Origin of the sequence: Clostridium sp. 1001283B150225_161107_B6, from assembly GCF_015556325.1 — a bacterium.
In the GTDB taxonomy this organism is placed as follows: Bacteria; Bacillota; Clostridia; order Lachnospirales; family Lachnospiraceae; genus Enterocloster.
The window spans coordinates 230686-288356 of sequence record NZ_JADNMD010000006.1; the positions used below are offsets into that span (position 1 = coordinate 230686).

At 50.1% G+C, this 57671-nt stretch carries 52 protein-coding genes and 1 pseudogene (2 of these 53 only partly in view); 11 read left to right on the forward strand and 42 right to left on the reverse strand.

Annotation, left to right across the window (positions count from 1 at the left end; translation table 11 throughout):
• Positions 1 to 773 carry the 5' portion of an MFS transporter gene (locus I2H39_RS16045; protein WP_195626982.1) on the reverse strand. The gene continues 424 nt to the left of window position 1, outside the view, so only the first 773 of its 1197 coding nucleotides appear in the window; the start codon lies at positions 771 to 773; its stop codon lies beyond the left edge, outside the window.
• Between the two features lie 158 nt (positions 774 to 931).
• Here I2H39_RS16045 and I2H39_RS16050 point away from each other — a divergent pair, with 158 nt between their 5' ends.
• Positions 932 to 1834 carry an AraC family transcriptional regulator gene (locus I2H39_RS16050; RefSeq protein WP_195626983.1) on the forward strand — a complete coding sequence of 301 codons (903 nt, stop codon included), beginning with the start codon at positions 932 to 934 and terminating at the stop codon, positions 1832 to 1834.
• A 273-nt stretch (positions 1835 to 2107) separates the two neighbouring features.
• Here the strand turns inward: I2H39_RS16050 and ppdK are convergent, their stop codons facing one another.
• The 3 genes from ppdK to I2H39_RS16065 form a co-directional block, all read right to left on the reverse strand.
• Positions 2108 to 4738 (reverse strand): pyruvate, phosphate dikinase, encoded by a 2631-nt coding sequence (gene ppdK / locus I2H39_RS16055; protein ID WP_138309410.1) that lies wholly within the window; start codon positions 4736 to 4738, stop codon positions 2108 to 2110.
• Between the two features lie 488 nt (positions 4739 to 5226).
• Positions 5227 to 5916: a response regulator transcription factor gene (locus I2H39_RS16060; protein WP_002567780.1), complete on the reverse strand. Its 690-nt coding sequence runs from the start codon at positions 5914 to 5916 to the stop codon at positions 5227 to 5229.
• Positions 5888 to 7408, reverse strand: coding sequence for a HAMP domain-containing sensor histidine kinase (locus I2H39_RS16065; protein ID WP_138309411.1), 1521 nt, complete (start codon positions 7406 to 7408; stop codon positions 5888 to 5890). The genes I2H39_RS16060 and I2H39_RS16065 overlap by 29 nt, the downstream gene beginning before the upstream one ends.
• A gap of 285 nt (positions 7409 to 7693) precedes the next feature.
• Between I2H39_RS16065 and I2H39_RS16070 the strand changes: the two genes are divergently transcribed.
• Together I2H39_RS16070 and I2H39_RS16075 are read left to right on the forward strand one after the other, a co-directional pair.
• The gene (locus tag I2H39_RS16070; RefSeq protein ID WP_138309412.1) at positions 7694 to 8308 is read left to right on the forward strand and encodes a CDP-alcohol phosphatidyltransferase family protein; all 615 of its coding nucleotides are present in this window, start codon (positions 7694 to 7696) and stop codon (positions 8306 to 8308) included.
• A 22-nt stretch (positions 8309 to 8330) separates the two neighbouring features.
• Positions 8331 to 9221 (forward strand): phosphatidylserine decarboxylase, encoded by an 891-nt coding sequence (locus tag I2H39_RS16075; RefSeq protein ID WP_138309413.1) that lies wholly within the window; start codon positions 8331 to 8333, stop codon positions 9219 to 9221.
• A gap of 107 nt (positions 9222 to 9328) precedes the next feature.
• On the opposite strand, the gene I2H39_RS16080 is transcribed toward I2H39_RS16075, so the two are convergent.
• The 14 genes from I2H39_RS16080 to mtaB form a co-directional block, all read right to left on the reverse strand.
• Positions 9329 to 10717, reverse strand: a complete 1389-nt coding sequence (locus I2H39_RS16080; RefSeq protein ID WP_195626984.1) for a glycine--tRNA ligase — start codon at positions 10715 to 10717, stop codon at positions 9329 to 9331.
• 55 nt (positions 10718 to 10772) lie between these two features.
• Entirely contained in the window at positions 10773 to 11426 is a 654-nt protein-coding gene (locus tag I2H39_RS16085) for a hypothetical protein (RefSeq protein ID WP_195626985.1), read from the reverse strand.
• Positions 11427 to 11520: 94 nt separating this feature from the next.
• A complete protein-coding gene (gene recO, locus I2H39_RS16090) occupies positions 11521 to 12171 on the reverse strand; it encodes a DNA repair protein RecO (protein ID WP_195626986.1) in 651 nt (216 codons plus the stop codon).
• Positions 12172 to 12289: 118 nt separating this feature from the next.
• Positions 12290 to 13201, reverse strand: a complete 912-nt coding sequence (gene era, locus I2H39_RS16095) for a GTPase Era (protein ID WP_138309417.1) — start codon at positions 13199 to 13201, stop codon at positions 12290 to 12292.
• A gap of 21 nt (positions 13202 to 13222) precedes the next feature.
• The gene (locus I2H39_RS16100; RefSeq protein WP_195626987.1) at positions 13223 to 16192 is read right to left on the reverse strand and encodes an insulinase family protein; all 2970 of its coding nucleotides are present in this window, start codon (positions 16190 to 16192) and stop codon (positions 13223 to 13225) included.
• A 185-nt stretch (positions 16193 to 16377) separates the two neighbouring features.
• Positions 16378 to 17205 carry a YdcF family protein gene (locus I2H39_RS16105; RefSeq protein ID WP_138309419.1) on the reverse strand — a complete coding sequence of 276 codons (828 nt, stop codon included), beginning with the start codon at positions 17203 to 17205 and terminating at the stop codon, positions 16378 to 16380.
• A gap of 77 nt (positions 17206 to 17282) precedes the next feature.
• The gene (locus I2H39_RS16110; protein WP_138309420.1) at positions 17283 to 18518 is read right to left on the reverse strand and encodes a U32 family peptidase; all 1236 of its coding nucleotides are present in this window, start codon (positions 18516 to 18518) and stop codon (positions 17283 to 17285) included.
• On the reverse strand, positions 18515 to 19174 hold the full coding sequence (locus I2H39_RS16115) for an O-methyltransferase (RefSeq protein WP_195626988.1): 660 nt from the start codon (positions 19172 to 19174) through the stop codon (positions 18515 to 18517). The genes I2H39_RS16110 and I2H39_RS16115 overlap by 4 nt, the downstream gene beginning before the upstream one ends.
• Positions 19171 to 19881 carry an endolytic transglycosylase MltG gene (locus tag I2H39_RS16120; RefSeq protein ID WP_195626989.1) on the reverse strand — a complete coding sequence of 237 codons (711 nt, stop codon included), beginning with the start codon at positions 19879 to 19881 and terminating at the stop codon, positions 19171 to 19173. The genes I2H39_RS16115 and I2H39_RS16120 overlap by 4 nt, the downstream gene beginning before the upstream one ends.
• 93 nt (positions 19882 to 19974) lie before the next feature.
• Complete coding sequence (locus tag I2H39_RS16125) at positions 19975 to 21615, reverse strand: ribonuclease J (protein ID WP_138309506.1); 1641 nt, start codon at positions 21613 to 21615, stop codon at positions 19975 to 19977.
• Positions 21616 to 22266: 651 nt separating this feature from the next.
• A complete protein-coding gene (locus I2H39_RS16130; protein WP_002567794.1) occupies positions 22267 to 22551 on the reverse strand; it encodes a DUF1292 domain-containing protein in 285 nt (94 codons plus the stop codon).
• A gap of 36 nt (positions 22552 to 22587) precedes the next feature.
• The gene (ruvX, locus tag I2H39_RS16135; RefSeq protein ID WP_138309423.1) at positions 22588 to 23013 is read right to left on the reverse strand and encodes a Holliday junction resolvase RuvX; all 426 of its coding nucleotides are present in this window, start codon (positions 23011 to 23013) and stop codon (positions 22588 to 22590) included.
• Between the two features lie 225 nt (positions 23014 to 23238).
• Positions 23239 to 23499, reverse strand: a complete 261-nt coding sequence (locus I2H39_RS16140; RefSeq protein WP_002567796.1) for an IreB family regulatory phosphoprotein — start codon at positions 23497 to 23499, stop codon at positions 23239 to 23241.
• 149 nt (positions 23500 to 23648) lie between these two features.
• Positions 23649 to 25010, reverse strand: a complete 1362-nt coding sequence (gene mtaB / locus I2H39_RS16145) for a tRNA (N(6)-L-threonylcarbamoyladenosine(37)-C(2))-methylthiotransferase MtaB (RefSeq protein ID WP_195626991.1) — start codon at positions 25008 to 25010, stop codon at positions 23649 to 23651.
• A 205-nt stretch (positions 25011 to 25215) separates the two neighbouring features.
• Here mtaB and I2H39_RS16150 point away from each other — a divergent pair, with 205 nt between their 5' ends.
• Entirely contained in the window at positions 25216 to 25449 is a 234-nt protein-coding gene (locus I2H39_RS16150; RefSeq protein WP_002577933.1) for a PTS sugar transporter, read from the forward strand.
• A gap of 134 nt (positions 25450 to 25583) precedes the next feature.
• On the opposite strand, the gene thiI is transcribed toward I2H39_RS16150, so the two are convergent.
• From thiI to I2H39_RS16185, 6 genes are all read right to left on the reverse strand, one after another.
• Positions 25584 to 26768, reverse strand: coding sequence for a tRNA uracil 4-sulfurtransferase ThiI (gene thiI / locus I2H39_RS16155; RefSeq protein ID WP_138309425.1), 1185 nt, complete (start codon positions 26766 to 26768; stop codon positions 25584 to 25586).
• A gap of 80 nt (positions 26769 to 26848) precedes the next feature.
• Positions 26849 to 28003 carry a cysteine desulfurase family protein gene (locus tag I2H39_RS16160; RefSeq protein WP_138309426.1) on the reverse strand — a complete coding sequence of 385 codons (1155 nt, stop codon included), beginning with the start codon at positions 28001 to 28003 and terminating at the stop codon, positions 26849 to 26851.
• A 13-nt stretch (positions 28004 to 28016) separates the two neighbouring features.
• Positions 28017 to 28766 carry a 16S rRNA (uracil(1498)-N(3))-methyltransferase gene (locus tag I2H39_RS16165; protein WP_138309427.1) on the reverse strand — a complete coding sequence of 250 codons (750 nt, stop codon included), beginning with the start codon at positions 28764 to 28766 and terminating at the stop codon, positions 28017 to 28019.
• 31 nt (positions 28767 to 28797) lie between these two features.
• Complete coding sequence (prmA, locus tag I2H39_RS16170) at positions 28798 to 29754, reverse strand: 50S ribosomal protein L11 methyltransferase (protein ID WP_138309428.1); 957 nt, start codon at positions 29752 to 29754, stop codon at positions 28798 to 28800.
• An 18-nt stretch (positions 29755 to 29772) separates the two neighbouring features.
• On the reverse strand, positions 29773 to 30528 hold the full coding sequence (locus tag I2H39_RS16175) for a TSUP family transporter (RefSeq protein ID WP_138309429.1): 756 nt from the start codon (positions 30526 to 30528) through the stop codon (positions 29773 to 29775).
• A gap of 785 nt (positions 30529 to 31313) precedes the next feature.
• Positions 31314 to 32045 (reverse strand): hypothetical protein, encoded by a 732-nt coding sequence (locus tag I2H39_RS16185; protein WP_138309430.1) that lies wholly within the window; start codon positions 32043 to 32045, stop codon positions 31314 to 31316.
• Positions 32046 to 32272: 227 nt separating this feature from the next.
• On the opposite strand from I2H39_RS16185, the gene I2H39_RS16190 reads away from it, so the two are divergent.
• From I2H39_RS16190 to I2H39_RS16200, 3 genes are read left to right on the forward strand one after another with little or no spacing between them, the layout of a single operon-like run.
• Positions 32273 to 33997, forward strand: a complete 1725-nt coding sequence (locus tag I2H39_RS16190; protein WP_195626992.1) for an ABC transporter ATP-binding protein — start codon at positions 32273 to 32275, stop codon at positions 33995 to 33997.
• Positions 33997 to 35892 carry an ABC transporter ATP-binding protein gene (locus I2H39_RS16195; RefSeq protein WP_195626993.1) on the forward strand — a complete coding sequence of 632 codons (1896 nt, stop codon included), beginning with the start codon at positions 33997 to 33999 and terminating at the stop codon, positions 35890 to 35892. The genes I2H39_RS16190 and I2H39_RS16195 overlap by 1 nt, the downstream gene beginning before the upstream one ends.
• Positions 35893 to 35910: 18 nt before the next feature.
• The gene (locus I2H39_RS16200; protein ID WP_138309433.1) at positions 35911 to 36369 is read left to right on the forward strand and encodes a MarR family transcriptional regulator; all 459 of its coding nucleotides are present in this window, start codon (positions 35911 to 35913) and stop codon (positions 36367 to 36369) included.
• A 111-nt stretch (positions 36370 to 36480) separates the two neighbouring features.
• On the opposite strand, the gene I2H39_RS16205 is transcribed toward I2H39_RS16200, so the two are convergent.
• From I2H39_RS16205 to I2H39_RS16240, 8 genes are all read right to left on the reverse strand, one after another.
• A complete protein-coding gene (locus I2H39_RS16205) occupies positions 36481 to 37380 on the reverse strand; it encodes a D-isomer specific 2-hydroxyacid dehydrogenase family protein (protein ID WP_195626994.1) in 900 nt (299 codons plus the stop codon).
• Positions 37381 to 37392: 12 nt separating this feature from the next.
• Positions 37393 to 38178, reverse strand: coding sequence for an aspartate dehydrogenase domain-containing protein (locus tag I2H39_RS16210; protein WP_138309435.1), 786 nt, complete (start codon positions 38176 to 38178; stop codon positions 37393 to 37395).
• 303 nt (positions 38179 to 38481) lie between these two features.
• On the reverse strand, positions 38482 to 39672 hold the full coding sequence (locus I2H39_RS16215) for a coenzyme F420-0:L-glutamate ligase (protein WP_138309436.1): 1191 nt from the start codon (positions 39670 to 39672) through the stop codon (positions 38482 to 38484).
• Between the two features lie 327 nt (positions 39673 to 39999).
• Positions 40000 to 40338: a TfoX/Sxy family protein gene (locus tag I2H39_RS16220; RefSeq protein WP_138309437.1), complete on the reverse strand. Its 339-nt coding sequence runs from the start codon at positions 40336 to 40338 to the stop codon at positions 40000 to 40002.
• Positions 40339 to 40369: 31 nt separating this feature from the next.
• Positions 40370 to 40660: a DUF3795 domain-containing protein gene (locus tag I2H39_RS16225; RefSeq protein WP_138309438.1), complete on the reverse strand. Its 291-nt coding sequence runs from the start codon at positions 40658 to 40660 to the stop codon at positions 40370 to 40372.
• A 228-nt stretch (positions 40661 to 40888) separates the two neighbouring features.
• The gene (locus tag I2H39_RS16230; RefSeq protein ID WP_195626995.1) at positions 40889 to 41794 is read right to left on the reverse strand and encodes a YafY family protein; all 906 of its coding nucleotides are present in this window, start codon (positions 41792 to 41794) and stop codon (positions 40889 to 40891) included.
• A gap of 46 nt (positions 41795 to 41840) precedes the next feature.
• Positions 41841 to 42257 (reverse strand): YjdF family protein, encoded by a 417-nt coding sequence (locus tag I2H39_RS16235; protein WP_195626996.1) that lies wholly within the window; start codon positions 42255 to 42257, stop codon positions 41841 to 41843.
• 269 nt (positions 42258 to 42526) lie between these two features.
• Positions 42527 to 43354 carry a Dam family site-specific DNA-(adenine-N6)-methyltransferase gene (locus tag I2H39_RS16240; RefSeq protein ID WP_195626997.1) on the reverse strand — a complete coding sequence of 276 codons (828 nt, stop codon included), beginning with the start codon at positions 43352 to 43354 and terminating at the stop codon, positions 42527 to 42529.
• Between the two features lie 268 nt (positions 43355 to 43622).
• On the opposite strand from I2H39_RS16240, the gene I2H39_RS16245 reads away from it, so the two are divergent.
• Entirely contained in the window at positions 43623 to 44435 is an 813-nt protein-coding gene (locus tag I2H39_RS16245) for a DUF305 domain-containing protein (RefSeq protein WP_195626998.1), read from the forward strand.
• A gap of 302 nt (positions 44436 to 44737) precedes the next feature.
• Complete coding sequence (locus I2H39_RS16250) at positions 44738 to 46033, forward strand: MATE family efflux transporter (protein ID WP_195626999.1); 1296 nt, start codon at positions 44738 to 44740, stop codon at positions 46031 to 46033.
• Positions 46034 to 46168: 135 nt separating this feature from the next.
• Here I2H39_RS16250 and I2H39_RS16255 read toward each other — a convergent pair whose 3' ends face one another.
• The 8 genes and pseudogenes from I2H39_RS16255 to I2H39_RS16280 all read right to left on the reverse strand — a co-directional run bounded on the left by I2H39_RS16255 (position 46169) and on the right by I2H39_RS16280 (position 53942).
• Positions 46169 to 47164, reverse strand: coding sequence for a spore photoproduct lyase family protein (locus tag I2H39_RS16255; protein WP_195627000.1), 996 nt, complete (start codon positions 47162 to 47164; stop codon positions 46169 to 46171).
• Between the two features lie 110 nt (positions 47165 to 47274).
• Entirely contained in the window at positions 47275 to 47739 is a 465-nt protein-coding gene (locus I2H39_RS28880) for a cupin domain-containing protein (RefSeq protein WP_207746840.1), read from the reverse strand.
• 57 nt (positions 47740 to 47796) lie between these two features.
• A pseudogene (locus I2H39_RS16260) lies at positions 47797 to 48450 on the reverse strand (carboxymuconolactone decarboxylase family protein); the annotation flags it as partial.
• A gap of 288 nt (positions 48451 to 48738) precedes the next feature.
• Positions 48739 to 51231: a DNA helicase RecQ gene (gene recQ, locus I2H39_RS16265; RefSeq protein ID WP_195627001.1), complete on the reverse strand. Its 2493-nt coding sequence runs from the start codon at positions 51229 to 51231 to the stop codon at positions 48739 to 48741.
• A 532-nt stretch (positions 51232 to 51763) separates the two neighbouring features.
• On the reverse strand, positions 51764 to 52582 hold the full coding sequence (locus I2H39_RS16270) for an aminotransferase class I/II-fold pyridoxal phosphate-dependent enzyme (RefSeq protein ID WP_330640763.1): 819 nt from the start codon (positions 52580 to 52582) through the stop codon (positions 51764 to 51766).
• A complete protein-coding gene (locus tag I2H39_RS29655; RefSeq protein ID WP_330640762.1) occupies positions 52516 to 52767 on the reverse strand; it encodes a hypothetical protein in 252 nt (83 codons plus the stop codon). The genes I2H39_RS16270 and I2H39_RS29655 overlap by 67 nt, the downstream gene beginning before the upstream one ends.
• A 1-nt stretch (position 52768) precedes the next feature.
• Positions 52769 to 53623, reverse strand: a complete 855-nt coding sequence (locus I2H39_RS16275; RefSeq protein WP_195627002.1) for a DUF3737 family protein — start codon at positions 53621 to 53623, stop codon at positions 52769 to 52771.
• Between the two features lies 1 nt (position 53624).
• Complete coding sequence (locus I2H39_RS16280; protein WP_319638385.1) at positions 53625 to 53942, reverse strand: hypothetical protein; 318 nt, start codon at positions 53940 to 53942, stop codon at positions 53625 to 53627.
• A gap of 268 nt (positions 53943 to 54210) precedes the next feature.
• Here I2H39_RS16280 and I2H39_RS16285 point away from each other — a divergent pair, with 268 nt between their 5' ends.
• A complete protein-coding gene (locus I2H39_RS16285; protein WP_138309455.1) occupies positions 54211 to 55266 on the forward strand; it encodes an alpha/beta hydrolase in 1056 nt (351 codons plus the stop codon).
• A 220-nt stretch (positions 55267 to 55486) separates the two neighbouring features.
• Positions 55487 to 56374, forward strand: a complete 888-nt coding sequence (locus I2H39_RS16290; protein ID WP_195627003.1) for a LysR family transcriptional regulator — start codon at positions 55487 to 55489, stop codon at positions 56372 to 56374.
• 299 nt (positions 56375 to 56673) lie between these two features.
• Here I2H39_RS16290 and I2H39_RS16295 read toward each other — a convergent pair whose 3' ends face one another.
• Positions 56674 to 57525 (reverse strand): aldo/keto reductase, encoded by an 852-nt coding sequence (locus I2H39_RS16295; RefSeq protein ID WP_195627004.1) that lies wholly within the window; start codon positions 57523 to 57525, stop codon positions 56674 to 56676.
• A gap of 142 nt (positions 57526 to 57667) precedes the next feature.
• Positions 57668 to 57671 carry the end of a cyclophilin-like fold protein gene (locus I2H39_RS29240; RefSeq protein ID WP_227146648.1) on the reverse strand. 584 nt of this gene lie beyond the right edge of the window, so only the last 4 of its 588 coding nucleotides appear in the window; the start codon falls outside the window, past its right edge; it ends in the stop codon at positions 57668 to 57670.

Sequence of the window (57671 nt, forward strand, 5' to 3'; positions counted from 1 at the left end):
CTTCCCAGGGTAATACCCAGGTAAAAAAAGGAAGCCCATTTAGCCGCTGTCTGAGGTGCAATCCCTTTGTGCAGTACCATATAACTGCTGGCCCACAGGCCGGCTGTGGCTTCAAGGGCGCAATAACAGAAAAATGCTGTGAGCACTGCTTTTGCTCCCGGAAGCCGCAGCCCCTCTCTCAGGCTAATCTGCTTATGGGTATCCTCCCGGCCGCTGTTCCCATCTCTCTTTATCTTCCACAGCGGAAGCGACAGCACCAGGAAGACAGCCAGCCCTATCTGAATCCCTCCCACCACCATGTAGCCGGAATTCCACTTAAGGCCTCGGGTCAGGCATAATCCCATGATATAAGGTCCGGCTGTTGCGCCGATTCCCCAGAAGCAGTGAAGCCAGCTCATATGGCGGGATTTATAGTGAAGGGCAACAAAGTTATTCAGTCCCGCATCCACGCTTCCCGCTCCCAGTCCATAGGGAACAGCCCAGACACACAGCTGCATAAATGAGTGGGAAAAGGAAAACCCAAACAGTGCCGCTGCTGTCATGGCAACACTTACGACAGTCACTTTTCCGGTTCCAAAAGCCCTGATAAGCCTGTCGCTGAAAAGGCTGGAAATAATGGTGCCGCCTGCTATAATCATACTGATGATTCCCGCATAGGACACAGACGCCCCCAGCTCCCGGTACATGGATGGCCATGCAGAGCCCAAAAGTGCGTCCGGCAGTCCCAGACTGATGAATGCCAGATAAATAATTACAAGTAATAACTGAAACATCTTATCCTCCTGCTTATCAGCACCAGAAGCCCCTGCTCCGGCCTCCTGGGTGCTAAACATTATATAAATATACACCAAAAGAATATCGTCTTTTTCATCTTGATTCAACCCGATTATCGACTTATAATATAAGAAAAACGACCAATTGGAGGATTGCCATGGCATTACAGGATTGTGCCCTGAATTTAAACCGTGCCGGCAGGGAGCTTCAGCCCCATGGAACGCCGGACTTTCCCTGTGCCGGATACTCTTCTGAATACACAGACAGTGCCGGAGATGTGGTTCCCTGGCACTGGCATGAGGATTTGGAAATCCTATACGTTGCATCCGGCTGTCTGCGTCTGCAGGTTCCGGGCAAAGCCTTTCATCTGAAGCAGGGAGAAGGCGCTGTGGTCAATTCCAATATACTGCACTTTGCTGCAGCAGAGCCTTTTTGCCAGCTTCATTCCCTGGTCTTTCATCCCCTTCTGGTTGCCGGGGGAAAAGATTCCGTATTTTCCAAAAAATATGTAACTCCCCTTCTCCAGTGCAGGATTTTTGACTGTTGTCCCCTGGACCTTCTGGAGGATTCCCCCGGCGAGGAGGGTCCTGCCGGTAGTTTCACCGCTGCCTTTGATGCATTTTACAGGGAGCCAATGGGATACGAATTTGTGGTCCGGGATGAGCTATCCCGTATCTGCTGTTCCCTGTACTGTCACTATGCCCATGCAATAGACTCCGGAGAGCCGGTTCCGGATACGGATAATATACGTATCCAGAAAATGATAAGCTTTATCCATGAGCATTTTAATGAAAACCTGGACCTGGCCCAGATTGCCAGAGCAGCGGATATTGGTGAGCGTGAGTGTCTGCGGTGTTTCAAACGCGCCATTCAGACCTCTCCCATGCAGTATCTTCTGAAGTACAGGGTAACCCAGGGAGCCTCCATGCTCCTTCGCAGTCCCGGCAGCAGCATCTCCACCATAGCAGGCATGTGCGGATTTAACAGTCCCAGTAACTTTTCCCAGATGTTTGGCCGGTTTTTCAAATGTACTCCCAGGGAATACAGAAGGGACAAATAGCCTCTTCTTCCGGCAGCAGGAAGAGGGGGCTTACCCGGATTTAATGATTTCTTTCTTACTCTCTGTTACAGCAGGTGTAGCAGCCTACCACATTTGCAAATGGCCAGACAGAGATAACCGCGACAATCAGCCGAAATGAAAACCCCAGAGTGGCTGCTCTGGGGTTTTCGTTTTGTGCCCACATGGACATCTGATTTCTTTCTTTTGCCTGATTTTATTATATCAGACACTGCTTACAAAATTAAGCATAGTTTTTCACCGAACAAACGGCCGCTATTTATTATTCAGAGCTGCCTGGGCTGCTGCCAGACGTGCAATCGGAACACGGAATGGTGAGCAGGATACATAGTTCAGACCAATCTTGTGGCAGAACTCAACAGATGACGGGTCACCGCCATGCTCGCCGCAGATACCGCACTTAAGGTCTGTTCTCGTAGCGCGTCCCTTTTCAACAGCCATCTTAACCAGCTGCCCAACGCCTTCCTGGTCCAGTCTTGCAAATGGGTCAGACTCGTAAATCTTAGCCTTGTAGTAGGAATCCAAGAACTTGCCGGCATCATCACGGGAGAAACCGAAGGTCATCTGTGTAAGGTCATTGGTTCCGAATGAGAAGAATTCTGCCTCTTCTGCAATCTTGTCAGCTGTAAGGGCTGCTCTTGGAATCTCAATCATGGTACCGATGTGATACTGGATGTCGGAATTCTTCTCCTTCTTAACCAGCTCGGCAATCTCAACCACTACGTCCTTAACATACTTAAGCTCTTTCTTCTCGCCTACTAACGGAATCATAATCTCAGGAATAATGTCGTATCCGCACTCTTCCTTAACTTCGATTGCAGCTTCCATGACAGCTCTTGTCTGCATCTTGGCGATTTCCGGATAGGTAACAGCCAGACGGCATCCACGGTGGCCCATCATTGGGTTGAACTCATGGAGTTCAGCACACTTAGCCTTAACATCCTCAACCGTCATTCCCATATCATCAGCCAGAGCCTTGATGTCCTCTGGGTCGGTAGGAACAAACTCATGCAGAGGCGGATCCAGATAACGAACGGTCATGGGTCTTCCCTCCAGAGCCTTGAACATGGCCTTGAAGTCGCCCTTCTGGAACGGAATCAGCTCATTTAAAGCCTCTTCTCTCTGCTCAACTGTCTCAGACAGAATCATCTTACGAATCTTTGGAATTCTCTCTGCGTCAAAGAACATATGCTCTGTACGGCAGAGACCAATGCCCTCAGCGCCCAGCTTAACTGCGTTCAGGGTATCTGCAGGGGTATCTGCGTTGGTGCGTACGCGCAGGGTCCTGAACTGGTCAGCCCACTCCATGATACGCTCAAAGTTTCCGCTTACAGTTGCTTCCTGTGTAGCGATATCGCCCTTGTAAATCTTTCCGGTAGAACCATCCAGGGAAATATAATCTCCCTCATGGAATGTATGTCCGCCAAGTTCAAATACCTTAGCCTCTTCGTCAATCTTAATCTCGCCGCATCCGGATACACAGCAGGTTCCCATACCGCGTGCAACAACTGCTGCATGGCTGGTCATACCGCCGCGTACAGTCAGGATACCCTGTGCTGCGTGCATACCCTCAATATCCTCTGGGGATGTCTCCAGACGAACCAGGATAACTCTCTCGCCTCTGCCGCCCTTGCCGGCATCCTTAGCCTCATCAGCTGTAAAGTATACCTTACCAGCTGCAGCACCAGGAGATGCAGGAAGTGCGCTTCCGATTACTTCGCCGGCCTTCAGTGCTTCCGGAACAAAGGTAGGATGCAGTAACTGGTCTAAGGACTTAGCCTCGATTCTGCATACAGCCTCTTCCGGAGTAATCATGCCTTCGTCTACTAAATCGCAGGCAATCTGGATGGCTGCAGGAGCAGTCCTCTTGCCGTTACGTGTCTGTAAGAAATACAGCTTGCCTTCCTCAATGGTGAACTCCATATCCTGCATATCGCGGAAATGGTTCTCCAGCTTCATGGCCAGGTCCATAAATTCCTTGTAGCACTCAGGAAGGTCTTCTGCCAGTTTGGAGATTGGCTGTGGTGTACGGACACCTGCAACCACGTCCTCACCCTGTGCATTAATCAGGTACTCGCCGTAGATTCCCTTTGCACCGGTGGATGGGTTACGTGTAAATGCAACACCTGTACCGGAGGTCTCGCCCTTATTTCCGAATACCATGGTCTGAACGTTAACAGCAGTACCCCAGTCGCCGGGGATATCGTTCATACGGCGGTATACGATGGCACGTGGGTTGTCCCAGGAACGGAAAACAGCCTTAACAGCGCCCATCAGCTGTTCGGTAGGATTCTGCGGGAAGTCCTCGCCATTCATGGCTTCCTTATAAACAGCCTTGAATTTTGCTGCCAGCTCTTTTAAATCATCTGCTGTCAGCTCTGTATCAAAATGTACGCCCTTTGCTTCTTTCATCTCATCGATGATTTTCTCGAAGTAGGACTTCGGAACTTCCATAACAACGTCAGAATACATCTGGATGAATCTGCGGTAGGAATCGTAAGCAAATCTTGGGTTGCCGGTCTTCTTTGCAAATCCCTCAACTGCAACGTCATTTAACCCCAGGTTCAGGATTGTATCCATCATACCAGGCATGGATGCGCGTGCGCCGGAACGGACAGAAACCAGTAACGGGTCCTCTGTATCGCCGAACTTCTTGCCATTGATACCTTCCAGCCAGGTAATTGCCTCAAAAATCTGGTCCTGAATTTCCTGTGAAATCTGCTTGCCACAGTTATAATATTCGGTACAAGCCTCTGTTGTAACAGTAAATCCCTGTGGAATGGGCATTCCCAGGTTTGTCATCTCTGCTAAGTTGCAGCCCTTGCCGCCAAGAAGGTTTCTCATTGCCGCACTGCCTTCGTGGAACTTATAAACCCATTTTGCCATAAGTTATTTCCTCCTCATGTTCTTGTAGACTGGCATTCTACGCTCTATTTTATGCCTTTCTTTCTGAACGGAACAAATATAAATGTCTTGTCCGTCCACCTCGTTCATTATATCACAAAGATTTCGCGAGTAAAGAGTTTTTCCGTGAAAATTTGTTAAATTTTAAGGTAAAAACGCTGTAAGCACTTTCATTTTCTGTCATTTTCACATATCCGTTGCACGGTCGCATATACGAATTTTCAATGGTATATGCACTGAACTTTGCGGATATCCCTGCATCCGACCAAAAGTCGAACCGAATCCCCTTCCTTTTCATACATGTAAGCTCTTACAACTTTTAAAAGTCAGACAGAACGTACAAAGGCAGGTAACCACCCAAAAAGAAATCCCGTGTACTGGCATACACGGGATTTCGCTTTGTGACCACATGGTCTTAACTGCTTTCTTAGCTATATTCGTTTTACATCAAATCCCACGCAATGTCAAGTTTACACCTTAAAGCGATACCCAACCCCCCATATCGTCTCGATATACTGCGGTTTGGCCGTGTTAAACTCAATCTTCTCCCGAATCTTCTTGATGTGCACCGTTACCGTGGCAATGTCCCCAATGGACTCCATATCCCATATCTTGCTGAACAGCTCTTCCTTTGTAAATACATGGTTAGGGTTCTGGGCCAGAAAGGTCAGAAGGTCAAATTCCTTTGTGGTAAAGGTTTTTTCCTCTCCATTGACCCACACACGGCGGGCTGTCTTATCAATCTTCAGGCCGCGTATTTCAATCAGTTCATTGGCCGGCTGTCCGCTGCCAATAAGGCGCTCATAACGCGCCATGTGCGCCTTCACCCTTGCCACCATTTCGCTTGGGCTGAAGGGCTTGGTGATATAGTCATCGGCCCCCAGCCCCAGTCCCCTTATTTTGTCAATATCCTCTTTTTTAGCTGAAACCATGATGATGGGCGTGTTCTTTACTTCCCGCACTCTTTTGCATATCTCAAATCCATCGGTGCCGGGCAGCATCAGGTCCAGAATCAGAAGGTCATAGTCTTCCTTCAGCGCCTTATCCAGACCGGAACTTCCGTCATTTTCAATCTCCACTTCAAAACCGGACAACTCCAGATAATCCTTCTCTAACTCTGCTATGCTCTCCTCATCTTCCACGATTAGAATTTTGCTCATCCTGTAAAACCTCCTGATATTTTCTTAGAACAAAATGAATCTCCGTTCCGATTCCTTCCTTGCTGGTGGCCCATATACGTCCCCCGTGGTCCTCCACAATTTTGCGCACGATGGATAAACCTATACCGCTTCCTCCCTGAGCTGAATTGCGCGAGGAATCCGTGCGGTAGAACCGGTCAAAAATATTGGGCAGGTCCTTTGCTGCTATGCCTTTGCCGTTATCCTCTATCTCTACCTGAATAAAATCACCTACGTCCTTTATCCTGATATTGATAATGCCCTTTTTCTTATCCAGATATTTCACGGAATTGCTGATGATATTATTGATAACGCGTTTCATCTGCTCTGCATCGGCAATGATGACCACGTCCTCATCCACGTAATTGAAATATCCCAGTTCAATTCCTCTGGCCTCCATATCCAGGCCAACCTCCTCCACACAGTCCCTGAAATACTGGGCCACGTTGATTTTGCTGAAGGTGTAGGGAATCTTATTGGTATCGATTTTGGAGTAAAAGGTCAGTTCGTCAATAAGCCTGTCCATATCATTAGACTTATTGTATATGGTACGGATGTATTTGTCCAGCTTTTCCGGCGAAGACGCCACGCCGTCCAGTATACCCTCCACGTATCCCTTAATAGCCGTAATCGGTGTTTTCAAATCATGGGATATGTTGCTGATTAGTTCCTTATTATCCTTATCATACTGTATCTTATCTTCTGCATTCTCCTTCAGCCGGATACGCATCTCCTCAAAATCCTGGCAAAGCTGTCCTATCTCATCATCCGCATCCACATCCAATGTGAAATCCAGGTTTCCGTCTCGAATCTTCTTCGTGGCCTCCTGAAGTTTATTCAGGGGGCTGAGAATGGACCGGTATACCCAGAATGTCAGCACGATGCCTGCAAACACCAGAATCGTAATGCCCAGTACAAGCATTTCCTTAATCATGGATTTTACTTCCGGAATCAGGTCATCTACATTTGAAATAATGAAGGCGCTTCCTTCCTCGCCGTCCGGGAACGTGAAATCCATCTGCTTAATCAGGTGCTGGCTCTCGCCGTCCAGATAAATACCGCCCTCCAAATCCCCCTTCATCATATCAAACTGGGGCAGCTGGGCGCATATGGCCTCCCCGGCCACTTCGTTGCTGTCGCCGCAGTATAGGATAGTATCTCCTTTTCGCACAATCAGATATGCATAGTGGCTTTTCAGTTCCGCATTGACCTTATCCAGATATGATAAATCATCATAGAGACCCGGGTCATTGTTAAGTGTCTTCCTGATGTCCTCCTGGGAACGCTTGGTAATACGGTTAAATATCTGCATGGAATTGCCGGAGAACAGGTCCACCTGCTCCGTAAGTCCGTATTCCTTGGTAAAAGACCTGGTCTGATAATTGCTGAGTGCAAGGACCAGCAGATAAAACAGCAGCATGGGAACGATGGTTATGGTTAAAAATGCCACCGCAAGACGGGTCCTCAGTTTCATAAGTCCCATCCTCCTTTGTCGTGTTACGGTCTGACATTACTAGTACTGCATCGTATAAGTTTCATGCATATACAATGCAGTACCTGCTTCTGTCTGAAAACAAAGACAGTCTGTCATCCGTTATTGCTAGTATATCACAATTACTAATATTCGTTTATAAAAGGTTTCTAAATTTTATGAATAAAAGTCCTGTTTTTCCTTGTTTCCTCCTGGATTTCTGATATAATAATACTATTGTCCTTACAAAGCAAGGACCAAAAGGACGAATGATTGGGGTTATATTTTATGATAGGATTTTACAGCTACACGGTTGTATTGACATACCTTGGACTGGCTTCCGCTGCCATGGGCATGATTCTCACCATCCAGGGTTTTGCAAAATATGCATTGTTCTGTCTTGCGTTCTCAGGCCTGTGCGACATGTTCGACGGCAAGGTGGCCCGCATGAAAAAGAACCGCACCGAAGACGAAAAGCGCTTCGGCATCCAGATTGACTCTCTCTGCGATGTGGTTTGTTTCGGTGCATTTCCAATGACACTGTGCTATTCCATCGGCATGCGGGGACCGGCAGGTATTTCCATCCTTGTATTCTACCTTATTGCAGGCGTTATCCGCCTGGCATTTTTTAATGTGATGGAAGAAAGACGGCAGGACGAGACAGACGAAGCCCGCAAGTACTACCAGGGACTTCCCATTACCTCTATAGCCATTATTCTGCCCCTGTTCTGCACCCTGCGCCCTTTGCTGGGCCACAGGTTCCTGTCAGAGCTTCACATCTGCATCCTCACAGTGGGGCTGCTGTTCATCATTAACTTTCCCCTGCGCAAGCCCGGCTGGAAAATGCTGACCCTTCTGGTCGCCCTTGTATCCTGTGCACTGATTAAGATATATTTCTTCTGATAATAAAGAAAGGTGTGATTCCATGCAATATGCAGACAGAACCGGCCGCTCTCTGGGCGGCAGCACCCTCCAGGACCGTTTCCTGGAGAATTTATATGCCTGTTTTCTGGGCCGTATGCTCATAAAACCCCTGACCCACCCGGCTGTTTCCGGAATCTGCGGCGCGTTTCTGGACTCTCCGCTGTCAGCGCCCTTCATACCCGGATTCAGGAAATCCGCCGGAATCTCCATGGAAGGCTGCGAAACACCGGCCGGCGGAAAATACCGTTCTTTTAACGCCTTCTTTACCCGCCGTTTGCTGCCGGAGGCAAGACCCTTTGACACCAGAGACCATATCCTGTGCAGTCCCTGCGATGGATTTGCAAGTGTCTATCCCATACGTAAAAACATGCGCCTGACCATTAAGCACACGGAATATACACTGGACCAGCTTTTAAAGGACTCCGGACTGGCTGCCCGCTACGCCGGCGGCACAGCCCTGCTTTTAAGGCTCACTGTATCTGATTACCACCGCTACGCCTATGTGGACCGCGGCCGGCGCTCCTCATACCGCAGGATTCCCGGCGTTCTCCACACAGTCAATCCGGCGGCAGCCTGCCGGCTGCCTGTCTACAAGGAGAATTCCAGGGAATATTCCCTGCTGCGTTCCCACGCCTTTGGCACGGTGCTGATGATGGAAATAGGAGCCCTTATGGTGGGGAAAATTGTAAATCATCACAAAGCCTATACCAGCATTGACGTGTTCCGCGGCCAGGAAAAAGGCTATTTTTCCTTTGGCGGTTCCTCCATCCTGCTGCTGTTCCAGCCCGGCGCTGTCTCCATTGATAAGGACATCATGCGCAACACGGCCCTGGATGTGGAAACCAGGGTGCGGATGGGCGAAGCCATTGGACAGGTAATGGAAAAAAACTAATGGACCCCTATTGAATCCAATTTAAAATTCAGAAATACAAATCCCCCACTATTCCGGAAAAAGTGGGGGATTCTTATTCATATTATAATATCAGTCTGTCAACGCCTTTAAAACATAAACTTCTCAGCAAAGTAATCCTTCAGCTCTGCAATGGGAACCCTTACCTGCTCCATGGTGTCCCTGTCGCGGACCGTTACCGCATGGTCTTCTTCTGAGTCAAAGTCATAGGTAATGCAGAACGGAGTGCCGATTTCATCCTGTCTCCTGTATCTCTTACCAATATTGCCTCTGTCGTCAAACTCGCAGTTATAATATTTGGAAAGCTCTGTGTAAATCTTTTCAGCGCCTTCGTTCAGTTTCTTGGACAGCGGAAGCACGCCCACCTTTACAGGAGCAATGGCCGGGTGGAAATGAAGAACGGTTCTTACATCGCCTTCCCCAATCTCCTCCTCGTCATAGGCAGCGCACAGGAATGCCAGGGTTACACGGTCAGCTCCCAGTGAAGGCTCAATTACATAAGGAATGTATCTCTCCTTTGTCTCATCGTCAAAGTAGGACATATCCTGTCCGGATACCTTCTGGTGCTGGCTTAAGTCATAGTCAGTCCTGTCGGCAATGCCCCAAAGCTCGCCCCAGCCAAATGGGAACAGATACTCCAGGTCTGTGGTTGCCTTGCTGTAGAAGCTCAGCTCCTCAGGAGAATGGTCCCTGTCCCTCAGCTCGTCGTCCTTAATGCCTAAGGACCTTAACCAGTTAATGCAGAATTCCTTCCAATAAGCAAACCACTCCAGGTCAGTGTCAGGCTTGCAGAAGAATTCCAGCTCCATCTGCTCAAATTCCCTGGTACGGAAAGTAAAGTTACCAGGCGTAATCTCGTTGCGGAAGGACTTGCCAATCTGTCCAATGCCGAAAGGCACTTTCTTTCTGGATGTTCTCTGAACATTCTTAAAGTTTACAAAAATACCCTGGGCAGTCTCCGGACGCAGATAAACCGTGCTCTTGGCATCCTCTGTTACGCCCTGGAAGGTCTTGAACATCAGATTGAACTGGCGGATATCCGTAAAGTCATGGGCGCCGCAGCTTGGACAGCAGATATTGTTGTCATCGATGTACTGCTTCATCTGCTCCTGTGACCAGCCGTCAACAGAGCCTTCCATCTGGATTCCATGGGCGTCATTGTAATCCTCAATCAGTTTGTCTGCACGGAATCTCTCCTTGCACTGCTTACAGTCCATCAGAGGGTCGGAGAAGCCGCCCAGATGTCCGCTGGCAACCCATGTCTGGGAGTTCATCAGAATGGCACAGTCAACGCCTACGTTGTAAGGACTCTCCATGATAAACTTCTGCCACCAGGCTCTCTTTACATTATTTTTCAGTTCCACACCCAGGTTTCCATAATCCCAGGTATTGGCCAGGCCGCCGTAAATCTCAGAACCCGGATATACAAAACCCCTGTTCTTGGCCAATGCCACGATTTTCTCCATTGTCTTTTCCATATCTGCATCCTCTCTTTTAATTATTATAGATTTAATATAGATTAAATCATAAAAATTACTTTAATATGATGTAGCTGGTTCCCTCCCCGGACGTCTGCACCCGGTTGGAATCCTTCAGCACACAGCCGTCACTTACATATTGAATCTTTTTCTCTGTCACAATGACGCCCTGTCCTGCCGCCTTGACCACCATGCTCTGCCCTTCCTTGAGGGCTGTCCCCTGGTCCGCTGCCTTCCCCTTCTCATCCTTAAAGGATACATCCGTAAGTTCACCGGACATGGCAGCCACCCTTCCTGTATCCAGCTGGGTAAAGGGCACATTATAATCCCCAATCTCCTGGGCAAATTCAATGAGGCGCCCCGGAGTGTCGTATTCCGTAACCAGTGTGGCTGTTCCCTTCTCAATCCTGGCCGAAACCATGGCCACCGGAAGTTTCTCAGAACCTTCTGTATTTTCATAGGAAGCAGCCTTGCCCAGCCCGCTGTTAAAATTACTGATTTTCTGTCCGGCTGAGGTTTTCAGCTCATCCTCTGTATAGTCCCCCTGCTGGTAAGTCTCTACCGACGCCCACCTGACGCTGCCGTCGCCTGCCACATAGACGCTGTTCTCCGTGGGTTCTGCGGCTCCCCCCATGCCTATCCTGGAGCATCCCGCAAGCGCCACAGCCGCTGCTGCCAGCAGCAGGATACCCATCACAATCTTCTTCATATCTGTTCCTTCCTCATGCTTCTTTGCCGCGGTACCGGGCATATGGACATATTATATCCTCTGAATGCCATAATTTCAAGACTTATAATGGATTTTATGCTGTCAGGGTTTCCAGAATTTCCAGGGAACGGAACTCATGACGCACAAAATACCGTCTGCTTTTTTCCACAACAGACTCAAATTCCTTCAGCACCTCTTCCTTCAGCACAAACTTATAAAGGGACTCGGCCGGCGAACAGATGACATACTCCCAGGCGTATTGGCAGGATTCTGAAACAGGAACCGGAGGGTCCTGTGTGTATTCCCCATTGATTACCATGCTCTTAAGCTCAAAAATCCTGCGCACCAGCTGGTTTGGAAGGGCCGGACGCAGCAGGGCCCTGAGGGACTGGTAGAGAAGCTTTAACAGCTCTGTCCCGTCCAGGTTTTCCTGGGCAAAATAAGCCGCTGTTTCCAGAAAATAGGAGCCGTAGCAGGCTGCCTCCATGTCCGCGGACAGCTCGTCAAAATAATTGGTAATCTGGGCTGACTGCAGATTGTAGGCATTCTTCCCCTCATAAAGGTTAAAATTTCCAAAACAAAAAGGCCTGCTGGCTGCCATCAGGAGATTGCCCGGCTTCCTGGCGCCATGGGAAAATGCGGTAATCTTTCCCCTCTCCCTTGTAAGCAGCACCAGACGCCGGTCATAATCCCCGGAGGGAGCCGAAAGGAGAACCATCCCAGTCAATGTTACTGTCTCTCTCATTTCCAGTTTTCCCCTCCTCTCAGCATTTCCATCAGACCCTCTGCCAAATCCCTGTGGTTTTTCCACCGTCAGCGTTGTAAAACCAACCGTTAACCACATTTATAGACGAGATTTTTTCTCAGATTTCTTTTTGATTGTAGCCGTAATTCTTCATATACAGCTCGCTGTCCCGCCATTCCTTTCTGACTTTGACCCACAGCTGCAGGTTAACCCGGGTATCCATCATGTTTTCAATCTCTTTCCTGGCCTCTATGCCGATGCGTTTCAGCATGCTTCCGCCCTTTCCAATGATGATTCCCTTGTGAGATTCCCTCTCACATACAATGCTGGCCTCTATGTCAATCAGGCCGTTTGGACGTTCCTTCATCGTTTCAATGGTCACGGCAATGCCATGGGGTATCTCATCATCCAGCAGGCGCAGGGCCTTTTCCCGTATAAGCTCGGAAGCTATCTGGCGCATGGGCTGGTCTGTCACTGTATCCTCATCATAAAACTGGGGTCCGTAAGGCAGGTATTTAAAAACCAGCTCTGTCAGCAGGTCCGTGTTCTTATCCTTTAATGCAGAGAGCGGCACGATTTCCGCAAACTCGCACACATCCTTGTAGGCCGCAATAAAGGTGAGGATTTCATCCTGGTTCTTCACCGTATCAATCTTATTGATTACCAGAATAACCGGGGTGTTCACATTTTTAAGCTGCTCCGCAATATGGCGCTCCCCTGCGCCGATAAAGGTGGTTGGCTCCACCAGCCAGAGAATCACATCCACTTCCTTCAGTGTGTGCTCCGCCACATTTACCATGTATTCTCCCAGCTTATTCTTGGCCTTATGGATACCGGGAGTGTCTAAGAAGATAATCTGCCCCCTGTCATCTGTGTACACGGTCTGTATCCTGTTTCTGGTTGTCTGGGGCTTATCCGAGGTAATTGCAATCTTCTGGCCAATCAAGTGGTTCATCAGAGTGGACTTGCCCACATTGGGACGTCCAATCAGCGTAACAAAGCCCGATTTCTTCTGTATATTCTCTTCCATTTAGCTCTCTCTTCCTTAAAATTAGTGGTAAAGATTCTTTATCTCACCAAACATGCCCTCCTGGGCCCGAATCTGTTCATCATTTCCAATCACGCACAGCGCCCCGGTGTCCAGAACGGCCTGTACAATGTCAGCCAGGGCCTTTATATCTTCCTGGGTCACATCCAGAATCTGCTCCCTCTCCTTCTGCACCATTTCATCCGTCACGCCGGAAAGGTATGCAGACAGGTTCCTGGCTCCCTTCATGGATGGGGTAAGAGGCGTATCCACATCGCTCATGGTACCAATAACATACTTTGTCATGTCCCTCTCGTCAATGGAGAAATTCCTCAGATAGTCCGGAATTCCTTCGTACACCTGATTGGTCGCTTCCAGGTTGGGATCCCTGTAGGATACCAGGCATCCGTCCCCCGTGCGGCTGAAGCTGCTCATGCATCCGTAAGCCCCGCCCTTGACACGCAGGTTCATCCACAGGTATTCATAGTTCATGATAACCTTTAAGACTCTCAGGGCGCCTGTGTACTCCAGTTTTCTTCCGCCGGCTTCCTTTCCCGCAAAGGAACCGCACCTGGCCACATAATTCACCTGGGATGCTGTTTTAAAGCCCTCGTTGCGGTTGTCCGGCCGGAACACAAATTCATATTTCTTTCCTTCTCCCTGTACAAGGGCCGACCGGAAGGTCTTAAGCTCCACCGGCAGCCTGCTGTAGCCTTCTGCATCAGCCGTATAGGATACCAGCAGGTTATCCGGGATGAACAGGCGGGAACATACATCCTTAAGTCTTGCAATCAATTGTCCCCTATAGGAATGGTCCTCCCCAAACCTGCGGCTGACATCCTCCAAAAATTGATAATATCCAATTCCTCCGGTGATATCGTTGAACGCTGCAGCAGCAGAGTAATAGGATGAAGCCCTGCCAACCGCTGCTCCGTGGGATGCGTCCTCCATCTTCATCCTGGCCCTGGACCTGGTTTCGTCCAGAATCTCTCCCAGACGCTTTTCATCATCCAGTTTGGAACGGGTCAGAATCTCTGCCAGTATGGAGAAGGCAAAGTCCAGTTTATCATAAAGCACCTTTGCACTGGCAACAAACGCCCCTGTAAATTGTCCGGGATGCGCCGTATCCGGATAAGATGACACTGCAAAGCTCACACCGCCGCTATTAAGATAAATCTCGCTGGTCAGGTCCCCATAGCTGTAATGCTCCGTATCCACATATCCCAGCACTGCCTTCAGAAGTCCCACATAGGGCAGGTCCTCAGCCGGCACCCGGCTGGTGTCAAACAGCACCTTCAGATATCCGATTCCGGATGTGAACAGGCTGCTGTGGATTACCCTTACTCCGTCCTCCACCTTTACCTCGTAGGAAAAACGTCCGCCTTCCCGTTCAATATCCTCCCGCTGCAGCATGGGAATCTTCTCCAGGTCCTCCTGTCTGGATGGTTTCTCCTGGTATTCCTTTAGCTGTCTGGTCCGGACGGTCAGAGCCTCCAGCTCTTCCCTGCCAAGGGAATCCTTATAAGCCTTCAGCCTTTCAGCCAGCCTGCGGTCCTCCTCAGCTGTCTGGTTTACCCTGGGGCGCACCAGGACAACCGCCTCATGGGGGTTATCCAGAAGCCAGCGTTGTATCAGCTGTTCAAAATACCCTTCCTCCACTGCTTGTTTCAGGTAATCAAAGGTCTTCTGGTATTCCAGGTGGAGGGTAGGCTTTCCGCCGTACAGCCAGCTGTCCAGTGACCACAGACCGTACATAAGTCCCTTTGGCGCGGAACCATAGTCCGCTTCGCGGTAACGGAATTCATAGAGATTCAGTCCGGCCAGAAGGCTCTTCCTGTCAATTCCCTGGTCAGCCAGCTTTCGCAGGGTTCCCTTTACAACCGCCAGGAATTCCCCCTTCTGCTCCGGATTGGCGTTCTTTGCAACGACGGAGAAATAGGGCTGCAGAATCCCGCAGTCATAACCGCCCAGAATGTCCTGCCCAATGCCTGCATCAATCAATGCCTGCTTTAAGGGCGCGCCCGGTGCGTTAATCAAAGTATATTCCAGAATCTGGAAAGCAACATAAAGTACAGGGTCCAAATCCGTCCCCACCACAGTGTTGATGGAAATATAGGACCTGTCCTTTGTCCCCTCCTCCTCCGTGACCGAGTAGGTGATTTCCCGCTGGACCGGACGTTCAAAGGGCTGCTGCAGGGTGATGGCAGAGTCTGCATGGCAGTCCTTCCTGTCATAATGTCCCAGGTACTCCTGGTCCAGCCATGTCAGCTTCTGCACCATATCCATATCTCCGTAGAGATAGATATAGCTGTTGGCCGGATGATAGTAATTCCGGTGAAATGCAATGAACTTCTCATAGGTCAGTTCCGGTATCACAGCAGGGTCGCCCCCTGACTCATTGGAGTAGGTGGTGTCCGGGAAGAGCACATTTCTGGTAAAACGGTCCAAAACACTTTCCGGCGATGAAAAGGCTCCCTTCATCTCATTATACACAACGCCGTTGATGGTCAGCTCATCCTCTGGAGACTCCAGTTCATAATGCCAGCCCTCCTGAAGGAATATCCTGGGCTCCCTGTAGATAGCAGGGTGGAGCACGCCGTCCAGATATACGTCCATCAGATTCTGGAAATCCTTGTCATTGCAGCTGGCCACAGGATATACGGTCTTATCCGGATAGGTCATGGCATTCAGGAACGTGTTCAGGGAACCCTTGACCAGTTCCACAAAGGGGTCCTTGACCGGAAACTTATCCGACCCTTCCAGCACACTGTGCTCCAGTATATGGGGCAGTCCCGTACTGTCATCGGGCGGTGTACGGAAACCGATATAGAACACCTTGTTCTCATCCTCATTGGACATCAGGAAAATCCTGGCGCCGCTTTTTATGTGTTCCAGCACCATGGCCCGGGAGTCCATTTCCTCCACGTACATCTCTTCTGACACGCGGTAAGCGGCCAGCTCTTTTACCTGTTCCAGATTCCTTCCATCTGCCATTGATTCACTCTCTCCATTCTATCGTTCATTCAGTCATATCATGATAATTACTATTCTGCCACTATTTCCACGGCCCATACACCCGGCCTCTTACAGAACCCTGCCGTATGGCCCTTTCCTATATTCCAGCCATTTATTCCGGCTGTCCCCTCCCGGCATGTATCCCATGTATCCCATCCATACCGTCACATATTCCCCATGAGCCTGTCCTTCACAATGGAAGCGCATTCCCTCACGCACAGATGGATGAACAGAACCGGGTCAGAGTCGGCCGATATGCCGTATACATTGTCAAATCCCCATTTTTCCGCTGTAAGTCTGGCACGGTAAATATGGAAATTGCTGGTGAGGACTCCTATTTCCAGGGGCTTATCCGGTGCAATGGCATAGGGAACCGAACCGGTCTTGCCGGGCATGGGGATAATTTCCCTCTTGTCCTTCATCCGGTCCTGCTCTATGACAATTTTACTGTAGGCAATGTTCTCAACCGTGCTGGCGGAATACTCCTCCATCAGCAGCTGCCCGGGGCTGACTCCGTTGTACACCAGGTAATCATACATGACCCTGGCCTCGCTTTCCGTCTCCCCCGGCCCCCGGCCCCCTGAGAGCACCAGAATGGTGTCCGGATTCTCCTCCGCATAGACAATGGCCCTGTCCAGCCGTTTTCTCAGGGAATTACTGACCGTATGTTCCTTGACCCTGGCTCCCAGCACAATAACATAATCCAGGTTAGCCTTGCCCGGCGTGGCAGCTCCCAGAAACACCAGGACACAGAGAATTCCCAGCACAGCCACACCGGCAATACAGGTGGTCACCACCGACACCGGCACCCAGCGGGGAATCCGTTCCATGTTCCTGGCATAATACCATCTTCCATATACCAGGAAAACAAGCAGGGCCGCAAAAAACAGCCATATGAAGGCAAAGGAGGTGCTTATGCCCGCATACACCACAATGATTATAAAATAAGCAACGCAAAGCACTGCCAGCCCCATAAGTACTCCATCTAACATCCCAAGGCACCTCCTGTCTGCCAGAGCCCTCCCGGCCCAGGCGCAGCTTCTTCCTCCCGAATACGGTTCCGGACAGTCTATTCCTCAGTCTCTTCTTTTCTCCGCAGGATATCATAAACAGATACCTCCGCCGGCAGTCCGACCCACAGAATCTGTTTTGAATGGGGCGCGCTCTCCTGCTCATTGCCCTCATTATCTGTGATGGACTCCACTGTCACTTCCAGATTTTGTCCTCCGGGCTTCATGACCTCAATGGTTTCACCCACGGAAAACTTATTTTTCTGCTCAATCCTGCACCGGCCCCGGCTGTCCGTGTCCTCCACGGTTCCCAGATATGTGTAGCTTTTCACATAGGTGCTGCTGTCATATATGTGGTCATCCGCCGTGGGTTTCCCAAAGTAGAAACCGGTGGTGAACCTGCGGTTGGTGCATTTTCCTATTTCTTCCCTGTACCACTCCAGATTTTCCCTGTAAACCGCCGGGTCCTTCAGATAATCGTCAATGGCCCTGCGGTAGGCCCTGGTGACCGTAGCCACGTAAAGGGCGGTCTTCATCCTTCCCTCTATCTTAAAGCTGTCAATTCCGGCATCTATCATCTCAGGAATATACTCCACCATGCACAGGTCCTTGGAATTGAAGATATAGGTGCCCCGGTCATTTTCATATACAGGCATGTACTCCCCCGGTCTGGTCTCCTCCACCAGAGAGTATTTCCAGCGGCAGGGATGGGTGCAGGCGCCCTGGTTGGCGTCCCTTCCCACAAAATAATTGCTCAGAAGGCATCTGCCGGAATAGGATATGCACATGGCGCCGTGGATAAAACTCTCTATCTGCATATCCTCAGGAATGCGGTCCCGGATTTCCCGGATTTCCGCCAGAGACAGCTCCCTTGCAGACACCACGCGCCTTGCTCCCAGTCCGTGCCAGAACAGGTAGGTTCCGTAATTGGTATTGTTGGCCTGGGTGCTTATGTGTATTTCCATGTCAGGAAGGACCCTTCTGGCAATTGCAAACACGCCCGGATCCGATATGATAAGCGCATCCGGAGCCACATCCCTCATCTCTTCAAAATAAGCCTCCACCCCCGGCAGGTCCCCGTTGTGAGCCAGTATGTTGGCTGTCACGTAGACTTTAACCCCGCGCGCATGGGCAAAGGCAATTCCTTGTTTCATCTCTTCATTGGAAAAATTATGGGCCTTGGCCCGCAGGCCAAATGCCTCGCCTCCGATATATACGGCATCCGCCCCGTAAACAACGGCTGTTTTCAGCACGTCCAGGCTTCCAGCCGGTATCAGCAATTCTGTCTTTCTCATTCCACTCTCTCCGTATACTTGGTGCTGACAGCAACCCCGTCCCCTATGGGGATGATGGCTGTCTCCAGTCCCTTCCTGTGCTTCAGTTCGTACAGATACCGCCGCATCCTGCTGTGGATGGTCCTGTTCCTGCGCTCCACCGCAAAGCGGGATTCCACAATGTCCCCGTCCTGGAGAACATTGTCCGATATGAGCATTCCCCCGTCTGGCATCAGTTCCAGAATCATAGGCAGCCAGTGCAGATACTGGCCCTTTGCGGCATCCATGAACACCAGGTCAAAGATCTGTCCCTTCAGTCCGGCCAGCAGGTCGTCTGCATCTCCTGCCAGAAGGGTAATGCGTCCCTCCTCACCGGCCTTTTTAAAATTATCCATGGCCGCAGGGATTCGCTTCTCATACTTCTCAATGGTGGTGATGCGGCAGTTTTCCGGCATCACACTGCACATAAGAAGGGATGAGTATCCCACAGCCGTCCCTATCTCCAGTATATGTTCCGGCCGCAGGGCTGCCACCAGGGTCTTTAGAAGGGCTGCTGTCTCCCTGCGTATAATAGGCACCCGGTCCCTGACAGCTTCCTGTTCTATGGAATCCAGCAGACTGCCCTGGCTGGATTCCAGGGAATGTATATAGTCCGTAATCCTGTTATTTACTATCATTGGGTTCCATCCTCTGCAGCATCCTCAATCCATCCGTCTTCCATCTCCTGGTCCTCGCCTTCATAGGTCTGCTCATTGGCCTGGACCTCCTGGGAGTCCAGGGCATCCGCCCCTGCCTGGGAAGCCGGGGTGCCGTCAGCCGGTATTCCCTGGTCTGTTTCCGCTGCCGGAACAGCCCCGTCCTGGGATGCGGCTGCCGGTTCCGCGGATGCCCCCCGTCCGGAAGCAGCTCCATCCCCTTTGGTCCCCTCTGATGCGCCGGATTCAGATGTCCTGGCTCCGGACGCCTTGGCTCCGCCGGACTGGGCCGGTTTTGCGCTGTCTTCGGTTTCCGGCTTCTCATTGAGCAGCTGGAGGATTTCCTTGGATGTCATGGACGTATTAAGGTTATAGGTGCCAGGATAGATTGTCTCGTAGTCATAGAACTTGCTCTGGAAAATAAAGGCAAACTCACTTTTAATAAGCCCCTTATGGGCAAGAAACTCCGCAGCCTCAGACACGGATTCCTCCGAATCAATCCGGACTACCATATCCTGTCCCGGCGCCTCGTCCACTGCCTCGGCAAAAAATATCTCATGGCCAAAGGCATAGCCCCTGGCAACCGCCTCGTACAGCAGCAGAATAATCAGGGCATATACCATGAGTTTCACGGATATGCTGATTATAGTGGTTGTGATTTTGTTGATTTCCCTTGTCCTATTGCTCATAATCCATTCCTCTTATCCTGCCCGGCGTCTTCATGTCCGCGGTATTCCCGGACCGGGCGCGCTGCCTGTACGGCAGCACGCGGGTCCTGAATCTTATACCTCCATGATAATTGGCAGAATCACGGGATTGCGCTTCATGCGCTTCCACAAAAAGTCACTTAAACTGTCTTTGATGATGTTCTTTATCTTACCCCAGTCGCTGACATGACGGTCCAGGCAGTCCTGTACCGCGTCATATACAATGGTGTGGGCTTCCTCCAGTAAATCCTCGGATTCCCGCACATACACGAAGCCTCTGGACACAATGTCCGGGCCTGCCAGCAGCTGGTTGCTGTGTTTCTCTAAGGTCAGCACTACTACAATAATACCATTTTGTGCAAGGTTTTGTCTATCCCGTAATACGATATTGCCCACATCGCCCACGCCCAGGCCATCCACAAAGATGCCTCCGCAGGTCACATGGTCTATAACCTCGCAGCTGTCCTCGTCCAGGGCAACCACATCGCCGGAATTGACCATAACCGCGTTTTCCTTCTGCACTCCCATAAACTGGGCCAGCTCTCTCTGGGCCATACGATGACGGTACTCGCCATGGATGGGGATGGAAAACTTGGGATGCACCAGGGAATAAATCAGCTTTAAGTCCTCCTGGCAGGCATGTCCTGAAACATGGGTATCCTGGCAGATTACCTCTGCGCCCTTCATGGACAGCTCGTTCACCACATTGGCCACGGCCTTCTCGTTGCCCGGTATAGGGGTGGAGCTCAGCACCACCACGTCTCCCGGCAAAATGGATACCTTCTTGTGAATGCTGGCAGCCATCCTGGAAAGAGCAGCCATGGACTCGCCCTGGCTTCCCGTTGTGATGAGCACAGTGGATTCCGGCGGGTAATTCTTCAGGTGTTCAATGTCAATCAGAGTTCCCTCCGGCACATTGATATACCCCAGCTTGCTGGCAATATCCATGATAGTCACCATGCTGCGGCCTTCCACCACAACCTTGCGGCCGTATTTGTATGCCGTGTTCACCACCTGCTGCACCCTGTCCACATTGGAGGCAAAGGTAGCCACAAAAATACGCTGGTTCTTGTGTTCTGCAAATATGGCGTCAAATGTCTTACCCACGGTGCGCTCAGACATGGTGAATCCGGGACGGATGGCGTTGGTGCTGTCTGCCATAAGGGCCAGCACGCCCTTTTTTCCCAGCTCCGCAAAGCGCTGCAAATCAATGGGGTCCCCAAATACCGGCGTGTAGTCAATCTTAAAGTCTCCTGTGTGCAGCACGGTTCCCACCGGCGTAAATATGGCCAGGGCGGATGCATCCTGGATGCTGTGGTTTGTCTTTACGAATTCCACCCTGAAACATCCCAGGTTCACGGACTGTCCGTGCTTCATCACCTTTCTCTTGGTGTTCTTTAAGAGGCGGTGCTCCTCCAGCTTATGCTCAATCAGGGCAATGGTCAGCTTTGTGCCGTATACAGGCACATTGACCTGCTGCAGGATATAAGGCAGGGCGCCGATATGGTCCTCATGGCCATGGGTGATAACAAAGCCCTTCACCTTGTCAATGTTCTGCTTTAAGTAGGTCACATCCGGTATTACCAGGTCAATGCCCAGCATGTCGTCCCCCGGGAAGGCCAGTCCGCAGTCCACTACAATGATGCTGTCCTCATATTCAAAAGCAGTGATGTTCATACCAATCTGCTCAAGACCGCCTAACGGAATGATTTTCAGCTTGCCCTTTCCGTCCTTTTTTCCGTCCCGTGCCTTTTGTCTGGCAGGTGCGGGAAGTGCTTTTGATTCGCCGGAATTTCTGGCCGTCTTAGAGTCCCCTGTATTCCTGGAATTCCTGGATTCTCCTGCATTCCTGGATGATTTGGCCTCTCCTGCATTCCTGGACGCTTTGGCTTCCCCTGTGCTCCTGGACGATTTGGCTTCTCCGGTATTTCTGGAAGCTTTTGACTCGCCGGATGCCTTTGTGTTTCCGGTTCCCCTGGAGGTCCTTGCACCGCCGCTGTCCTTGGACTCCTTGGCGGCAGAGACTGTCTGGGCCTCACCCTTTTGTCCGTTTCTGCTCTTGGCCTGTCCCCGTGGGGAACCCTGGCTTTTCTTTTTCTGGGTTTCCCCATTCCCCGCCGGTTCCTTGGACGCAGTCTTTTTCTGGGCCGGTCTTCTGTTCTGCGGTTTCCTGGCAGGCTGCTCCTGTGCGGCGGCTGCCTCCTGAACATTGGTTTCCTGAACGCCGGACTCCTGGACGCCGGACTCCCGGACACTGTTTTCCTGTACGGCCTGGATTCTTACCTCTGCGGCTGCCTCCGGCGCCACCTCTGCCGTATTCTCTTTTTCTTCTAAATTCAAATTGATTCCTCCAATCTCTGTTTCTATCTATTTCTCAAGGTCCACATCTGCATCGCTTAACAGCTCTTCAAACACTTTCATCAGTGCGTCCAGTTCGCTGTCGTCTTCCACAAACTCATACACGGCCTCAGCGTCCTGCTGTCCTGACATATCCTTAAGGATATAGCACTCTCCGTCCTCGCCTTCCGGCGCGTCTGTTACAAGCAGATAACTCCTTGCATTTATCCTTGTTTCCTCTAACACATAAAAATCCACGGATTCACCGGAATCCGTCACCATGGTAATCATATCTTCTCTCGTCTTTTCTTCCATCTCTTCTCTCCTGGCTTCTGACTGTTCCGCCGCAGCCTAAACATGCTGCAGGCTGTCCAGATATCCCTGCAAAATCAAGGCCGCCGCAATCTGGTCCACGCTTTTCTTCCTGTTTTCCCTGCGGACGCCGCTTTCAATCAGCACACGCTGCGCCGCCACTGTGGTGAGGCGTTCGTCCCAGAGAATAACCTCAAGGCCGGTGCGCCTTTCCAGGGCAGCTTTAAACTCCTGGGTCTTTTCCCCCCGCTCGCCCACTGTATTGTTCATATTCTTAGGATAACCAAGAACAATACGTTCAATCTCGTATTCACCAATTAATTGCTCAATCCGCGCAAGGGTCTGTCGTAATTTATTCTCGCTGGCCCTGGTGATTGTTTCCACTGTCTGGGCAGTAATACCTAAAGGGTCGCAGACCGCCACCCCAACTGTTTTTGAGCCAAAATCCAGACCCATTATCCTCATATTCAATTCCTCCGGTAAACATAAAAAATCGGAATGCACCATAAAAGCAGCTGGCTCATCGCCAACTGAATGCATCCCACTCATATCCATCCGTACATTACTGCGAAGGCCTGTCCCCAGGCCTTCTGTTATTCACGCCGCATATCCTTGCCCGCCCGCTGTCAGCGGGCCGGTTGCCCCTGGAGCGCCTTCTGCAGGTTGCCCCGGAACCTGTCTGAACCGTTCCTATTTCAGACGGGCATCAATATACACAGCCATCAGTTCCTCCAGAATCTCATCACGTTCAACCTTCATAATAAGACTTCTGGCGCCCTTATGGCTGGTAATATAAGTCGGGTCCCCAGACATGATATAACCCACTATCTGGTTCACGGGATTATACCCCTTTTCAGTCAAGGCAATATAGACCTGCTCCAGTACGTCGCTTACTTCTATCTTTTTGTCCTGAACAGCTTGAAAATATTGTGTATCTTTTATATTGCCCATGTCATCACGTCCTTTAAGTATTCTTCTCTATTCTACATTATATTTTGCTATTCGGCAATAGATTATTTTCTTAATTTTTTCTAATTATTGTCATGTTTCTGTAAAATGTCGCACAATCTTTCCGTCTTTTCGGAAATATGTTCCTTTTTTTAAGAAAATTCTACCTTTAATACCTCATCATTCAGGAGTCCTGAAGCAGAAAGTTCCATAATGCGCCCCGCAAGCTGCTTCCGGTCCATCCCGTCCTCCAGCAGAAGGGCTGCCTTGACATACTGGGGCGTATAGCCCGTCATATACCACTTTCCTTCCATCTCAGCCGCTTCCTCAAACAGAACCGATACCCGTTTTCCCGCAAACCGCTCCCTGTACCGGCGGGACATAGTCTTTTCCAGCTCCAGCAGCACATCGCTGCGCCGGGCCTTTACCTGCTCCGGCACCTGATCCGCCATAACCGCTGCCCTGGTGCCCTGGCGTCTGGAATATTTAAACACATGCATCTCATAAAATTGCACTGTCTCCAGAAAATCCCTGGTTATCCCGAACTCTTCCTCTGTCTCTCCCGGAAATCCTGCAATCACATCCGTTGTGACGGCCGGATGGTCAAAGGTCTCCCTGAGTATGCTGCAGCGCCTGAGATAATCCTCCGTTGTATAGTGGCGGTTCATCCGTTTCAGCGTGTCATCACAGCCGCTTTGAAGGGAAAGATGGAAATGAGGACAGAACTTCGGCAGGCCGGCCAGCTTTGCCGCAAATTCCCTGGTAATGATTCTGGGTTCCAGGGAGCCCAGGCGGATGCGCTCCAGCCCTTCCACCCGGTGAATCCGTTCTATCAAATCCCACAGAGGGCCGCTGTCCCAGTCTCCGCCCTTTACAGGGCTTCCGTCCATGTGTTCCGTTCCATAGGAGCTTAAATGGATGCCTGTAAGCACCACTTCCCTGTATCCCCGGGCCACCAGGCCTTCCACCTCAGCCACCACATCCTCAGGCTTCCTGCTTCTGACTCTGCCCCTGGCGTAGGGGATGATGCAGTAGCTGCAAAACTGATTGCAGCCGTCCTGAACCTTGATGAACGCCCTGGTATGTTCCCCCAGACGGCTTACATGAAGCTCCTCGTACTCCCCGGCGCTGGCAATGTCCAGCACATAGCCGTCCCTGCCGGTCCGCCGGTCCCGCATGTACTCTTCCAGAATGTCCGCCAGACGGGCCTTATTGTTGTTGCCGATAATGATATCCACGCTGCTGTCTTCCTTCAGGGTGCCGGCAGCCACCTGGACATAACAGCCCGCTGCCACCACCACGGCCTCCGGGTTCAGCTTCTTTGCGCGGTGAAGCATCTGGCGTGATTTGCGGTCCGCGATATTGGTCACGGAGCATGTATTGATGATATAGACATCCGCCTTCCGGTCAAAGGGCACGATTTCATAACCGCGCTCCTCCAGCTGCTGCTGCATGGCCTCTGTCTCATAAGCATTAACTTTGCATCCCAGGTTGTGCAGGGCTGCTTTTGGCATTGTAAAACCTCCTGTTCACGGTCTGCTGCGACCAATTATACAGGGCATCCGCCCTATGGAACTATAACCAAATTACCATATTGTTCCTGCGTTTTTCATGCAATCTCACTATTGACTTTTAGTCCCCCTGTCTGTAGTATTAAAGCAAAGCAGAATTCACTGCAGTCATAATTCAAACACACATACCACAAGGAGGGTTTTTCTCATGAAAACAGTTCGCATTTCGTTAAATTCCATTGACAAGGTTAAGTCATTTGTAAATGATTTATCTAAGTTTGATGTTGATTTTGATTTGGTTTCCGGCAGATATGTTATTGATGCTAAGTCTATCATGGGTATCTTCAGCCTGGATTTATCCAAGCCAATCGACCTGAACATCCACGCTGAGAGCGGCGTTGATGACATTCTGGCCATTTTAGCACCATACATCATCGCTTAATCTGCTGATTCATTTCCCGCCTGCCGCGGGACAAGGCACATACGTCAAATCATCAGAAACCATCAGAGTCTGCCGAGGCAGACTCTTTTTATGTTTGTTTCCGGTTTGTATTGCCTGCCGTACCTCTGCGCCCTTTATCCCTGGCAGAGAATCTGTTCCGTTGTCTCCAGGGCTGTCTCCACCAGCTGGTCAATCTTTTCTTCCAGACGGCGCTCAGAGCTGTGAATCACATTGATGTTGGGCTTTGTCACCGGATGCTTGGCCACAAAGATGGTGCAGCAGTCCTCGTAAGGCTGTATGGATGTCTCATAGGTGCCGATTCGCTCAGATACATCCACAATTTCCTGCTTGTCAAAGCCAATGACCGGACGGAACACAGGCATGGTGCACACCTCATTGGTAGCTGCCAGGGACTGCAGTGTCTGGGAGGCCACCTGCCCAATGCTCTCACCTGTAATCAGGCCGATGGAGCCAGTGCGCTCCGCTATGGTCTGGGCAATCCGCATCATATAGCGGCGCATGATGATGGTCAGCTCCTCATGAGGACATTTGTCATAGATGTAGAGCTGGATATCCGTAAAATTCACCACATGGAGATTGATGGGGCCTGCGTATCTGGCCACCAGGTTTGCCAGGTCCACCACCTTCTGCTTTGCGCGTTCACTGGTATAGGGCGGCGCATGGAAATATACCGCGTCCACCTTCACGCCTCTTTTGGCAATCATATAGCCTGCCACCGGGCTGTCGATGCCGCCGGACAGCAGCAGCATGGCCCTGCCGTTTGTTCCTATGGGCATGCCTCCCGGACCGGGAATCACCAGGGAAAACAGGTTGATTTTCTGGCGTACTTCCACATGGAGAACCACATCGGGATGGTGGACATCTACCCGCATCAGGGGAAATGCCTCCAGAATCGCCTCTCCCATGTCCCGGTTAATCTGCTCCGAGGTCACGGGATACTGCTTGTCCCCCCTGCGGGCGTTTACCTTGAAGGTGATGTTCTTATCCGGATACACCTGATTCATGTATTCCACCACATGTTTTTTCAGGTTTCCGTAATCCTTATCCTCAATCTGCACCATGGGACAGATATCCGCAATGCCGAATACCCGCTTAAGGGCTTCCACGGCATCATCGTAATCATAGTCCGTCTCCGCCTTCACATAGATGCGCCCCGACTCCTTGGTGACGTCAAACTCCCCCTCCACGCTCTTTAGCGCATAGCGAATCTGCTTTATCAGGGCATCCTCAAACATATACCGGTTCTTGCCCTTGGTGCCAATCTCTGCGTATTTAATCAAAAATGACTGGTACTGCATCTCTTACCTCTTTCTATTGTTCAATCGTCCGCTTCACTGTCTTGCGGCAGCGTATCATTTCCGTGCATCATTTCCGTGCATCATCCCCGGTGGTACCGTCTCAGCACCGGCAGAAGCTCTTCCAGGACCTCCATACAGTAATCTATTTCTTCCTTTGTGTTGAACATGCCGAAGCTGAACCTCAGTGTGGAATCCAGCAGTTCCTTTCTGACGCCAATGGCCTTTAAGGTGCCGCTGATTGCAGGGTGGTTGGAGGAGCAGGCCGAGCCGGAGGAAACATAGATTCCCTTGTCCTCCAGAGCATGGAGAAGGACCTCGCTTCTCACTCCCTGAAAGCTTGCGCTGACAATCTGGGGCGCGCTCTCTGCTCCCTTCCGGCTGTTGACAACAACACCCGGCAGGGCAGCCATGCGGTCTGTCATATAATCCTTCAGGCCCGTAATGTACTCTGTCTTCTGCTGATGGTCCGTGTACATTTCCCTGGCCGCCTGGCCCATGCCCGCAATGCCCGGAACATTTTCCGTGCCTGAACGCATGTCCTTCTGCTGGCCGCCTCCGTAGAGAAGGGGACAAATTTTCACCCTCTCATCGATGTATAGGAATCCCACCCCCTTGGGACCGTGAATCTTGTGGGCGCTGACAGACAACAGGTCGATTCCCTGTTTCTTCGGACGAATCACAAGCTTGCCGTAGGCCTGGATGGCATCCACATGAAAAAGAGCGGCAGGATTCCTGCCATGGACAAGGGATGCAATCTGCTCCACCGGTTCAATGGCTCCCACCTCGTTATTCACATACATAACAGATACCAGAATGGTATCCGGACGCATGGATTCCTCCAGCTCCTCCAGGGATATATGGCCCTGGCTGTCCACAGACAGATATGTGACTTCAAACCCCTGCTGCTCCAGATATGCCAAAGGATTGTACACTGAGGCATGTTCAATCCTGGTGCTGATGATGTGCTTTCCGGCCCTCCGGTTTGCCATGGCAGTGCCGATGAGCGCCATGTTGTTGGATTCCGTACCGCCGGAGGTAAACAGGATTTCCTTGTCCCTGACCTTTAATGTCTTTGCAATATCCGCCGCTGCCCGGCGCACATACTGCTCCGCCTCCATACCCTTTCTGTGTTTGGCGGAGGGATTGCCGTAATCCTCGGTCATGGTTTTCACCACAATATCCCTCACACTGTCAAACACGCGGGTGGTGGCTGAATTGTCAAAATATGCTTCCATTATATAAACTCCTTTACAGCGCCCCTTCCAGCCGCATCATCAGTACCGACAGCACGGCCAGGCCTGCTGTCTCTGTCCTCAGTATCCTGCGTCCCAGACTGACGGGCCGCACGCCTTTTGAAAGGGCCAGCTCTATCTCCCTTTCGTCAAAGCCTCCCTCCGGACCAATGAACACAGCAATGTCCTGTCCCGGTCCGACGGCATCCAGCTCCGCCTTTGTGCCCTCCATCCCCGCCTCATGTTCATAAGGAATGAGACGCACGGAAAATCCCCGGCTCTCCACAAAGTCAAAGGCTTCTTTTAAAGTCATGAGGCCGGATACCCCGGGAACCAGGCTCCGTTTGGACTGCTTGGCGGCACTTTCCGCTATGGCCTGCCACCGCTTGCGCTTGGCCTCTTCCTTTTTCGGCTCCAGTTTAACCACCGTGTTTCTGGTGGACACAGGAATAATACCTGCCGCCCCCAGCTCCACGGCCTTTTGGATGATAAACTCCATCTTATCAGATTTGGGCAGTCCCTGAAAGAGCCAGATTCTGGAAGGCAGCTCCCGTCCTTCCTCCTGGATTTGTCTAATCCGGGCCGTAACCTCCTGGCCGGCGATGTCTTCCGCCCCGCAGAGGTAATCCCTGCCAGTGCCGTCGCTGACCAGGATTTCCTCCCCCGGTCTTATGCGCAGGACATTCTTTATGTGGTTCACGTCAGGACCGGTTATCCTTACCAGTCCGTCCTCCACCTGCTCAGGATTTACAAAAAAATGATGCATGGTTTTCCCTCAGGTCCTTCCTTAATATAACCTATTTTCTTCTGGCAGTCACGCTCACCCATTCGCCCTGGTATGTGATTTCCACCACCTCCAGGTCCCGGCAGCGCGCAAATGCCTCCTTCACTGCCTCTTCCTTCATATCAATGATGCCGGAGGTGATGAAGATACCGCCTTTTTTCAGATGGGCAGGTATCTCGTCCACCAGCAGGATGATGACATCCGCCAGTATGTTGGCCACCGCCACATCGTATTTGCCGTATCCGGCCCACTCCTTTACGGAAGTATCATCTATGATATTTCCCTGGAGCACATGGAACCTGTCCTCCGGAATATGGTTGGCTTCCAGGTTCTCCCTCACGGCGTTAATGGCATTTTCATCCAGGTCCGTTCCCCACACCTGGTCCGCCCCCAGCTTCAGGGCCGTGATTCCCAGGATGCCGCTGCCCGTCCCCACGTCCAGCACCGTGGTGTCCCGGTTCACGTACTTTTTAAGCTGGCGGATGCACAGCTGGGTAGTCTCATGCATACCGGTTCCAAAGGCAGTGCCCGGGTCAATCTGCACCAGAAGCTTGTCCTTGTGCTCCTCAGGGACAGACTCCCAGGTAGGCTTAATCAGGATATCATCCACTGTAAAGGGCTTGAAATACTGTTTCCAGTTGTTAATCCAGTCCTTGTCCTCTGTTTCCGATGCAGTGATGGTCCTGGCGCCCAGGTCCGTAAATGGAGCCAGCTCATCCAGCCCTTCCTCCACCCGTCTGAGATAATCCGCCACATCCGCGTCTTCATCCAGGTAAAAGCTTATCCTGGCAACCCCTTCATCCGGAGGAAGCTCAGGGAGAATGTCGATAAACATCCCCTTTGTCTCCTTCTCTGTCAGAGGCACATTGTCCTCGATTTCGATTCCCTCTATACCAATGTCGTCAAACATGCTGCTAATCAGGTCCACCGCCTCAGTGGTGGTGGTTAACGTAAATTTTTTCCATTTCATATGATTCACTCCTATTTCCTATGTGCCGCTTACTATTTTAATGAACAATACCCCAAGCACCATCAGCACCACGGGGCGGACCACCTTTTGTCCGTCGTGGGCCACCATACCGGCCCCGATATAGTGTCCTGCTATGGAACAAACACCGGCCGTAAGCCCCAGCGGGTAGTAAACATTTCCGGTTGCAATAAAGGTCACAAGCGCCGCAATATTAGAGGAAAGGTTGATTACCTTTGTCTGTGCGGATGCGCTGCGTGTATCCAGCCCCGCTGCCCCTGTGAGAATGAGAATCAGGAAGGTTCCTGTGCCCGGCCCGTAAAAGCCGTCATATCCTCCCACAAAAAAAGCCGCCCCCATGCATATGGCAAACACCTTTTTTCCGGAAATGGCATCTGTCCTGTCTCCGGCTCCCATATCCTTGTTCCTGAGCACATAAAAGGCCACAACAGGCAGCACCACAATCATCATGTGCTTGATGACTGATTCCGGCACCATGAGAGCCAGATGAGCCCCAAGGGCCGAGCCTGCAAGGGCTGCTGCAGAGGAACAGACCGCCATAAACACTTTTCCATTCAGGAAACCATGTTTTGCCAGGCGGGCCGTGGAAACAGCGGTTCCCATGGCTGAACTGAGCTTATTGGTACCCAGGGCCACATGGGCGGGCACCCCTGCAATGAGATATGCAGGCAAGGCAATAAGCCCGCCGCCGCCTGCAATGGAATCCACCAGTCCGGCCAAAAATACCAACGGGCACACAATAAGATATTGTAACATGATTGTATCCTCTTTTCCGTAAAACAACCTTTATATTATCACATATTATGTGCACTGGCAATAAGCGGCAATTTTTTTTTGCAATAAAAAAGCCCCGCCCTGCATTAACATTATGAACGGATGAAAGAAAGATGCCGGGGCAGAAGCGGGCAGCCGTGCAGGCCCCAGGGGACGGGATTCCGGAACATACAATCATAAACCAAAAGGGCGGCAAAAAGCCGCGCGAAATTCCAACATTGCATTACACTCCATCACACACACATACCGGATGGAACGGCTCCCAGGCATTGAACCAAGATACGAAAGAAACGGATTACCATACAGTTACCATATAAATAAGGATACAAAGGAAAAAATTGCTTCTGGTCTTAAAGTTACCATACGACAAAAAACAGAAAACCCCGGCGCCTGCTTGCCACAGGCGCCGGGGTTTTCCGGTTTTCACGTCGGATTATACATGCTTACATATCTCTTCCCTCAACGCTTTTGCCATCTCCTGATATTCTTCCTCCGAAAGAGCCACTTTCTCCACATCGTCATGGAACGCCTCCCCGAAAAATACAGCCTATCCCACTGCCCTGGTGGCCTTTAACGACCGCCTGGCCCTGGGCGCCATCCAGGCCATCCACCAAGCCGGCTTTAAGGTTCCGGACGACATCAGCGTCATCGGATACGACAACTCAGATCAGGCAAAATACTCCATGCCCAAGATTACCACCGTGGAAATCCATGCATCCCTCATGGCCCAGACAGCGGCCAGAATGCTGTTCCAGCCACGGTTTCCGCTACCGGACCAAAGCGCCGTCCGCTCCCACCACATAGCCGTCCGGGGTGGTGGTGTTCATAAACAGCCGCCCCATGGTCCCGTCTGACTGGGTATTAAAATAATAAAGCTTCCCATCTATCATCTGCCAGCCCGTGCGCATCATCCCCAGGGTGCCGTCATCCAGGGGATTCAGATAATACCGGTTCCCGTCGCTGTCCGTAAACCATCCTGTCAGCATATATCCATTCTGGTCAAAGCGGTACCAGCGGTTATGAATCAGCTGCCAGCCCCCGGACAGCCAGCTGCCGCCATAGAGCTGGAACCACCAGCCCCCCGGGCTGTATCTCCAGCCCTGGCCGTACTGGACTCCAGGCCCTCCATTGTAATACCACCAGTCATCCTCATCCCAGTCGTCCCAATCATCCCAGTAATCGTCATTGGGGTCCCACCAATATCCGGGGTCAAACTGGGCCGTGGACGTATCCGGCACATTGGTGTTAAAGCCAGGGTAAGCCCTGACCGTATTATCTGTAGTAACCTGGGCATTGCCCTGAGGCGCTGAGGGACCGCCGTAATCATAGGTCCCTGACGGCGAAGTCCCGTAATCATATTCCACCCCCGGACCGCCCCTGCGGTAATGGTCATAATACCAGCTGTCTCCCGGCCCATAGGCCAGGCAGTCCTGAACCGGCAGGAAAGACAGCGCAGTCACGGCCGCCAGTATGAACGGCGCGGAAATCATCCTTCTCATGTTTTTCTCCTCTTTTAGCTTAGGTCTGTATTACATTCCCAATTACATTCTTATGCATATTTAAAAGTATATCACAACACGATTGACATTTTCAACACATGAACATACAATAGTTGTATGTGCAACTATTGTGAATGCAATTTTCTTGGGCCAAAGAACTGAAATTGCATTCTTATAGGCCAAACACAGGGAATAATCGTCACAGTTCAACGAAGGAGGATTCCGGAATGAAGGAATTTTTATCTTACCTGAAACCCTACAAAAGGGATGCGGTCATGGCTGTTTTCTGCATTGAGGCCGAGACCGTGTTTGAGTTAATCATCCCACTGGTCATGGCTTCCATTGTGGATGTGGGCGTAGCCACCGGGGACCGGCATTACATTATGATGAAGGGACTGCAAATGGTCCTCTTTGCCCTTATCTCCCTTGTACTGGGTCAGGGTTCAGCCATGTTTGCGGCCCGGTGCGGCCAGGGTCTGGGTGCTGAAATCCGCAGGGCGGAGTTTGCAAAGCTGCAGCAGTTTTCCTTTGCCAACACAGACCATTTCAGCAGTTCTTCCCTGGTGACCCGCCTTACCAGCGACGTGACCACCATCCAGAACTCCGTTGCCACAGGCATGCGTCCAGCTTTCCGCTCCCCGGTCATGATGCTGACCGCCATGGCTGCTTCCTTTTACATCAATCCCCAGCTGGCCATGGTGTTTCTGGTGGCTGCCCCGGCACTGGGTGTGCTGCTGTTTTTTATTATCAGCCATGTACGCCCCCTGTACAGCGTGATGCAGGGCGCCATTGACATGGTAAACCGCATCATCCAGGAAAACCTCACCGCCATCCGGGTGGTGAAATCCTATGTCAGGGGCGACCATGAAATCCAGAAATTCGAGGAGGTCAATTACAATCTGCAGTTTACTGCGGAAAAAGCCTTCCGCCTGGCAGTCCTGAACATGCCGGCCATGCAGCTGGTTATGTACTCCACCATCCTTTGCATCCTGTGGTTCGGCGGCAGACTGGTCACCATAGGCGGTGTGAAGGTGGGTGAGCTGACCGGATTTCTCAGCTATGTGCTGCAGGTTTTAAATTCCCTGATGATGTTCTCCAATGTATTTCTCATGACTACCAGGGCCCTTGCTTCCTGGAAGCGCATCTCAGAGGTCATGGATGAGGAAATCGACATAAAGGAGGATGCCTCCAGCTCGCTTATGGTGGAGCACGGGGATATCCGGTTTGAACATGTATATTTTAAATACAATCAAAACGCTGCCGAGTATGTGCTCTCCGACATTTCCTTTCATATTAAAGCAGGCCAGACCGTGGGAATCATCGGCCAGACAGGCGCTGCCAAGAGCACGCTGGTCCAGCTGATTCCCAGGCTCTATGAAGCCACAGAGGGCACCGTATATATAGACGGCCGGCCGGTCCGCGAATATTCCCTCAAAGGACTGAGGGATTCCATCGCCATGGTGCTCCAGAAAAACACCCTGTTTTCCGGCACGGTAAAGGATAACCTGCGCTGGGGCAAGGAAATGGCCACGGACCAGGAAATCGGGGAGGCATGCCGCATTGCGTGTGTGGATGAATTCATTGACCGTCTGGAGCACGGTTATGAAACAGAGCTGGGCCAGGGAGGGGTCAATGTGTCAGGAGGGCAGAAGCAGCGGCTCTGCATTGCCAGGGCCATCCTCAAGTCCCCCAAGGTACTGATTCTGGACGATTCCACCAGCGCGGTGGATACAGCCACAGAGGCCAAAATCAGGGACGGACTGGCAAAGAGCATGCCGGATACAACGAAAATCATCATTGCACAGCGCATATCCTCAGTGGTCCATGCAGACCAGATTATCATCCTGGAGGACGGACAGGTGAATGCAGTGGGCAGCCATGAAACCCTGCTGGCCTCCAACCAGATTTATCAGGATATATATCATTCTCAACAGGAAGGGGCGAATCTGTAATGGCAAGAATAGCAAATTATAACCGTCCCAAGGACACCCGGCGTACCCTGAGACAGATGCTCAGCTATCTGGGGCGGCACAAATGGTATATGCTGCTGATTGCCCTCCTGGTGACAATCAGCGCCCTGGCCAGCATATTGGGAACATACCTGCTGAAGCCGGTCATCAACCAATATATTCTTCCGGGAGACATACCGGGGCTTATAAAAATGCTTGTGGTCATGGGTGCGCTGTACCTGTGCGGCGCCCTCTCCTGTTATGCTTATAATCAGATGATGGTCCACATTTCCCAGAAGGTGGTCAGCGAAATCCGGTCCGACCTGTTCCGGCACACCCAGCGCCTTCCCCTGACCTACTTTGATGCCCATACCCACGGGGAACTGATGAGCCGTTTTACCAACGATGTGGATACCATCAGCGAGGCGCTTAACAATAGCTTTGCAATGATGATACAGAGCTTTATTACCATCACAGGGACCATTACCATGCTGCTGGTGCTGGACCGGCGCCTTTCCCTCATAGTCATGGTGTTTCTGGCTCTCATGGTTCTGTTCATCCGTTATAACGGCAAAAGGAGCAGGAAGTATTTTACCCAGCAGCAGAAATATCTGGGCAGCATCAACGGCTTTGTGGAGGAAATGGTGGCGGGCCAGAAGGTAGAAAAGGTATTTAACCATGAGGCCCAGGACTACGAGGAATTCTGCCGCCGCAACGAGGCATTCCGGGTGGCTGCCACCAAGGCCCTGACCTATTCCGGCATGACGGTGCCCACCATCGTGGCCCTGTCCTATGTCAATTACGCCCTGTCAGCCTGCGTGGGCGGTCTTTTTGCCCTGTCAGGCCTTACGGATTTGGGGACCCTGGCATCCTATCTGGTGTATGTGCGCCAGAGCGCCATGCCCATGAACCAGTTCACCCAGCAGATTAACTTTCTTCTGGCGGCCCTGTCGGGAGCTGAGAGAATATTTGATATGATGAACGAGACACAGGAACCGGACCAAGGTACGGTTACCCTGTGCAATGTATGCAAGGATGAAAACGGCATTTTGAAAGAGTGCAGGGAATATACCCACTCCTTTGCCTGGAAGGTACCCGACGAAGTCCCTGCCGGGGCGTCCGGGCTCCGCACTGCCTCCGGGTCCGGCTTCCGTCTGATTCCATTGCAGGGGGATGTGCGTTTCAACCAGGTTGTATTCGGATACACGCCGGAGAAAACCATACTGAACGGCATCAGTCTCTATGCCAAACCGGGACAGAAAATCGCATTTGTAGGTTCCACCGGAGCAGGCAAGACCACCATCATCAATCTGGTGAACCGTTTCTACGAAATACAGCAGGGCAGCATCACCTATGACGGCATTGACATAAGGACCATCAGAAAGGATGACTTGCGCCGCTCCCTTTCCATGGTTATCCAGGATACACATCTGTTTACAGGAACCATAGCGGACAATATACGGTACGGGCGGCTGGACGCCACAGACGAGGATGTGGTAAGGGCCGCCAAAGTAGCCAACGCCCACTCCTTCATCCGGCGCCTGCCCCAGGGCTATGATACCCCCCTTCACAGCGATGGCGCCAACCTTTCTCAGGGCCAGCGCCAGCTCCTGGCCATTGCAAGGGCTGCCATCTCCCGTCCGCCTGTGCTGATTCTGGATGAGGCCACCAGCTCCATTGACACGCGGACGGAAAAACTCATCGAAAAGGGCATGGACGCCCTGATGGACGGGCGTACGGTCTTTGTCATTGCCCACAGGCTGTCCACGGTCCGCAACTCCAAGGCCATCATGGTACTGGAAAAAGGAGAGATTATAGAACGGGGAAACCATGAGGAACTGATAGACCAGAAGGGGCGGTATTACCAGCTTTACACAGGCCAGTTTGAACTGGAATAGAGAAAGGAAGTATGAACCATGATAAAACACGAGCAGGTACGCCGCCTCCTGGTGAGGGCGGAGAGAGCGAGGAAGCATCTGATGCAGCCCCATTTTACCCGGATTGGCCTCACCTTCGGCCAGGGCCATGCCCGCATCCTGGATGTACTTATGACCCGGGACCATATAACCCAGAAGGAACTGTCAGACCTTTGCCATATGGATGTGACCACCATGTCCCGTTCCCTGGACCGCCTGGAGGAATCCGGCTACCTGGTCAGGGAAAAGGACCCGGGATGCCGCAGGTCCTATCTGATTTGCCTCACCAAAGAAGGGTTCGCAGAAGCTCAGAAGGTACGGCAGGTGCTTAAAATGGTGGATGATGTTATCTGGGAAGGATTGGAGCAGGATGAGATGGAAGCATTCTGCGCTGTTATGGAAAAGATATGTGAAAATCTGGAACAGTGTGATTTTAAATTTGATGAAAAGGAAACGTAAGGAAAAACCGCCCTGCCGGAATAGGAAACACTCCGTCGGGGCGGTTTTGTCCGCTGCTCCATTCTAATGCTGTCTCTTTTTACTGCTGTCTCTTTCTACTGCTGCCCCATCTTACTGCCGGGCCAAATATGTACGGATATTATCCAGCACCTTTTCACTGAGCAAATCAAAGGCCTGTTTTGTCCTTCCGGCAGAGATATGGGCACAGAATACGCCCGGATGGCGAATCAGCTCACCGGTGCTGTCTCCCAGTGCGCCTTCTGTATCACAGATAAAATAATTATTTCCCTGGTTCAGCCATGCCTTTAGGGCCGGAATCTCAAATGCAGGTCCAATGGATGTATTAAAAAGGATTTTTCCCTGTCCCAGCTGTTTGAATTCCTTCTCATGAAGCAGAATCACATTCTTATTCAGGCAGGCAAAAACCACTTCGCTGCCAGCCAGCAGTTCCTCTAACGGACGGTAAGTCATGCCCTGTTCTTCCCTGTCCTGCTTCCTGGAACGGCTGTAGTAGGACACATCTGCACCCATGAACTTCATTGCGTCTGCTATCATTCCTCCTGATACGCCCATTCCAATGATGCCCACCTTCAAATCCGTGATTTCAAGGGGCATGTCACGAAACATGGGACGGTCAAAGCCGTGAAGGAAACGCACCAGTTCACTGAGCACATATTCCACCACTCCCCTGTCCCCGTAATCCCTGATTCCAAGAACCGTAATACCCCGTTCCCTGGCACAGGAAATGTCCACATTGGCGCTTTCCTCAGAATAAAGGCTGCAGCACATTCCAATGTAGCGGATGGAGGGACAGCTTTCAATCACATAACGGCTGATTTTGGATGTGTAGCTCACCAGCACTGCATCTGCATCCCCGATACGCCGGATGATTTCCTCATCACCAGCCGGCACGTCCTCATATAATGTTATCTCCCCTGCATACCGGTGCAGCTCCTCCTGGGCCTGAGGCACCAGACTCACAGGCTCAATTGCCACTAATTTCTTAAACATGTCCGTTTCCTCCTAAAATACGATTGGTGATACAATGTTCTGCAAAACTGCCACCACGCTCCAGCCCGCAATGGCGCTGGTACTGGAATAAATATCCACAACTGCCTTCACGCCTTCTATTTCGGATGTGATTTTGTGGTCATCCCCAACCATGCCCGGCACACTGTATATATCCACCCGGGTGTTCTCCGGACCCACGGTTGCCAGAGAGGACGCCACCGCCACATTTACCTTGGTGGGCAGCAGGGAAATGGCCTCCTTTGCATTGCCATGAAATACCCGGCTTTCCTCCCCGTCCTCCATCAGACGCTCCTCGAAAAGGGGAGTGCCCTTTAAAGAGGCCGGACCTTTTTTGGTCCTGATGCCAGCCTCTGCCTGCCCCATCAGGGATATGGTCCGCAGCACGTCAAATCCGCCCACTGCACCGGATGCAATATACACCCTGGTTTTGTGACTGGAAGCCGTGGTCTTCACCAGTTCATAAAACGCATTATCTGCAAATGCTCCAATGGACAGCACAATCATGCTGGCCCCGGAAGCCAGAATCTTCACCCCATAGTCCTTTACAGACTGGACAGACGCAGCCTCCGCAACATAGTCGGGAGACAGCGCCAGAAGCTCGTCGATGGTACCGCATGCCTGACACCCGCATTTTCCCGCCAGCAGCTCTGTCTTTTCCCTGGTCCTGCCCAGGACTCCCACCAGTTCGTATTCGTCCAGCATTCCTTTCAGGCTGGCTTCCACAATAATATCAGCCAGATAGCCGTTGCCCAGAATACCCAGTTTGAATTTTCCCATTATAACCTCCATCTGACAGGCCGTGTATGCCTGTGTATTTATGTTCTGCATCCTGTCTATTATCCCACAGCGGGGAGGTTTTTTCAATTGGAGATTTTACAGGGGAATCTGGAATAAAAATCAAAGGCTGAATGCTTAAAATGCCTTCAGCCCTCAACTTTATCACTGACGTCTGGATTGTACCCAAGCCCAGCCATGCATATAGGTTCCGGGTCAGGACGGATACCGCCTGATGACATGGCCCCGATGGCGCGGCCCTCTGCCTGCAGCATCCGTGTCGCCGGCTTTCACCGGAATATATACTTAGTTTGTATAGTTGTCAAAGTAGCCCTGAACCAGAATAACCGGTGTTCCTTTATCACCGGAACCGCTGGTAAGGTCGCAGAGAGAGCCAATCAGGTCGGTCAGCCTTCTTGGCGTTGTTCCCTGGGACGCCATGTCGCCTACCAGGTCGGATTTCTTCTCCTTGATTCGCTGGGAAATAGCATTCTTTAATGCCTCTCCGGACAAATCCTTAAAATCATTATCAGCCAGATACTTTAGTTTTACTTCGTTTGGAGTGCCTTCCAGTCCTTCTGTATTGGCAACCGATACCACCGGGTCAGCCAGTTCCCAGATTTTTCCAACCGGGTCTTTAAATGCGCCGTCGCCGTATACCATGACCTCCACATGCTTTCCTGTACGGTCCAGAACCTTCTTCTGGATATCGGTCACCAAATCCATACAATCCCGCGGGAACAGCTTGATGGCATCCTCGGTTGACTTATTGGAGCCCAGGAGGCCGTATTTTTCATTGCAGCCGCTTCCGTCTACCGGAGCATTCAGGATATCATCCATACCGCATACCACCTCAGCGCCTGCCTCTTTTAAGATACGTTTGGTACGCATACGTGAATGGATATCACAGGTCAGAACACGCTTGGTATGGTTTAAGATTTCTCTTGGATTATTTGCAAATATCACCTCTGCCTCTGCGCCCTGCTCTTCAATCAGCTGACAGTAATAGGACACGTAGTCCACACCGGTAAAGGGATGCTTGTTCTCTCCAAAGAGTTCCCGGTAGCGCTTTAAATCTAATACATCGCTGTAAGGATTAATACCAGCCTCATCCACCTGGTCTAAGGATACCAGGGAATTTCCCACCTCATCGCTGGGATAGCTGAGCATCAGCACAACCTTCTTAGCTCCTCTGGCAATTCCCTTTAAGCAAATGGAAAAACGGTTTCTGGACAGAATCGGAAAAATGACGCCGATGGTCTCTCCGCCCAGTTTTGCCTTCACATCCCCTGCAATGGCATCAATGGAAGCGTAATTACCCTGAGCTCTGGCAACCACAGACTCTGTCACGGAAATAACATCCCTGTCCCTGATTTCAAAGCCTTCGCTTTCCGCTGCTTCCAAAACGCTGTTCACCACGATTTCGGCAAGATTATCCCCTTCACGGATAATGGGGCAGCGGATTCCTCTCGAGATTGTTCCTACTTTTCTTTCCATATGTATCTTCTCCTATATATTATAATTTTCGTCATACTATTTTATTATAGTATAAAATACAGGATTGGGGAAGTGTTTATTTTGCGGGTATATTTGGTACAGGTATAGGGTATATGTGTTGCAGGTATAGGGTATATTCGGCTGGGCTGTCTTTGGCTGGGGCAATTTATGGTTCGGCTGTGTATGCTGTGGTAATCTATGCTGCGGTAATCATTCATTATACTGTTATAAAAACAGCAGCCCAGGCATCACATCTTTCGTGCAATGATACCTGGGCTGCCGTCTTCTTCAGATACTCTTATTTAAATAACTTTCCCATTACCGAATTTATTCTGAGCGCTTTATTTTCTTTGGTTTTGGTGCGGATGGTTCCGGCAGCTGACTGCATGTTTCCAGGACCAGGGAGGACAGAAAATCCCTGTCATCCATCTCCTCCACCAGATACATTCCCGGACGGCCGCCGTGGGGCGCCATTGGTTCTGCCTCAGGAAGAAGCCTATGGCCGGCCTCTGTCATTTTTACGTAAAACTGGTTGTCCTCCACCGTACCAAAGAACTTCCCATCACACCAGAGTCCGTACTCGCCAAATAATTTTTTATAAGAAATGGTACCTGCACCGCTTAACTGTGCGGCTACATACCGGACATATTCCAGACTGGAAGCCATCTTGGTTCCTCCTTATATGATATGTACTCTGTCAATCCAGGGACCGGAGTATCTCCAGCATCTTCTTTAATCCCTCTGCATTTTCCTCCGGTGTCCTGGTTGGGTCCTGCTGATTATACCGATTACAGGGAAGCTCACTGCACCTGCCGCAGTGAGGCAGTTTCCTTTCCACTACACAGCACTGATATATACTGCACCTTTCCTCCCCTGTGTATTTCAGCCAGAATGGTTTTCCCTGAATCTCCGGGCATCCCTCGCATTCCTTTGGATAATAGGGACATTCATTGCAGATACATCCGCAGCATGTCACAATCCTCTCCATATTCCTTCCTCCTCGTTATGAGCACTTAGCTGCTGTCTTTTAGCAGCTTACGTGCGATACATGACATCTCCACTTGGTGAGGTCCTTCACGAACCTAGTGGAGGGACTCGTTATGAGCACTTAGCTGCTGTCTTTTAGCAGCTTACGTGCCATGTATGGCATGTTTATGTACTCATTGTACCGCAGGAAACAGGACATCTGCCTGTCATGTTTAGACATTATTCCGGTTTATGCATATATTCCATGAATCCGGCGTCCTAACTCTGCCAGTTCTGACCGGAATTCACTGGGTTCTAATAGTTCAATCTGGTCACCAAGACTTAAAATCCAGCCAAACAGATTTTCCTTATCTGAGTATCCGGCGGTAAACATATAATTGCCGTCCGGCAGTTCCTCCAGGGTCTCCGGGCCAAATTCATCTACAATCCTCCATTTAATGGACGGTTTGCACCGGGCCTTTACCAGAAAATGAACCGGGAAGGGACGGTCCGCCTCATTTTCATAGGCCGGCAGGGTACGTTTCTCAAAAACTTCCTGACCGTCTTCCAAATCCACCATACGGTTCAGCTTAAACAGCCGGTAATCCTGGCGCAGCAGGCAGAATCCCCACACATACCAGGATGACCACTGGAATACCAGCAGATACGGCTCTATGGTACGGCTGGTTTCCCCCGTTGGTGAATAGTAGGTAAAATGTATTTGGCGGCATGCTTCTATGGAGTTCTGAATCAGGTGTATCTTAGGCGCCAGGGACTGTCGGTACCAGGATGAGAGATTGATGAGGATACTGCTGTCATTGCTTATGATATCCTGCTTTCCAAGAGCCAGCTTGTCCATCAGCAGACGGTACCTGGCTGAGCCCGATACGCTGTCAAGGCTTCTGAGGCCTGCCAGGATTGCTTCCATTTCCCCCGAGGTAATGAGGGTACGGTCCATACGGTATCCCTCCATGATGGAAATTCCGCCTCCTGGCCCCCGGCTGGTGACAAGGGGGATTCCGGCCTTGCATATATCCTCTATGTCCCGGTTAATGGTCCTGCGGGATACCTCAAACTTTTCCGCGAGATAGGGGGCTGTTACCTTTTCCCGCTGGAGAAGGATGGACAGGATGCCGATGAGACGGTCTATTTTCATGGATGACAAACCTCACTTTCATGGTTTTAAAAACACAGAGGCAGTGTTACCTGCCCCTGTGCTTTTCTTTTTTCTTTTGCTGTTTCAGTTCAAACTGACGCCTGGCTTCTGCTTCCCTTTTCTCCCGGCTTACAACCTTCCTGTCAGTCTTCATCTGCTCCTGCTGCAGTTTCAGGGCCTGCTGGGATTTGGTTCCCATGCCTGAATCCTTAAGCTCCCTTCTGACCCGGCGTTTCATCCGCTTGGGGTTTTCATGGCTCTCCTTTACAGCAGCTGCCACAGCCGGACTAAACCGCAGACCGTAGTATTCTCTTGCAAGGAATTCGTGTACCTCATAATCCTTTGGCTCCGGGCCAAAGGTAATCTTGCACACAGCCATTTTCCCGCTGTCCGCCCGTTCCATCACTCCAATCCAGAATGGGTCCTCAAAAAATACTCTCAGTACTACCGATACTTTGTCCATGACAATTCCTCCTTTGAAATGTGATGAACAAAGAACGGACGACCCAAGGAGGGAGGGTTACTTACATTCTCATGGTCCCTGTTTTTGAAACAGGGATGCGGGAATACGGCCGGACTACCTACCGGCTCTGCACCGGCCTGACGGTGGGTGCGTTGTGTTTTTATCTTTGTTTTTTTATTTTATCATATAATTGCACACTTTTCCAGAATTCTGATTTCTCTCTTACAGGCCATCTTTTGTACGGTTTAGTGACGCATCACTTACACATATTAATAATTTGTTATGATAATCTCCTTACCTACGCGATTCTTTGCATCAGAATTTATCATACGTCTTACATCAACTACTGTTTTATTAAAATCCGCATACAGTTCATTAATAAGCTCTGTATTATGATTTGTAAGCATACAATAACAGCCCCGTTCTGTAAGTTCTCTAAATACTACAGCCACACGTTTGTGACTTTCTATATCAAACCCTTCCTTAGTGTAAGAATCAAAGGACATTGGATTCAAGGGAGCATAAGGGCTGTCAAGAAAAATAAAATCATCCTTTTTTGCCAATTCACAGGCATCCTGGAAATCACCGCGCTTAATACAGACCTTCTGCAGGCTCCTTGATACAGCCAAAATATTTTCTCTGCTGCACGATTCTTTCACACTATTATTATATGGCACGTTAAACAAGCCACTTCCATTCACTCTATAAAGCCCATTAAAACAGTGTTTATTAAGAAATACAAATAAAACAGCCAGCTCCATATCATACTCTGCTCTCATCAATTTATCATTATAGAGCTCTCTGACCTTATAATAATACTCTTTTCCCGCATCTGCTATTTTTCTGTCATGCTCTGAAATAACATTGACAAATTCTTCTGGTGAAATTTGTATTTGGCGGTAAGCGTTAATCAATGACTCATTTATATCATTTATAATGGCTTTTTCCGGCTGCAATCCAAAATATACTGCACCACCACCGACAAATGGTTCCATATAGCCATTAAAATGTTTCGGCAGCCTTGCTTTTATCCGATCAAGTAATTGTCTTTTCCCGCCCGCCCATTTCACAAATGGCTGTGCATTGATTGATGTCATCGTGTTTCCTTTCACCAATAAAATCATTTACGATTCATTATAAGTTAAAGTCAAATAAAACACAACCTGCAACTGCTGACTTTCGGTACTCATTTTTAGAAAGCAAAAATATACGCCTGCGCGGATAGTAAAATATCAAATAATTTATACACTGATTCTTTTGTTAACCTCTATCATTACAACCCCAGAATATTTCCCAGAATTTAGCGGATACTAATCCATGTCAGATTGAACCCACCAGATTGAAGTATAAAAGGAGAACGAGATTATGAACAAAAATATGCGAACCTGGGTCATTGGCATCTGCGTGGCCCTGGTCATCATCGTGGCCGTGGCAGCTGCATTTGCCTCCAACAACCGCAATGGCTCTGATACCGGACAATCCTCTGAGAACCAGACGGAAAGCATTGAAAATTCCGCGTTATCACAATCGGATGCGGGAACCGGCTCCCAGGAACAGACCTCATCCGGCTCCGGCAATGTTTCGGACCACAGCGGACACAACGGACATATGAACCAATCCGGCGATGACCTGAGCCGTTACCTGACCGAACAGGATTCCATCATGATGAATATGATGGAGGATATGGTCATCCGTGAAAAATCAGGAAATGCTTCCCTGAGCTTCCTTCGGGGCATGATTCCCCACCACGAGGCAGCCATTAAAATGTCTGAGAGTTATCTTAGCTATGAGGGAAAAAGTGATGAGCTAAAAACCATTGCCCAGGATATCATAACCGCCCAGAAGGATGAACTCAAGCAGATGAACGAACTGGTTAAATCATATGAAAAAGACGGAAAAAAGGACCAGACAAAGGAGGATGCTTATCTGGAGCAATACAGCAAAATGTTTGCCGATGACTCCATGTCCCACCACATGGACGCCTCCGGCGTGAACAGTCTGGACCAGGCATTTGCAGAGGGCATGATTATGCATCATCAGATGGCTGTGGATATGGCCAGGGATATTTTAGAATATACGGACTACGAAGAGATACGGACCATGGCCCAGAATATCATTGATGTGCAGGAGAAGGAAATTGCACAGATGGAGAAGATTGTGAAAGACCAGCAGGAGTAACATTCTCCAATTGACACCCACCCTCCCCCATGCTATAATCTCCCCATACAAATTCCAACCCATCCGTTATCCGGACACAGGCTGGATTTTTGCCGCCGGGTAAAAATATCAGCGTCAGGCTTTCTATCGTCAGGCCCAGGAGCAATACGAATCAGGAATCAGAACCAGGTTTTAAAACCAGGCAGCCAATTCCGCAATTCGCTCCAGAAGATAGAAAGTACTGGCGCTTTTTATGTTCCGTAAGATTCCGGCAGTCTTTCATGGGAACACCTAAAATCTACAGAAAATTTCAGGAGGTCACAATGCAGGACACATCGTGCTTAAAAGAGTTCACCAAATACACAGCATTAAACGTGCTGGGAATGATAGGCCTTTCCTGCTACATACTGGCAGACACTTTTTTCATAGCCAAGGGACTGGGGACCAGCGGTCTTGCAGCCCTGAACCTGGCCATTCCCATCTACAGCTTCATCCATGGAAGCGGACTCATGTTTGGAATCGGAGGCGCCACCAAATTCTCAATCAGCCGGAAATCCGGACTTTCGGACCAGATTTTTACAAACACCCTGTTCTTTGCGGGGATTCTGGCTGTCCTTTTCTTCCTGGCAGGCCTGTTTCTGTCCACACAGATTACAGTACTCCTGGGTGCGGACGGAGAGGTGGCAGAAATGACTCAGACCTATCTGAAAATGATACTGCTCTTCGCCCCGGCCTTTATGCTGGGTGATATCCTGGTCTGTTTCGTAAGGAATGACGGAAATCCAAAGCTTTCCATGCTTGCCATGCTGGGCGGCAGCATGGCCAACATCCTGTTGGACTATGTCTTTATATTTCCGCTGGGCATGGGCATATTCGGCGCTGTATTGGCCACCGGGCTGGCGCCCCTTATCAGCATTGCCATCATGTCCTGCCACTGGATGAAAAAGAATAAGGGATTCCATCTCGCCAAAACAGCTATCCAGGGCAGGATGGCTCTTCTCATCCTGTCGCTGGGATTCCCCTCCCTCATCACGGAGGTGTCGTCCGGCATTGTCATTATCGCATTCAATATAATCATCCTGGGACTTAAGGGAAATGTGGGTGTGGCTGCTTACGGCGTCATTGCCAATCTGTCTCTTGTGGTCATATCCATTTTCACGGGCATTGCACAGGGAATCCAGCCATTAATCAGCAGTGCTTACGGCTGCGGTGATTCCGCCAGAAGCCGGGTAATGCTGCGGTATGGGCTCACCACGGCTGCTGCCGTCTCCCTGACGCTGTATGCCGTCATCTGTTACGGCGCAGCTCCCATAACAGCTGTATTTAACAGCGAACAAAACCACCAGCTGCAGGTCATAGCTGAGTATGGACTAAGACTGTATTTTACCGGAATACTGGCCGCAGGCGTCAATATCATCCTGTCCATCTTCTTTACTTCCACGGAACAGGCGGTTCCTGCCCATATCATTTCCCTGTTAAGAGGGCTGGTACTCATTATTCCCATGGCATTTGTCCTGTCCAGCCTTTGGGGCATGACCGGTGTCTGGCTGGCTTTTCCTGTAACAGAACTGGTTTCTGCGCTGTTAGGCGTTGGAATCCACAGGCATTCCTGCTCATAAGCGCTCCTTCCCATAACCCCTGCTGCTCATAAAAGTTCCTGCTCCCAATCCATTTCTGCCTCCGGATAACATTAGGGCAGCCTGGGCTCCGACCGTATGCCTGCCATCAGGCCGTCCAAAGAGTACATAAACATTTCAGCTTATATAGAGGATTGGCACATTCCCCAATATCCGCCGGATTTCCGCCCGCAGGTACACTTCGGCCTCTGTTCTGGACTCCGCCCGGTAGCAGTACCTTCCCCTGCCTCTGCCTGTCATCTGCTCCCTGTCATACAGGTCCGGTGCATTGGGAAACGCTTCGCTGTTAATAGCCCGGTGGATATAGGAATAGGTCATTAAAATGACCTCCAGAAACATCCGGCTTTTCATTTTATCTGAAAGACCGTCCCTCAGTTCTTCCAGAAGTCCGGTATACATTTCCCTCCAGCCCTCCATTAATATGACAGGAGCTATCAGAAGTCCGCAGGGATAGCCTGCCTCACACATCCGGTTAACTGCTTCTATCCTCTGTTTTAAACCGGATGTGCCAAGCTCTATTTTACTGATAATGGGCTGGGGGTTGACACTCATGCGGAAAATCACCTTGCCTTGGTGGTCCAGGTCCAACAGAGGCTCCACCATATGGAACTTAGTTGGAAATGTAAGTTTTCCCATGCCTTCCTCTGCAAAACGCGCAATTGTATACAGTAGGTTTCCCGTTATGGTATTTTCCAGCACCAGGTCACTGTTGCTTCCAATCTCAAAGGTAAGGGGTTTATCACTGTTTTTCCCTTTCCTGATTATTCGGTCCAGCATCTGTTCCCTGTTTACAAACAGCCTGAGATAGGCGCATTTATTATAATTGCACACCAGATAGCAGTACAGGCACATGGCCGTACAGCCGGATGAGGTGTATGGGACCAGGTAGTCGGAAACCTTATGGTTTTCCACGTATTTGTGAGTCTTGCGTATGCCTGCAATGAGGTTGCGTTTCATGTGTCCGAACTGGTCATTGGGCTTTTCCTGCATTTCCCGGATGGAATTATGGCTCTCAATGGGAATCCAGGGAAGGTCCCCGTAGTCCTCCCTGAGCTGCCGGCCCAGAGGGTAGTCTAAGATAGCCGGCTCATAATAAACTGCGTCGAATTTCATGGCTGCGCCTTCCTTCTGATAAAATCATGAATAATATAATAATGGGTTTCAATGTCTTATTTTTACTATTTAACATTCCCCAAATCCATGAAGTTATCAATGGCAACGTTTTATGACTTGTTTGAAGCAGGCGTAGCAAAATCAAGTTGATTGTATGCCTCGTCCGTCACCGGTCCGCACCATTCATTTTCCGTATCCTCTCCCGGGACCTCCACTGCAATATGGCTGAACCAGCTGTCGGATTTGGCTCCGTGCCAATGCTTTACCTCCGGTGGAATCGTAATTACCATCCCTGGTTCCAGGCTGACTGCGTCCTTTCCCTCCTCCTGGTACCATCCGCTTCCCGCTGTGCAGATTAACAGCTGGCCACCGCCTTTGGAAGCATGGTGGATATGCCAGTTATTCCGGCATCCAGGTTCAAAGGTAACATTTGCCAGGAACACAGCGCTCTCCCCCGGAACTGTCAGGGGATTCAGATAGGATTTTCCTATGAAATATTGGGCAAATCCAGTGTTTTCCTCCCCCTTTCCAAAGATATTCTCTTTGCTGAACGCAGCTTCATCGGAACGTTTCAATGTATGCTTCTCCTTTTCATTGTCTGCTTCTGCGGCCTTATTGATACATGCAATTGCGTTCAAACTGCGCGGATATCCTATATAGGGCAGACACTGGGATACCACCCTGATTAAAAAGTCCCTGTCATTTCCCAGGCCCATGTTTCCCGCGGCATGGCTGGTCAGCTGGGGTTCACATCCGCCCTGGGCTGCCAGAAAGCAGAAGGTAATCATTTCCCGCTCCCCAAGGTCCAGCCCCTTTCTGGTGTAATAGTCCCCGAAACAGTTGGCAGCCAGCCACCGGTTGATATGGCCCTTTTTCCAGAAATCCGCCATTCCTCCGCCGAATATATCCACCTGGACCAGGGACCCCTTTTCCAGACGGTCCTCCAGGGTCGTGGTGGCCTGGCCGGGAAGGGGAAGCGTTACTCCCCTGCCTTCCAGCACCTCATTCACAGCGGTCAGAAAGGGACGCATCCTTCCGATTCCCACATAATCCGCGGACTGGTATATAATTTCCTTTATCTTCACCGGTGTCAGTCCGTTATCCAGAGCCTCTGGCAGGATTTCACGAAACAGTTCCGCGGCCTGGCACCCGATTAAGGCAGCCAGGATTGCCATATACCGCACCGGCTCATCCAGATGCTGTCCGGGTTCCCTTGCAACTTCTTCTGCCATAAAATATTCCAGGCGTTCCATGAATTCCGGGTCTGTTTTATGTAAACTGTTCATATTATCTATCTCCTCCTTCTATTGTTTAATCGTGTCTGTTTTTATCAGACCGGGGCAAACCTTATGCCTTTGATACATTGATTGTAAAACAAAAATCCATGTGCATCCAATACTTATATTGCATTTTGCCTCATGCTTTTAAGGCATTTTCCTTTCCGGTTTTCCGGCTTTTCCCGGCTTTCCCTGCCATTTTCCCTTGTTTCAACCAAAGTACTTCCAACAAAAAAGGAAACAGAACAGCTTAACAGCCGGCTCTGTTTCCTCCAATTTTATCCGTTACAGTAACAATCATTTTTTTCCCGATAACCATTCTACAATTTTACGCTGTGCATTCTCTCTATAAAAAAACACCTCGTATTCATTTCCTTTCTCGCTCAGCCGTTTCTCTGCCTCGATTCCGAATTCCCAGCCCCTGTCCGTCAGTCTTTTGCGGGGTATTCCGTTCACATAATATTCCTCAAAGTCCCCGTCTTCCATTAATTTCTGTTCAACCGACTTTATGGTCAGGCGTTTCATTGAGTCACCATCCCTCAGACTGTTAATCTGAGAAATAAAATCACTTAAGGATATCCGTTCTGAGTACGGGACCCGGGCTGCCAGTTCCCCGGTCATGGTAAAATCCGCCTTGCTTTTACCGGTCCTTTTCTTCTTGACCGTATTTATCTCTGCCGGCGTTTCCCTGGTCCGTTCATGTTCCTGGCCCCCATTTTCCCAGGCGGTCAGTGCTGTTTCCAATGACCAGTCATCAAATTCATCATCATCGCTGGTAAAATACAAATCATCGCCTTCAAAAAACATCTCATCTTCTATATGGTTGTTTTCCATATGATTTGCACGATTGCTCTTTTCGGCATGCTTCTTATCTTTATGACTGTTTCCAGCCCCTATTTTATCCATCTCCGCCTGCACGCAGGCCAAAAAACGCTCCCCATACTTTTCATACTTAAATTCTCCCACGCCTGAAACATCCAGCATTTCCGCTTTCGTAGCCGGCTTCACAATGCACATATGCGTCAATGTCTTATCTGAGAATACGATGTATGGCGGTACCTTTTCTTCCTTTGCAATCTCTGTACGGACAGCGCGCAGCTTTTCAAACAGCGTCTCGTCTGCTTCCGTAAACTCTGTTCCACCCAGTCCGGACAGACCCGCTGCTCCGGCAGAAAGCCCCTTCCTGCCCTTTCTTCCTTTTCCTGCACTTCCATCAGCCACTTTGGCAGGATGCTCTGCCTCCCTGGCCATCTTCATGGCAACCGGCTCGCCGTCTTCCAGAACACCCTTTGACCTTCCGGTCAATCTCACAATCGCATACTCATCGTTTGTCACTGCCAGATATCCGCTCAGCATCAGATGGTTCATGACCTGGCGCAGCTTATAGGCGGGTACCTTTGACAGTTCTCCATAATGAGGGTTCTCATCCATCCTGTAATTGCGTATCTTGACTGTATTGGCGCCGTGGACCGTATCAATAATCACATTAATACCATATCTCTGCCTGCAGCTCTCCACACATCCCATCAGTATCCGCGAGATATCCGTCACATCCACTGTCTCAAACTGACTCAGGCAGTTGGAGCAGTTCCCGCAGTAATTGCTTCCATATTCCCCAAAATATCTCAGTATGTAATCCCGCAGGCATTCATTTGTAAAACAGTAAAATGTCATTTTCCGCAGGCGTTCCCGGTCCCGCTCCATAACAATTTCCCGGGTTATGGGGTCTAGTGCCTCGTTGTCCTGGTTATGGTCGATAAAGAACTGATTGGTCACAACATCCTGGCCGCCATACAAAAGGATGCACTCCGACGGCTCGCCATCCCTTCCTGCCCTGCCTGCTTCCTGGTAATATGATTCCATATTCTTCGGCATATTATAATGCACCACAAATCTGACATTGGACTTGTCTATTCCCATGCCAAAGGCATTGGTGGCAACCATGATTTGGGCACGGTCATAGATAAAATCCTCCTGGTTATGCCTGCGCTCACTGTCGCTTAAGCCCGCGTGATACCGTGTAACGGAAAATCCCTCCCTTATCAGCTGTCCGCAGATTTCCTCCACCACTTTTCTGGTCAGGCAGTATATGATGCCGCTTTCTCCCTTATGGCGTTCCAGGTAATTTACCATGGTTGCATATTTATCCTTAGGGGACTGTACGCCAAAGTAGAGATTGGGGCGGTTAAAGCCAGTGGTCATAACCTGTGGATTCCTGAGCATGAGGATATCAATGATGTCATCCCGCACTTCCGCTGTGGCGGTGGCTGTAAATGCGCTTACAACAGGCCTGACCGGAAGCTGGTTGATGAAATCCACTATTTTCAGATAACTGGGCCTGAAATCCTGGCCCCACTGGGATACACAATGGGCCTCGTCCACAGCTACCATGGATATCTTCACCTGGCTGCTCAGGGCAAACCGGAGGAAATCCTCAGACATCAGACGCTCAGGCGCAACGTAGATAATCGGATATCTGCCTGCCCTGGCCAGGTCCAATACCTTATAATACTGCGCCGCGGTCAGTGAACTGTTAATATAGGCAGCCAGGATTCCCACCTGGTTTAAATTGCTTACCTGGTCCTTCATCAGGGAAATAAGCGGTGAAATAACCAGGGTGATTCCCTCCATCATAAGGGCCGGGATTTGATAACACAGGGATTTTCCTGCCCCTGTGGGCATAACCCCCAATACGTCCCTTCCCTCCAGAATGCTTTGAATCAGCACATCCTGCCCGTCCCTGAACGTGTCATAGCCAAAATACTGTTTTAATATCTCATACTGCGTCATAATCAAACTCCTCTTTGCTGCTCCGGTATAAAAGGCCGCATCCGTCCCTGTTCCCGGCGTTTAGCGCCAGTCTTATCTTCAGCTGTGCTTTAAAACCATGGAAAAATGGCGAATACGCCCAGCAGCGGACCTGCTGCCTAAAGCAGATTAAACCGATAAAACATTCAGATGTAGTTTATTATAACAAATCCATTCTGATAAAACAATGGTGAATTATATACTGGTTGGTCAAAGGAATAATGATATATAGCTTATCTCGGTATTTCTTACAACAATCCCCCTGTATTTACTTTAAGCTCACCTCCCGGTCCCCCGGTACACCAAATCAACCGCCATACCAAAACCAGCTGATGCCAAAATTGAGAAAATAATAAAAACACAAATTTCTTCACCAGTCTTCCCGCATCATCCTTTTAGAAAATGACGCGGCAATGGGAATGGTTCCGTACATGTAAAGAGGGTTGGTCTTACCGATTAACCTTATCAATCAGCCACCCATCATCCCGAATCATCTTTTACTGCTCCGGGCCGTTCAGCACCTCCGGGCCATATACTGCCTGTATGCCTCCATACCCTTTTTCAGCCGTTCCATTCCATCCTTCGCCCTAGCCCTGGGACAGGCAATATTCATGCGGAGGAATTGGCTTCCAGGGCCTCCGTACGCAGCCCCTGCCGACAGATAGAGTCCTGCCTCTCTGCGCAGAAAATAACATAATTCCGTGGTATCCCCCGTGATTTTACTGCAGTCCAGCCAAAGAAGATAGGTTGCCCGGGCCCGGACCAGCCTTATATCGGTCAACTCCTGTTCCAGAAATCCAAGGACCATTTTCCGGTTCTCTGCCAGATAGCATCTGAGCGCGTCCAGCCATGCCTCTCCCCGGGTAAAGGCAGCAATAGCGGCATCCACGGCAAAGGCATTGGGCTCCGCCACCTCATCTGTATTCAGCGCCCTGTCCATCTTATGCCTTAGGGTTTCATCGGGCACAACCACTGCCGCTGTCTGCAATCCGGCCAGATTAAATGCCTTTGTGGGGGCGATGCATGTAACACTGTTTCCGGCACATTCCTCTGATACTGAGGCAAAGGGTATGTACTGGTATCCCGGCTCTGTCAAATCACAGTGGATTTCATCTGAAATCACCGTGACATGGTTTGCTGCGCATAGTTCTCCGATACGGCCCAGTTCCTCCCTGGTCCATATGGTTCCCGTGGGATTGTGTGGATTGCAGAGAATCATCATGGTTGTCTGAGGGTCCTTAAGCTTTGTTTCCAGGTCCCCCCAGTCTATCCTGTAGCTCTCATTTTCATACAGGAGCCGGTTTTCCACCAGCCGGTTATGGCTGTCCTCCATTCATCCGGCACTATGGTATATCCAAAAATTCCATGCTCTGCCCGCCGCTTAAGAGCCTCTGTTATTTCCGGCGCTGTCTCAAAATCCATATCAGCCACCCACATGGGCAGCTCATGCACGGCAGCATCCCATTTCAGGGAATAGCTGCCGCGGCGGTCTGTCATTCTGTCAAAATCATAGTTCATCCTACACTGCCTCCTTAAGCGTCTGAGTCTGAATGACGGTTTTCGTCACATCCACCTTATCAGCCTCCATTATCAGCTCCTTAATATTACCGGCCTGTATTTTTCCTCCCATGGGGTTTAATACACTGTCAATGGTATTGCTCACCTGGACATCCACAGTGGAGTATTCAAAGGCCAGCGTGGTATTCAGCAGACGGCAGTTCTTCATCACCAGGTTATCAATGTAGCACATGCCCTGATTGCTCTCAATGGTGCAGTTGATAAGGGTGAGGTTTTTTGCATTCCAGCCTAAATATTCACCGGATATAAAGGAGTCATAGACCGTTACATTCTCGCTGTTCCAGAATGCATCCTTGGACAGCATTCTGGCATTGTGGATTTCCACATTTTTCACCCCGTCAAAGGAATAATTTCCTGTCAGCCGGAACCCGTCAATCACCATGTTGCTGCTGTTCATGGCATAATAATCACCTTTCGCAATGACATGGTTCATTTCAACCCGGTCGCAGTTCCACAGGGTCTCGCCTGCGTTCGGCATGGTTACCCCGGAAAGCTTGATGCCGTTAGTCCTTCGGAATGTTTTAGGAGCATCAATGGTACAATTTTTCATGGAAATATTTTCAGTGTACCAGATTCCGGCGCGTCCCATCTCAAACAGCACGCAGTCCTCCATCTGAATGTCACGGCTGTACCACAGCGGATACTTCCATTTGAACATGCTGCCGTACAATTCAATATTGCGGCTCTCTTTTAATGGGGATTCCCCATCTGCAAAGGTTGTATCGTAAATTTTCAAATCGCTCCCCTGGAATAATGCTCTCTCCCCTGTTAAAAATTTCTGTGTAATTACCCTCATTTTACCGTTCCTTTCTTTCAATACCATTCTGAACCGGCTGACATTCCAGACAGCCGGTTCCTGTCCTTGTTGCTCTGTCTTTTTCCTTGTTACTCTGTCTTTTCATGTGGTAAACCAGATAGTCCAGACAGTCGATTTTCTTCTCATTTTCATGAACCTCATTCAGCAGGGACTTTCTGTGTGTTTCCAGCAGTTTAAACTGTTTTTGCTTTTCTCCTGCCGCTTCCAGCTCCATGAACTGTTCCACGGTCGTTCCATCACATCCTGCATCCTTCAGATTCCGGACCAGGGTATTGATTTTGCCTTTGTCATCTGCCATAACCTCACCTCTCTTACATTCATTATAGGTTACAGCATATGGAATATCAAATGCCTATATTAAATATTATTTTATGCTTATAAGGCATGGATAACCAAGCATTTTAACCCTTTTAATCCGCTTGGATAATCCGCTTTATTATCATTCTTTTTAGTTATGTCTGCATATTCAAAATAACTATTTGCTATTTTACTTCAAATCCGATAGGATACATTTGAAACGGTCATGACCTTCCTATCAACCAAACCATATGAGGAGGAATACACAAATGGATGCAGTGAAAAAATCCGTTACTGTTTTATTGACTTTTACAATGGCTGCCTTCTGTACAGCCTGCACTTCAAAAACAAATCCCCCAGCCTCCGGCACAGCCGCGCAGAATGAACGTGAAGATTACTATATTTTTGACTTAAATGAAGGAATTACAAGAACCGCTGTCGCATATACCAACCGTTACGGTATAACACTGTCCGGTGATTTGTACACTGCCAGGGATTTAGATACATCCCAATCCTACCCGGCCCTTGTAATCGGACCGCCCTATGGCGGCGTGAAAGAACAAGCCCCCGGTGTATATGCAAATGAACTTGCCGGACGCGGATTTGTTGTGTTGGCCTTTGACCCCTCTTTCAACGGCGAGAGCGGCGGTGAACCCAGGCATGTATCCTCTCCCGATATCTTTACGGAGGATTTCAGCGCCGGGGTGGACTTTCTGGGTACCCTTCCCTATGTGAACCGTGAAAAAATCGGTGCTGTCGGCATCTGCGGCAGCGGCGGCTTTGCCCTGAGTGCGGCCCAGACCGACACCCGCATCAAAGCAGTTGCCACTGCCAGCCTGGTAGACATCAGCAGTGCCGGCGCCGGACTTGATACAGCCTCCTGGAGCGCCATGGCAGACTCCTATTCACAGCAGCGGTGGGCGGATGTTGACAGCGGTGTTCCCCAATATATTCCTACTTTTCCGGAGGAAACAGCTGATTCCATCCCCGTGGGCATGGAGGGAATGGATGCAGAGTTCTACAGTTTCTATGGATTGAAACGGGGACATCATCCGCGCGCAAGAGCTAATTTCACCACTACCAGTTCCGGTGCTTTTATGAATTATCAGCTGCTAAATCATGTTGATATGATTTCCCCGCGTCCTGTTTTGCTGATTGCGGGTGAGAAAGCAATGACGCGCCCTTTAAGTGAAGCAGTCTTTGAGGCAGCCGGAAACGCAAAGGAATTTTATGTGGTTCCTGACGCCAACCATGTAGACCTCTACGATGATACCTCCAAAATCCCCTTTGACAAGCTGGAGGAATTTTTTAAAGAAAACATCTGACGGGAAGCAATCTTCAAACACACGCCAATACTTCAACCAGCCGGAAACCATAGTAGCAGTATCCGTAATTTCAGTATTACTCATATCAGATGCTTATATAGTGCAATCTTCCATACTTGACAGGCATATGAAAACAAACCTATAATAAAGGGGATAACATGTACCGCACATAAGAGACCGGAATACGGTCTCTATGTGCCCATAGCAAGGAGGTCCCACCTTGGACATTCGGGTCTTACGTTACTTTCTGGCTGTTACCAGAGAGGAAAGCATATCAGGAGCAGCGGAAGCTCTCCATATGACACAGCCCACGCTTTCCCGGCAGCTGATGGATTTGGAGGAGGAAATAGGCAAAAAACTGTTAATACGCGGAAACCGCAGAATTTCCCTCACCGAGGAGGGAATGCTCCTGCGCAAGCGGGCAACGGAGATTGTGGATTTGGTAGATAAGACGGAGGCGGAGCTTACAGCGCCGGATGAAGTCATCAGCGGTGATATTTACATTGGAGGCGGTGAAACCGACGCCATGCGTCTCATTGCCAGAATCGCCACGGATTTACAGAAGTCCTTCCCCCATATCCGCTATCACCTGTACAGCGGAAATGCAGACGATGTAACAGAACGGCTGGATAAGGGGCTTCTGGACTTCGGTATCCTCATTGAACCGGCTGACATGAAAAAATATGATTATATTCGCCTGCCCGCCACCGATATCTGGGGGCTTCTGATGCCAAAGGACTGCCCTCTGGCATCCCGCACCGTCATCCGGCCATCGGATGTTTTGGACCTTCCCATCATCACCTCCAATCAGACCATGGTGAGCAATGAGTTCTCCGGCTGGCTGGGTAAGGACTTTGAAAAGCTGAACATCGTTGCCAGCTACAATCTGGTATTTAATGCAGCCCTTATGGCAGAGGAAGGGCTGGGCTATGTCCTGACGCTTGACAGACTGGTGAATACCTCTGAAAACAGCCGTCTGTGCTTTCGTCCGTTATCCCCCAAAATGGAGGTCCACCTGGATATGGTGTGGAAAAAGTATCAGCTATTTTCCAGGGCTGCAGATTGTTTTCTGAGCAAGGCCCAGGAAATCTTTTATGGCAGCCTGTAGCATATTGTTTTTACTGCCTGCGTCAATCCACGGATACCAGTTCATATTTTCTGCTTCCCACGCCCATACTCTCCGCATGTTCCAGGGTATGGATTCCAGAAATTCATCCTGAGGCCGTTCCCCCAGGAAGTCAGCCATCTTTCCAGTCAGGTTACGCCCCAGAGCCTCATATACCTTTCTCATGCCCTCCGGGCTGATATCCAACGTGATATAAACTTTTGGTTTAGGCCAGCACGCTTCCACACCCAACGCCGAAAAGACAGGCCTTCACGGCCTGTCTTTCCTGCATAAGGCTGGGTTTACTGTTCAAACCGGATACCGTGGAGCCGGTAAACCTCGTCCAGACTCCGTATCTTGAGAATCAGGCTCTCACCTGTATCCAGATTCCTGATTTTCTCCATATCTTTTTCCGACAGCCTGAAATCATTTATCCTGTAATTCTGTTCAATGCGTTCCCTGTGGACAGACTTTGGTATTGCGATAACTTCTTCCTGCATAAGCCAGCACAGTACTACCTGAGCCGGTGTCTTTCCATAGGCTGTACCGATATCAGACAGAACCTCATGCCTGAATATATTATGATTGCCCTCTGCAAAAGGAGCCCAGGCCATAGTCCTTATACCATATCTCTCCATCATCTTCCGGAGTCCCTTTTGCTGACAGAACGGATGCATTTCCATCTGATTCACAGCCGGTACCATGTCATGGCTCAAAATCAGGTCTGCCAGACGGTCCTCCTGGAAATTGCAGACCCCGATTGCCTTAACCCGTCCCGCACGGTAAAGTTCCTCCATTGCCCGCCAGCTTCCATGGTAATCCCCGTAAGGCATATGGATGAGATATAAATCCAGATAATCCGTTTGCAGATTCTCCAATGTTTTCTCAAAGGATGCCATGGTTCTGTCATAGCCGGCATCCTGAATCCATACCTTTGAGACAAGAAACACTTCATTCCTGGCAATGCCGCTGTCCGCCACCGCCTGTCCCACTGCCCTCTCATTTCCATAACAGGCAGCCGTATCAATCATACGGTATCCTGTCTCCAGCGCACTCAGCACACTTTCCCTGCACTGCTCCTGGCTGGTAATCTGAAACACGCCGAATCCCAGCCGGGGCATCTCCGCCCCATGATTCAAATGTATTCTTTCCATCTTCGCACCTCGCCTGTTATTGCTAAATCCGTTACTCTCCATGGTCATTCCGGTTACTCCTATTCCAATACAGCGAATCCAATCTCGGCTAATCCAATCACAGCTATTCCAATTATAGCGGTCCCAGTCACAACGGTCCCAATCAC

What these genes read in the sequence shown, in the direction of transcription:
- I2H39_RS16185 (WP_138309430.1), bottom strand. Translation starts at nt 32,045, where the DNA reads ATGAGAAGGATGATTTCCGCGCCGTTCATACTGGCGGCCGTGACTGCG.
- I2H39_RS16140 (WP_002567796.1), bottom strand. Translation starts at nt 23,499, where the DNA reads ATGGGCAATATAAAAGATACACAATATTTTCAAGCTGTTCAGGACAAA.
- I2H39_RS16295 (WP_195627004.1), bottom strand. Translation starts at nt 57,525, where the DNA reads ATGGAAAGAATACATTTGAATCATGGGGCGGAGATGCCCCGGCTGGGA.
- I2H39_RS16130 (WP_002567794.1), bottom strand. Translation starts at nt 22,551, where the DNA reads ATGGAAGAAAAGACGAGAGAAGATATGATTACCATGGTGACGGATTCC.
- I2H39_RS16190 (WP_195626992.1), top strand. Translation starts at nt 32,273, where the DNA reads ATGAAGGAATTTTTATCTTACCTGAAACCCTACAAAAGGGATGCGGTC.
- I2H39_RS16120 (WP_195626989.1), bottom strand. Translation starts at nt 19,881, where the DNA reads ATGAGCAATAGGACAAGGGAAATCAACAAAATCACAACCACTATAATC.
- I2H39_RS16060 (WP_002567780.1), bottom strand. Translation starts at nt 5,916, where the DNA reads ATGAGCAAAATTCTAATCGTGGAAGATGAGGAGAGCATAGCAGAGTTA.
- I2H39_RS16275 (WP_195627002.1), bottom strand. Translation starts at nt 53,623, where the DNA reads ATGAGGGTAATTACACAGAAATTTTTAACAGGGGAGAGAGCATTATTC.
- I2H39_RS16110 (WP_138309420.1), bottom strand. Translation starts at nt 18,518, where the DNA reads ATGAGAAAGACAGAATTGCTGATACCGGCTGGAAGCCTGGACGTGCTG.
- I2H39_RS16105 (WP_138309419.1), bottom strand. Translation starts at nt 17,205, where the DNA reads ATGTTAGATGGAGTACTTATGGGGCTGGCAGTGCTTTGCGTTGCTTAT.
- recO (WP_195626986.1), bottom strand. Translation starts at nt 12,171, where the DNA reads ATGAGAGAGACAGTAACATTGACTGGGATGGTTCTCCTTTCGGCTCCC.
- I2H39_RS16075 (WP_138309413.1), top strand. Translation starts at nt 8,331, where the DNA reads ATGCAATATGCAGACAGAACCGGCCGCTCTCTGGGCGGCAGCACCCTC.
- I2H39_RS16280 (WP_319638385.1), bottom strand. Translation starts at nt 53,942, where the DNA reads ATGGCAGATGACAAAGGCAAAATCAATACCCTGGTCCGGAATCTGAAG.
- I2H39_RS16175 (WP_138309429.1), bottom strand. Translation starts at nt 30,528, where the DNA reads ATGTTACAATATCTTATTGTGTGCCCGTTGGTATTTTTGGCCGGACTG.
- I2H39_RS16115 (WP_195626988.1), bottom strand. Translation starts at nt 19,174, where the DNA reads ATGATAGTAAATAACAGGATTACGGACTATATACATTCCCTGGAATCC.
- I2H39_RS16220 (WP_138309437.1), bottom strand. Translation starts at nt 40,338, where the DNA reads ATGGCTTCCAGTCTGGAATATGTCCGGTATGTAGCCGCACAGTTAAGC.
- recQ (WP_195627001.1), bottom strand. Translation starts at nt 51,231, where the DNA reads ATGACGCAGTATGAGATATTAAAACAGTATTTTGGCTATGACACGTTC.
- I2H39_RS16225 (WP_138309438.1), bottom strand. Translation starts at nt 40,660, where the DNA reads ATGGAGAGGATTGTGACATGCTGCGGATGTATCTGCAATGAATGTCCC.
- I2H39_RS16250 (WP_195626999.1), top strand. Translation starts at nt 44,738, where the DNA reads ATGCAGGACACATCGTGCTTAAAAGAGTTCACCAAATACACAGCATTA.
- I2H39_RS16210 (WP_138309435.1), bottom strand. Translation starts at nt 38,178, where the DNA reads ATGGGAAAATTCAAACTGGGTATTCTGGGCAACGGCTATCTGGCTGAT.
- I2H39_RS16215 (WP_138309436.1), bottom strand. Translation starts at nt 39,672, where the DNA reads ATGGAAAGAAAAGTAGGAACAATCTCGAGAGGAATCCGCTGCCCCATT.
- I2H39_RS16150 (WP_002577933.1), top strand. Translation starts at nt 25,216, where the DNA reads ATGAAAACAGTTCGCATTTCGTTAAATTCCATTGACAAGGTTAAGTCA.
- I2H39_RS16165 (WP_138309427.1), bottom strand. Translation starts at nt 28,766, where the DNA reads ATGCATCATTTTTTTGTAAATCCTGAGCAGGTGGAGGACGGACTGGTA.
- I2H39_RS16195 (WP_195626993.1), top strand. Translation starts at nt 33,997, where the DNA reads ATGGCAAGAATAGCAAATTATAACCGTCCCAAGGACACCCGGCGTACC.
- mtaB (WP_195626991.1), bottom strand. Translation starts at nt 25,010, where the DNA reads ATGCCAAAAGCAGCCCTGCACAACCTGGGATGCAAAGTTAATGCTTAT.
- I2H39_RS16240 (WP_195626997.1), bottom strand. Translation starts at nt 43,354, where the DNA reads ATGACATCAATCAATGCACAGCCATTTGTGAAATGGGCGGGCGGGAAA.
- I2H39_RS16270 (WP_330640763.1), bottom strand. Translation starts at nt 52,582, where the DNA reads ATGGAGGACAGCCATAACCGGCTGGTGGAAAACCGGCTCCTGTATGAA.
- I2H39_RS16080 (WP_195626984.1), bottom strand. Translation starts at nt 10,717, where the DNA reads ATGGAAAAGACAATGGAGAAAATCGTGGCATTGGCCAAGAACAGGGGT.
- I2H39_RS29655 (WP_330640762.1), bottom strand. Translation starts at nt 52,767, where the DNA reads ATGAACTATGATTTTGACAGAATGACAGACCGCCGCGGCAGCTATTCC.
- I2H39_RS16100 (WP_195626987.1), bottom strand. Translation starts at nt 16,192, where the DNA reads ATGGCAGATGGAAGGAATCTGGAACAGGTAAAAGAGCTGGCCGCTTAC.
- I2H39_RS16200 (WP_138309433.1), top strand. Translation starts at nt 35,911, where the DNA reads ATGATAAAACACGAGCAGGTACGCCGCCTCCTGGTGAGGGCGGAGAGA.
- prmA (WP_138309428.1), bottom strand. Translation starts at nt 29,754, where the DNA reads ATGAAATGGAAAAAATTTACGTTAACCACCACCACTGAGGCGGTGGAC.
- ruvX (WP_138309423.1), bottom strand. Translation starts at nt 23,013, where the DNA reads ATGAGGATAATGGGTCTGGATTTTGGCTCAAAAACAGTTGGGGTGGCG.
- I2H39_RS16255 (WP_195627000.1), bottom strand. Translation starts at nt 47,164, where the DNA reads ATGAAATTCGACGCAGTTTATTATGAGCCGGCTATCTTAGACTACCCT.
- I2H39_RS16070 (WP_138309412.1), top strand. Translation starts at nt 7,694, where the DNA reads ATGATAGGATTTTACAGCTACACGGTTGTATTGACATACCTTGGACTG.
- I2H39_RS16230 (WP_195626995.1), bottom strand. Translation starts at nt 41,794, where the DNA reads ATGAAAATAGACCGTCTCATCGGCATCCTGTCCATCCTTCTCCAGCGG.
- ppdK (WP_138309410.1), bottom strand. Translation starts at nt 4,738, where the DNA reads ATGGCAAAATGGGTTTATAAGTTCCACGAAGGCAGTGCGGCAATGAGA.
- I2H39_RS16235 (WP_195626996.1), bottom strand. Translation starts at nt 42,257, where the DNA reads ATGGACAAAGTATCGGTAGTACTGAGAGTATTTTTTGAGGACCCATTC.
- I2H39_RS16085 (WP_195626985.1), bottom strand. Translation starts at nt 11,426, where the DNA reads ATGAAGAAGATTGTGATGGGTATCCTGCTGCTGGCAGCAGCGGCTGTG.
- I2H39_RS16245 (WP_195626998.1), top strand. Translation starts at nt 43,623, where the DNA reads ATGAACAAAAATATGCGAACCTGGGTCATTGGCATCTGCGTGGCCCTG.
- I2H39_RS16160 (WP_138309426.1), bottom strand. Translation starts at nt 28,003, where the DNA reads ATGGAAGCATATTTTGACAATTCAGCCACCACCCGCGTGTTTGACAGT.
- thiI (WP_138309425.1), bottom strand. Translation starts at nt 26,768, where the DNA reads ATGCAGTACCAGTCATTTTTGATTAAATACGCAGAGATTGGCACCAAG.
- I2H39_RS16205 (WP_195626994.1), bottom strand. Translation starts at nt 37,380, where the DNA reads ATGTTTAAGAAATTAGTGGCAATTGAGCCTGTGAGTCTGGTGCCTCAG.
- I2H39_RS16050 (WP_195626983.1), top strand. Translation starts at nt 932, where the DNA reads ATGGCATTACAGGATTGTGCCCTGAATTTAAACCGTGCCGGCAGGGAG.
- I2H39_RS16285 (WP_138309455.1), top strand. Translation starts at nt 54,211, where the DNA reads ATGGATGCAGTGAAAAAATCCGTTACTGTTTTATTGACTTTTACAATG.
- I2H39_RS16065 (WP_138309411.1), bottom strand. Translation starts at nt 7,408, where the DNA reads ATGAAACTGAGGACCCGTCTTGCGGTGGCATTTTTAACCATAACCATC.
- era (WP_138309417.1), bottom strand. Translation starts at nt 13,201, where the DNA reads ATGGAAGAGAATATACAGAAGAAATCGGGCTTTGTTACGCTGATTGGA.